This is a genomic window from Salinibacterium sp. ZJ450 (assembly GCF_011751885.2).
Classification (GTDB): domain Bacteria; phylum Actinomycetota; class Actinomycetes; order Actinomycetales; family Microbacteriaceae; genus Ruicaihuangia.
In genome coordinates this window covers 3,019,354-3,073,169 of record NZ_CP061771.1, presented here as the reverse complement: position 1 = coordinate 3,073,169, position 53,816 = coordinate 3,019,354, and the positions used below count along the sequence as shown (strand labels likewise).

General features: G+C 65.2%; 71 protein-coding genes and 1 pseudogene (2 of these 72 only partly in view). 63 read left to right on the top strand and 9 right to left on the bottom strand.

Features of this window, described 5'->3' with window-relative positions:
* The 4 genes from HCT51_RS14990 to HCT51_RS14975 form a co-directional block, all read right to left on the bottom strand.
* Positions 1–3,135 carry the 5' portion of an FtsK/SpoIIIE domain-containing protein gene (locus tag HCT51_RS14990; RefSeq protein WP_166875723.1) on the bottom strand. It extends 1,350 nt beyond the left edge of the window, so only the first 3,135 of its 4,485 coding nucleotides appear in the window; it begins with the start codon at positions 3,133–3,135; the stop codon falls past the left edge of the window.
* A gap of 80 nt (positions 3,136–3,215) precedes the next feature.
* The gene (locus tag HCT51_RS14985; protein WP_166875726.1) at positions 3,216–3,659 is read right to left on the bottom strand and encodes a hypothetical protein; all 444 of its coding nucleotides are present in this window, start codon (positions 3,657–3,659) and stop codon (positions 3,216–3,218) included.
* Positions 3,652–4,188, bottom strand: a complete 537-nt coding sequence (locus tag HCT51_RS14980; protein ID WP_166875729.1) for an LpqN/LpqT family lipoprotein — start codon at positions 4,186–4,188, stop codon at positions 3,652–3,654. Before HCT51_RS14980 ends, HCT51_RS14985 begins: the two co-directional genes overlap by 8 nt.
* A gap of 42 nt (positions 4,189–4,230) precedes the next feature.
* Complete coding sequence (locus HCT51_RS14975; RefSeq protein ID WP_166875732.1) at positions 4,231–5,316, bottom strand: hypothetical protein; 1,086 nt, start codon at positions 5,314–5,316, stop codon at positions 4,231–4,233.
* A gap of 209 nt (positions 5,317–5,525) precedes the next feature.
* Here HCT51_RS14975 and HCT51_RS14970 point away from each other — a divergent pair, with 209 nt between their 5' ends.
* Positions 5,526–5,843: a DUF4333 domain-containing protein gene (locus HCT51_RS14970; RefSeq protein WP_166875735.1), complete on the top strand. Its 318-nt coding sequence runs from the start codon at positions 5,526–5,528 to the stop codon at positions 5,841–5,843.
* A gap of 106 nt (positions 5,844–5,949) precedes the next feature.
* Here the strand turns inward: HCT51_RS14970 and HCT51_RS14965 are convergent, their stop codons facing one another.
* From HCT51_RS14965 to HCT51_RS14950, 4 genes are all read right to left on the bottom strand, one after another.
* Positions 5,950–6,657, bottom strand: coding sequence for a hypothetical protein (locus HCT51_RS14965; RefSeq protein ID WP_166874669.1), 708 nt, complete (start codon positions 6,655–6,657; stop codon positions 5,950–5,952).
* 31 nt (positions 6,658–6,688) lie between these two features.
* The gene (locus tag HCT51_RS14960; protein ID WP_166875737.1) at positions 6,689–7,369 is read right to left on the bottom strand and encodes a GPP34 family phosphoprotein; all 681 of its coding nucleotides are present in this window, start codon (positions 7,367–7,369) and stop codon (positions 6,689–6,691) included.
* Between the two features lie 4 nt (positions 7,370–7,373).
* On the bottom strand, positions 7,374–7,586 hold the full coding sequence (locus HCT51_RS14955; protein ID WP_166875740.1) for a hypothetical protein: 213 nt from the start codon (positions 7,584–7,586) through the stop codon (positions 7,374–7,376).
* Positions 7,587–7,662: 76 nt separating this feature from the next.
* On the bottom strand, positions 7,663–7,929 hold the full coding sequence (locus HCT51_RS14950) for a hypothetical protein (RefSeq protein WP_166875743.1): 267 nt from the start codon (positions 7,927–7,929) through the stop codon (positions 7,663–7,665).
* Positions 7,930–8,158: 229 nt separating this feature from the next.
* On the opposite strand from HCT51_RS14950, the gene HCT51_RS14945 reads away from it, so the two are divergent.
* The 62 genes and pseudogenes from HCT51_RS14945 (at position 8,159) to HCT51_RS14650 (ending at position 53,099) form a co-directional block, all read left to right on the top strand.
* On the top strand, positions 8,159–8,770 hold the full coding sequence (locus HCT51_RS14945) for a DUF5684 domain-containing protein (RefSeq protein ID WP_166875746.1): 612 nt from the start codon (positions 8,159–8,161) through the stop codon (positions 8,768–8,770).
* Between the two features lie 9 nt (positions 8,771–8,779).
* Positions 8,780–9,964, top strand: a complete 1,185-nt coding sequence (locus HCT51_RS14940; protein ID WP_224760494.1) for an IS30 family transposase — start codon at positions 8,780–8,782, stop codon at positions 9,962–9,964.
* Positions 9,965–10,005: 41 nt separating this feature from the next.
* Complete coding sequence (locus HCT51_RS14935; RefSeq protein WP_166876967.1) at positions 10,006–10,557, top strand: FHA domain-containing protein; 552 nt, start codon at positions 10,006–10,008, stop codon at positions 10,555–10,557.
* A gap of 7 nt (positions 10,558–10,564) precedes the next feature.
* Positions 10,565–10,981 carry a PP2C family protein-serine/threonine phosphatase gene (locus HCT51_RS18790; RefSeq protein WP_224760523.1) on the top strand — a complete coding sequence of 139 codons (417 nt, stop codon included), beginning with the start codon at positions 10,565–10,567 and terminating at the stop codon, positions 10,979–10,981.
* A gap of 63 nt (positions 10,982–11,044) precedes the next feature.
* Positions 11,045–11,290 carry a PP2C family protein-serine/threonine phosphatase gene (locus HCT51_RS18785; protein ID WP_224760522.1) on the top strand — a complete coding sequence of 82 codons (246 nt, stop codon included), beginning with the start codon at positions 11,045–11,047 and terminating at the stop codon, positions 11,288–11,290.
* Positions 11,287–11,439 (top strand): hypothetical protein, encoded by a 153-nt coding sequence (locus tag HCT51_RS18780; protein WP_224760521.1) that lies wholly within the window; start codon positions 11,287–11,289, stop codon positions 11,437–11,439. The genes HCT51_RS18785 and HCT51_RS18780 overlap by 4 nt, the downstream gene beginning before the upstream one ends.
* A gap of 46 nt (positions 11,440–11,485) precedes the next feature.
* Complete coding sequence (locus tag HCT51_RS14925; RefSeq protein WP_166876970.1) at positions 11,486–11,923, top strand: hypothetical protein; 438 nt, start codon at positions 11,486–11,488, stop codon at positions 11,921–11,923.
* Positions 11,924–12,093: 170 nt separating this feature from the next.
* Positions 12,094–13,758 carry a GspE/PulE family protein gene (locus HCT51_RS14920; RefSeq protein WP_166876973.1) on the top strand — a complete coding sequence of 555 codons (1,665 nt, stop codon included), beginning with the start codon at positions 12,094–12,096 and terminating at the stop codon, positions 13,756–13,758.
* Positions 13,759–13,784: 26 nt separating this feature from the next.
* The gene (locus HCT51_RS18915; protein WP_304610871.1) at positions 13,785–15,950 is read left to right on the top strand and encodes a type IV pilus twitching motility protein PilT; all 2,166 of its coding nucleotides are present in this window, start codon (positions 13,785–13,787) and stop codon (positions 15,948–15,950) included.
* A complete protein-coding gene (locus tag HCT51_RS14910; protein WP_166876976.1) occupies positions 15,951–17,180 on the top strand; it encodes a type II secretion system F family protein in 1,230 nt (409 codons plus the stop codon).
* Positions 17,181–17,337: 157 nt separating this feature from the next.
* On the top strand, positions 17,338–17,763 hold the full coding sequence (locus tag HCT51_RS14905) for a type II secretion system protein (RefSeq protein ID WP_166876979.1): 426 nt from the start codon (positions 17,338–17,340) through the stop codon (positions 17,761–17,763).
* 82 nt (positions 17,764–17,845) lie between these two features.
* Positions 17,846–18,280, top strand: a complete 435-nt coding sequence (locus HCT51_RS14900) for a type IV pilus modification PilV family protein (RefSeq protein ID WP_166876982.1) — start codon at positions 17,846–17,848, stop codon at positions 18,278–18,280.
* The gene (locus tag HCT51_RS14895; RefSeq protein WP_166876985.1) at positions 18,277–18,852 is read left to right on the top strand and encodes a type II secretion system protein; all 576 of its coding nucleotides are present in this window, start codon (positions 18,277–18,279) and stop codon (positions 18,850–18,852) included. The genes HCT51_RS14900 and HCT51_RS14895 overlap by 4 nt, the downstream gene beginning before the upstream one ends.
* Positions 18,853–18,857: 5 nt before the next feature.
* Positions 18,858–20,456, top strand: coding sequence for a polymer-forming cytoskeletal protein (locus tag HCT51_RS14890; protein ID WP_166876988.1), 1,599 nt, complete (start codon positions 18,858–18,860; stop codon positions 20,454–20,456).
* A 13-nt stretch (positions 20,457–20,469) separates the two neighbouring features.
* Entirely contained in the window at positions 20,470–21,282 is an 813-nt protein-coding gene (locus HCT51_RS14885; RefSeq protein ID WP_224760520.1) for a prepilin peptidase, read from the top strand.
* 9 nt (positions 21,283–21,291) lie between these two features.
* Entirely contained in the window at positions 21,292–22,332 is a 1,041-nt protein-coding gene (gene pilM, locus HCT51_RS14880; RefSeq protein ID WP_166876995.1) for a type IV pilus assembly protein PilM, read from the top strand.
* A complete protein-coding gene (locus HCT51_RS14875; protein ID WP_166876998.1) occupies positions 22,329–22,994 on the top strand; it encodes a hypothetical protein in 666 nt (221 codons plus the stop codon). The genes pilM and HCT51_RS14875 overlap by 4 nt, the downstream gene beginning before the upstream one ends.
* Positions 22,994–23,722 (top strand): type 4a pilus biogenesis protein PilO, encoded by a 729-nt coding sequence (gene pilO, locus HCT51_RS14870; protein WP_166877001.1) that lies wholly within the window; start codon positions 22,994–22,996, stop codon positions 23,720–23,722. The genes HCT51_RS14875 and pilO overlap by 1 nt, the downstream gene beginning before the upstream one ends.
* 69 nt (positions 23,723–23,791) lie before the next feature.
* Positions 23,792–24,817: a hypothetical protein gene (locus tag HCT51_RS14865; RefSeq protein ID WP_166877005.1), complete on the top strand. Its 1,026-nt coding sequence runs from the start codon at positions 23,792–23,794 to the stop codon at positions 24,815–24,817.
* A complete protein-coding gene (locus HCT51_RS14860; protein ID WP_166877008.1) occupies positions 24,789–25,232 on the top strand; it encodes a DUF6121 family protein in 444 nt (147 codons plus the stop codon). The genes HCT51_RS14865 and HCT51_RS14860 overlap by 29 nt, the downstream gene beginning before the upstream one ends.
* 228 nt (positions 25,233–25,460) lie before the next feature.
* A complete protein-coding gene (gene rpsL / locus HCT51_RS14855) occupies positions 25,461–25,835 on the top strand; it encodes a 30S ribosomal protein S12 (protein WP_055787040.1) in 375 nt (124 codons plus the stop codon).
* Entirely contained in the window at positions 25,835–26,305 is a 471-nt protein-coding gene (rpsG, locus tag HCT51_RS14850; protein WP_166877011.1) for a 30S ribosomal protein S7, read from the top strand. Before rpsL ends, rpsG begins: the two co-directional genes overlap by 1 nt.
* Before the next feature lie 104 nt (positions 26,306–26,409).
* A complete protein-coding gene (gene fusA, locus HCT51_RS14845; protein ID WP_166877016.1) occupies positions 26,410–28,524 on the top strand; it encodes an elongation factor G in 2,115 nt (704 codons plus the stop codon).
* A gap of 119 nt (positions 28,525–28,643) precedes the next feature.
* Complete coding sequence (gene tuf, locus HCT51_RS14840; protein ID WP_166877018.1) at positions 28,644–29,837, top strand: elongation factor Tu; 1,194 nt, start codon at positions 28,644–28,646, stop codon at positions 29,835–29,837.
* Between the two features lie 223 nt (positions 29,838–30,060).
* Complete coding sequence (locus HCT51_RS14835; RefSeq protein ID WP_166877021.1) at positions 30,061–30,270, top strand: Rv0909 family putative TA system antitoxin; 210 nt, start codon at positions 30,061–30,063, stop codon at positions 30,268–30,270.
* Positions 30,271–31,239 (top strand): annotated as a pseudogene (locus HCT51_RS14830) (DNA topoisomerase IB). It begins immediately after the preceding gene.
* Between the two features lie 69 nt (positions 31,240–31,308).
* Entirely contained in the window at positions 31,309–32,010 is a 702-nt protein-coding gene (locus HCT51_RS14825) for a YoaK family protein (RefSeq protein ID WP_166877024.1), read from the top strand.
* Between the two features lie 364 nt (positions 32,011–32,374).
* Positions 32,375–33,343, top strand: coding sequence for a type IV toxin-antitoxin system AbiEi family antitoxin domain-containing protein (locus HCT51_RS14820; protein WP_166877027.1), 969 nt, complete (start codon positions 32,375–32,377; stop codon positions 33,341–33,343).
* A 624-nt stretch (positions 33,344–33,967) separates the two neighbouring features.
* On the top strand, positions 33,968–34,276 hold the full coding sequence (gene rpsJ / locus HCT51_RS14815) for a 30S ribosomal protein S10 (RefSeq protein ID WP_021010896.1): 309 nt from the start codon (positions 33,968–33,970) through the stop codon (positions 34,274–34,276).
* A 10-nt stretch (positions 34,277–34,286) separates the two neighbouring features.
* Positions 34,287–34,937 carry a 50S ribosomal protein L3 gene (gene rplC / locus HCT51_RS14810; RefSeq protein ID WP_166877030.1) on the top strand — a complete coding sequence of 217 codons (651 nt, stop codon included), beginning with the start codon at positions 34,287–34,289 and terminating at the stop codon, positions 34,935–34,937.
* A 5-nt stretch (positions 34,938–34,942) separates the two neighbouring features.
* Positions 34,943–35,593, top strand: a complete 651-nt coding sequence (gene rplD, locus HCT51_RS14805) for a 50S ribosomal protein L4 (protein WP_166877035.1) — start codon at positions 34,943–34,945, stop codon at positions 35,591–35,593.
* The gene (gene rplW / locus HCT51_RS14800) at positions 35,590–35,892 is read left to right on the top strand and encodes a 50S ribosomal protein L23 (RefSeq protein WP_166877038.1); all 303 of its coding nucleotides are present in this window, start codon (positions 35,590–35,592) and stop codon (positions 35,890–35,892) included. The genes rplD and rplW overlap by 4 nt, the downstream gene beginning before the upstream one ends.
* Positions 35,893–35,910: 18 nt before the next feature.
* Complete coding sequence (rplB, locus tag HCT51_RS14795) at positions 35,911–36,750, top strand: 50S ribosomal protein L2 (RefSeq protein ID WP_166877041.1); 840 nt, start codon at positions 35,911–35,913, stop codon at positions 36,748–36,750.
* 12 nt (positions 36,751–36,762) lie between these two features.
* The gene (rpsS, locus tag HCT51_RS14790; protein WP_166877044.1) at positions 36,763–37,044 is read left to right on the top strand and encodes a 30S ribosomal protein S19; all 282 of its coding nucleotides are present in this window, start codon (positions 36,763–36,765) and stop codon (positions 37,042–37,044) included.
* 26 nt (positions 37,045–37,070) lie between these two features.
* The gene (gene rplV / locus HCT51_RS14785) at positions 37,071–37,436 is read left to right on the top strand and encodes a 50S ribosomal protein L22 (protein WP_166877048.1); all 366 of its coding nucleotides are present in this window, start codon (positions 37,071–37,073) and stop codon (positions 37,434–37,436) included.
* The gene (rpsC, locus tag HCT51_RS14780; protein WP_166877051.1) at positions 37,436–38,191 is read left to right on the top strand and encodes a 30S ribosomal protein S3; all 756 of its coding nucleotides are present in this window, start codon (positions 37,436–37,438) and stop codon (positions 38,189–38,191) included. Before rplV ends, rpsC begins: the two co-directional genes overlap by 1 nt.
* 2 nt (positions 38,192–38,193) lie before the next feature.
* Entirely contained in the window at positions 38,194–38,613 is a 420-nt protein-coding gene (rplP, locus tag HCT51_RS14775; RefSeq protein WP_166877055.1) for a 50S ribosomal protein L16, read from the top strand.
* Positions 38,613–38,939, top strand: a complete 327-nt coding sequence (gene rpmC / locus HCT51_RS14770) for a 50S ribosomal protein L29 (protein ID WP_166877059.1) — start codon at positions 38,613–38,615, stop codon at positions 38,937–38,939. Before rplP ends, rpmC begins: the two co-directional genes overlap by 1 nt.
* Entirely contained in the window at positions 38,939–39,229 is a 291-nt protein-coding gene (rpsQ, locus tag HCT51_RS14765; protein ID WP_166877063.1) for a 30S ribosomal protein S17, read from the top strand. The genes rpmC and rpsQ overlap by 1 nt, the downstream gene beginning before the upstream one ends.
* Before the next feature lie 34 nt (positions 39,230–39,263).
* The gene (gene rplN / locus HCT51_RS14760; protein ID WP_166877066.1) at positions 39,264–39,632 is read left to right on the top strand and encodes a 50S ribosomal protein L14; all 369 of its coding nucleotides are present in this window, start codon (positions 39,264–39,266) and stop codon (positions 39,630–39,632) included.
* 2 nt (positions 39,633–39,634) lie between these two features.
* Positions 39,635–39,994 (top strand): 50S ribosomal protein L24, encoded by a 360-nt coding sequence (rplX, locus tag HCT51_RS14755; RefSeq protein ID WP_166877069.1) that lies wholly within the window; start codon positions 39,635–39,637, stop codon positions 39,992–39,994.
* Positions 39,994–40,578 carry a 50S ribosomal protein L5 gene (rplE, locus tag HCT51_RS14750; protein ID WP_166877072.1) on the top strand — a complete coding sequence of 195 codons (585 nt, stop codon included), beginning with the start codon at positions 39,994–39,996 and terminating at the stop codon, positions 40,576–40,578. Before rplX ends, rplE begins: the two co-directional genes overlap by 1 nt.
* Before the next feature lie 182 nt (positions 40,579–40,760).
* A complete protein-coding gene (rpsH, locus tag HCT51_RS14745; RefSeq protein WP_166877075.1) occupies positions 40,761–41,159 on the top strand; it encodes a 30S ribosomal protein S8 in 399 nt (132 codons plus the stop codon).
* Positions 41,160–41,165: 6 nt separating this feature from the next.
* Complete coding sequence (gene rplF / locus HCT51_RS14740; protein WP_166877078.1) at positions 41,166–41,702, top strand: 50S ribosomal protein L6; 537 nt, start codon at positions 41,166–41,168, stop codon at positions 41,700–41,702.
* Positions 41,703–41,704: 2 nt separating this feature from the next.
* Positions 41,705–42,076: a 50S ribosomal protein L18 gene (gene rplR, locus HCT51_RS14735; RefSeq protein WP_166877081.1), complete on the top strand. Its 372-nt coding sequence runs from the start codon at positions 41,705–41,707 to the stop codon at positions 42,074–42,076.
* Positions 42,073–42,744: a 30S ribosomal protein S5 gene (gene rpsE, locus HCT51_RS14730; RefSeq protein WP_166877084.1), complete on the top strand. Its 672-nt coding sequence runs from the start codon at positions 42,073–42,075 to the stop codon at positions 42,742–42,744. Before rplR ends, rpsE begins: the two co-directional genes overlap by 4 nt.
* Positions 42,744–42,926 (top strand): 50S ribosomal protein L30, encoded by a 183-nt coding sequence (rpmD, locus tag HCT51_RS14725; RefSeq protein WP_191413652.1) that lies wholly within the window; start codon positions 42,744–42,746, stop codon positions 42,924–42,926. Before rpsE ends, rpmD begins: the two co-directional genes overlap by 1 nt.
* Complete coding sequence (gene rplO, locus HCT51_RS18770) at positions 42,926–43,615, top strand: 50S ribosomal protein L15 (RefSeq protein WP_166877087.1); 690 nt, start codon at positions 42,926–42,928, stop codon at positions 43,613–43,615. The genes rpmD and rplO overlap by 1 nt, the downstream gene beginning before the upstream one ends.
* A gap of 62 nt (positions 43,616–43,677) precedes the next feature.
* Positions 43,678–45,000 carry a preprotein translocase subunit SecY gene (secY, locus tag HCT51_RS14715; protein ID WP_166877090.1) on the top strand — a complete coding sequence of 441 codons (1,323 nt, stop codon included), beginning with the start codon at positions 43,678–43,680 and terminating at the stop codon, positions 44,998–45,000.
* Complete coding sequence (locus tag HCT51_RS14710; RefSeq protein ID WP_166877093.1) at positions 44,997–45,593, top strand: adenylate kinase; 597 nt, start codon at positions 44,997–44,999, stop codon at positions 45,591–45,593. The genes secY and HCT51_RS14710 overlap by 4 nt, the downstream gene beginning before the upstream one ends.
* 8 nt (positions 45,594–45,601) lie before the next feature.
* Entirely contained in the window at positions 45,602–46,435 is an 834-nt protein-coding gene (map, locus tag HCT51_RS14705; RefSeq protein WP_224760519.1) for a type I methionyl aminopeptidase, read from the top strand.
* Between the two features lie 350 nt (positions 46,436–46,785).
* On the top strand, positions 46,786–47,007 hold the full coding sequence (infA, locus tag HCT51_RS14700) for a translation initiation factor IF-1 (protein ID WP_166877096.1): 222 nt from the start codon (positions 46,786–46,788) through the stop codon (positions 47,005–47,007).
* A 68-nt stretch (positions 47,008–47,075) separates the two neighbouring features.
* Positions 47,076–47,189, top strand: coding sequence for a 50S ribosomal protein L36 (gene rpmJ / locus HCT51_RS14695; protein WP_166877099.1), 114 nt, complete (start codon positions 47,076–47,078; stop codon positions 47,187–47,189).
* A gap of 159 nt (positions 47,190–47,348) precedes the next feature.
* A complete protein-coding gene (rpsM, locus tag HCT51_RS14690; protein ID WP_166877102.1) occupies positions 47,349–47,723 on the top strand; it encodes a 30S ribosomal protein S13 in 375 nt (124 codons plus the stop codon).
* A 38-nt stretch (positions 47,724–47,761) separates the two neighbouring features.
* The gene (gene rpsK / locus HCT51_RS14685) at positions 47,762–48,160 is read left to right on the top strand and encodes a 30S ribosomal protein S11 (protein ID WP_166877105.1); all 399 of its coding nucleotides are present in this window, start codon (positions 47,762–47,764) and stop codon (positions 48,158–48,160) included.
* A gap of 185 nt (positions 48,161–48,345) precedes the next feature.
* Positions 48,346–49,335 carry a DNA-directed RNA polymerase subunit alpha gene (locus tag HCT51_RS14680; protein ID WP_166877108.1) on the top strand — a complete coding sequence of 330 codons (990 nt, stop codon included), beginning with the start codon at positions 48,346–48,348 and terminating at the stop codon, positions 49,333–49,335.
* Between the two features lie 47 nt (positions 49,336–49,382).
* Positions 49,383–49,919 (top strand): 50S ribosomal protein L17, encoded by a 537-nt coding sequence (gene rplQ, locus HCT51_RS14675; RefSeq protein ID WP_166877110.1) that lies wholly within the window; start codon positions 49,383–49,385, stop codon positions 49,917–49,919.
* Positions 49,920–50,121: 202 nt separating this feature from the next.
* The gene (locus HCT51_RS14670) at positions 50,122–50,535 is read left to right on the top strand and encodes a DUF4383 domain-containing protein (RefSeq protein WP_166877904.1); all 414 of its coding nucleotides are present in this window, start codon (positions 50,122–50,124) and stop codon (positions 50,533–50,535) included.
* A complete protein-coding gene (locus HCT51_RS14665; protein WP_166877113.1) occupies positions 50,522–51,109 on the top strand; it encodes a hypothetical protein in 588 nt (195 codons plus the stop codon). The genes HCT51_RS14670 and HCT51_RS14665 overlap by 14 nt, the downstream gene beginning before the upstream one ends.
* Before the next feature lie 219 nt (positions 51,110–51,328).
* Complete coding sequence (locus tag HCT51_RS14660) at positions 51,329–52,084, top strand: hypothetical protein (protein WP_191413649.1); 756 nt, start codon at positions 51,329–51,331, stop codon at positions 52,082–52,084.
* A complete protein-coding gene (locus HCT51_RS14655; protein WP_166877119.1) occupies positions 52,084–52,518 on the top strand; it encodes a phage holin family protein in 435 nt (144 codons plus the stop codon). Before HCT51_RS14660 ends, HCT51_RS14655 begins: the two co-directional genes overlap by 1 nt.
* Positions 52,515–53,099: a DUF3618 domain-containing protein gene (locus HCT51_RS14650; RefSeq protein WP_166877123.1), complete on the top strand. Its 585-nt coding sequence runs from the start codon at positions 52,515–52,517 to the stop codon at positions 53,097–53,099. The genes HCT51_RS14655 and HCT51_RS14650 overlap by 4 nt, the downstream gene beginning before the upstream one ends.
* A 68-nt stretch (positions 53,100–53,167) precedes the next feature.
* Here the strand turns inward: HCT51_RS14650 and HCT51_RS14645 are convergent, their stop codons facing one another.
* Positions 53,168–53,816, bottom strand: the 3' end of a protein-coding gene (locus HCT51_RS14645) for an acyltransferase family protein (protein WP_166877125.1). The gene runs 1,232 nt beyond the window's last position; the window shows 649 of its 1,881 coding nt (coding positions 1,233–1,881); its start codon lies beyond the right edge, outside the window; its stop codon occupies positions 53,168–53,170.

The window sequence follows — 53,816 nt, the reverse complement described above, 5'->3', positions numbered from 1 at the left end:
TGTGCTCTTGCCGCTTCCGCCGGTGCCGTAGACGGCCAGGTTGCCGTCGGCGTCCGGTCGGAAGTACACCGGCCGCTGGTCCTGATGCGACGGGTCGTCGCTGACCCCGAGCAGCAGATCGGTGTCGGTGCGCTGCCGCAGCTTGCCGAGGTCGTATGCGGTGGCCAGCTCGTCGAGCCACGGTTTGCGGGGGGCCGGCAGGGCCGCGAGACGCGCCGCGGCGGTCATGGATGCCACCAGCCTCGCGGTGTCGTTGGGACCGAGGTCGGCCTGCAGGTCTTCGACCTCCGAGGTGACGTCTTCCCACTTCTTGTCGTGGCCGTAAGCGAGTTCCATGATCTGCACGGCAGCGCGGGCCGGCGTGTCGGTGGTCCAGCCGCCGGCGTAGCCGGTCTGGAAGTGGGTGAGGCGCCCGGGGCCGGTCTTCGCGACGGCACGCCCTGGCGCGCCAGGGTCGAAGCCAGCCGCGATCGCTGCGCCCACGACATCCGTTGAATCCGCCTCGTCTGCCATCCGCAGCGCGACCCGCAGGTTGGTGTTGGCGCGCAGGTTGTCTTTGATCACTCCGGCGGGACGCTGGGTGGCCATGATCAGGTGGATGCCGAGCGACCGGCCGCGCTGGGCAATGTCGACGACGCCGTCGACGAACTCGGGCACCTCGTTGACCAGCGCAGCGAACTCGTCGATCACGAGCACGAGCGCCGGCGGGGCCTCCGGGTCGCCGCGCTTCTCCAGCTCGATCAGGTCTTTCGCCTTCTTGCGGTTGAACAGGTGCTCGCGGTGGTGCAGTTCCGCGCGCAGGCTGGTCAGCGCCCGGCGCACCAGGTGCGGGCTGAGGTCGGTGACCAGGCCCACGGTGTGCGGCAGGCTGACGCAGTCGGCGAACGCGGAGCCGCCCTTGTAGTCGACGAACAGGAAGGTGACCCGGTCGGGGCTGTATTCGGCCGCCATGCCGAGCACCCAGGCCTGCAGGAACTCGCTCTTACCCGAGCCGGTGGTGCCGCCGACGAGCGCGTGCGGCCCCTGCGTGCGCAGGTCCAGGTGCAGCGCGTCGACGTTCGACTGGCCGACCAGCGCGCGCAGCTTGCCGCCGCGGCGCTTGCGCAGGGGAGCCCCGGGCGTGCGGTCGTGGATCGAGTCGTTCTGCCGCCAGCGGTCGACCACGGCGTCACCCGAAGTGGCGAGGTCGGTGCCGAGCAGCTGCAGGAACGACACCGACTGCGGGATGTCGCTTTCGTCGGCGATCAGCGCGCCGGCGTCGACCACCGGTGCCACTCGCAGCGCGAATGCCATCGCGGTCTGCGCCGGAACCCGGCTGACCTGAACATTGGGAATCGAGAGACCGAGTCGCACGTAGTTCACGGTGGCAGTCTCTGCGGGCGCGGTGACGTCGATGTTGGTGCGGCAGGCGGCCGGCAGTGCCGCCACGCTGCGGGCGATCCAGATCGGCAGCACACCGGCGGATGCCGCCCGCTCAGCCAGCTGCACCAGTCGCGCCCGGTCGACCGGGGCGTCGTCGGAGATGAGCACCACCAGGCAGGGGGTGATCGGCAGGTTCTCGGTATCGAGCGCCTCGTCGCCGACCGTGGCGCCGCGGTTCATCGCGGAGGCGTCGTAGCTGACCGCCTCCCGCAGGTTCGGGACATCCGACGACCGACGGCTGGCCAGGCGCACCTCGATCAGTTCCTCGAGCGCGGCGAGCACGGCCAGCCCGGTGGCGGTGCTGTCGGCCAGCTGCACGCCGGGCAGCGGGCTCTGCGCCGACCCGGTGTGCGGCAGCCACTTCAGCCATTCGAACTCGGCCGACCAGTAAGGGCTGACGATGGCGGAGAAGGCGAGTTCGGCCGGCGAGTGCAGGCTGGCGAGCTGCGCCAGCAGCGCGTGCGTCACCGGGGCGGCCTGCCCCTCGAGGCCGGCGATGCCGATCGCGCCGGCGTCGGCCAGGTTGTCGACCAGGGGAACGCCCTCGATGAACCGGAACTTGTCGGTCAGCGCTTCGGACCGCTCGGAAAACTCGGGCAGTCCGTTGGAGTTGTTGACGACCTTGATCGTATTGCGGCTGGGGGCGGTACCGACACCGAGCCGCAGGTTCAGGAACGACCAGTGTTCGGGGCGACGGGTCCAGAGCAGGGTGCCGCGGCCGACGGCATCCGCCATCGCCTCTTCGGTCGACGGCGCCTCGGCCAGCCGCACCGCACGCTCGGTGACGGCCTCGGTGGCGAGCTTGGAATCGAGCCGTTCCAGCTGACCCTCGAACTTCTTGATCGCCCGCTTCAGCTTGGCGCGGTTGGCGAGGAACTGGGTGGTCCAGGTGCCGATCATCAGGATCGGGGACAGCGCGACAAACACCACCGACAGCGGGTTCCGGGTGACGGCGTACAGCACCGCACCGAGGATCAGCGGGGCCAGCATCGCCAGCCACGGGAAGATGACCGGTTCGATCTCCTGCGGGATGGTCGGGCCCTCGTACTCCTCGCCCGGGTAGCGCACCTCGACCCGCGGCGACCGGTTGAAGTGCACCGGTCCGACCAGCTCACCCTCGGAGGAGGGGGGCTGGTCGATGATGGTGTCGACCCGCAGGGTGGTGCTGCCGATCAGCACGGACTGGCCGGTCTGCAGGGTGAGCCGGTTGACCAGCCCGCCGTCGACGATGATGCCGTTGGCCGAGTTCAGGTCGATCAGCTCGAGCGAGGCGCCGGCTTCGATGCGCAGGTGGCGTTTGGAGACCTGCGGGTCATCGAGCACGACGTCGCAGTCTTTGTCGCGGCCGAGGATGCTGGTGCCGGCCGGCACGGAGAAGGTCTGGCCGGCGAGTGGGCCGTCCAGTGCGCGCAGCACGGCCAGCGGGGCCCCGCTGACATCGCGCGGCCGGCTGGAGACGACGCTGATCGAGGAACCGGATGACACACGGGCTTCGCCGATCGGGGTGGCTTGGTCGAGGGTGCGGCCGCCGGTGCTGCCGGGCTCGACGGCCCGCAGCGTGAACGGGCCGGTGCCGTGCGCCAGTTCGGCGGCGCGCGGGTCGCTGCGCAGCAGAGCCTCAGCGACTTCGCCGACCGTTGCCGTGGCATCAGTCGAGACGACAATGTCGTCGCTGACGCCAGACGCGCGGGTCAGTGTCAGTTTCAGTCGCATTGAGTCCCCTTTGCTGGGCGGAAACCGACCGCCCCCAACACCCTAATCTGAGGGATGCGTAGTCATGACCCTGAGGACGGTCAGCGGCCGAACAGGCGGTCCCAGAATCCGCGCTTCTTCGTCCACCCGTGCTCAGCGAGCACGCGTTCGACGGTGGTCTCCACCTGCTTCGAGTCGAAGCTGGTGTCGAAGGCGCCGTCGGTGAAGCTGACGCCCTTCTCCTTGCGGATGGTGCGCACGTATCCCGAGCTCATCTTCGTCTCGCTGGATCCGAATACTCCGCCGCTGTTCGCCCCGCTGGCCGTGCTGCTCTGGGTGAACGTCTTCGAGTACTCGCCGGTGGAGGCATCGAGGGTGACATCGACGGCGAACCAGGCCTTCTGCTCGCCGCGGCCCGCGTACAGGTCGCTGGTGTCGCGGTACTCCTGGGTGACGGTAACGCGGGCGCCGTCGACGGAGACCGTGATGTTCGGATCCGTCGCCAGCGTCTGCAGCGCGGCGATCGTGGTGGTGAGATTAGGCACTGACGGGCTCCTCTGCGCCGGGCTCGTCGAGACCGGGCTCGTCTACACCGCGCTCGTCTACACCGCGCAGGCTATCCAGGATCGCGCGCAGCACGGGTACCAGCTCGGGCGCCTGCGGAGCAGCGCAGGTCGCGACCGCGTTGATCACGTGCGTCACCGTTCCCTGCTGCACGACCGTCAGGTGGGCGGCCTGGTATACGGCGCCCACGCTGGGCATGCCGAATGAGCCCTCGATGCGAAAGCCCGGCCGACCGAACACCTCGCGCGACTCCCGGCCGATCTCCGCGAAGTCATCGAGCGCTTCGTAGGCGCTGACAACGGAGTGAACCGACTCATCGAGCTCGTGGATGCCGGGAACCCGCGACACCGACACGCAGACGTTCGGCGTGAAGACGCCCGGCTCGCTGGGGAGTCCGACCGCGAGCACGGTGTTCTCCACCACCAGGGCAGACCACCCGTCGGGAGCGTCGACGCCCAGGGCGGGCGGCGCCGGGAAGGCCGCGCTCGGGTATGAAACGAACTGTGACACGGATTTACCCCTGATTCTTCGGTAGCGCTGGCCGGTTCAATGCTAGAACGGCCACAAGCTGGCGATGTCTTCTGACAACTCTTTCGGGCTGAACGAGATGCCGACGTCGAACGAGACGCCGACTCCGACAGCGATCTTCACCTCGGCACTCACGCCGACCTTCTCTGCGGTGAAGTCGGCAGTTGCCTCGGCTTCCACGCCGGCGCCTGCGGTGACTCCGACGCCACCCTTGACCTCGGCACCCATCAGCTCGGTGGTTCCGCTCACTTCAGCGCTGGCCCCCGCGAACGCCGAGACGCCCGCCTTGGCCGACGCGCCGTACGGCCCGACCTGCGCTTCCGCGTCGGCTCCCGCCTTGGCACCGGCGAATGCCTCGCCGGCAATCTCCGACGACAGCACACTCATCTCGCTGGTGACCTTGGCGGCGGCTTCGGCTCCGGCCATCGCCTCGGCACCGGCCTTGGCGCTGGCGCCGCCCGGCCCGATGTGGGCGTCGGCCTCAGCGCTGGCTTTCGCGCCTCCGAACGCGTCGCCCTCGGCGCCGACCGAGAGGTTATCGCCGACGGATGCCGAGGTCTTGCCGCTGGCGCCGGCCCCGGCACTGGCCTCGGCCTTCGCCTCAGCGTTCATGCCCTCGTCTCCGATGGACGCGCTGGCTTCGGCGGTGGCCTTCGCCCCGGCGAACGCCTCTCCCTCGGCAGCGAGGTCGACGTCGCCGACCTTCGTGTCGACCTTCCCCTCCGCGCCGGCGCCGGCTTTCGCCGCGGCCTCGGCCTTGACCTCGGAGCCGCCTTTCGCATCGCCCGCCGGCGGAACCACGCACACGGCCGAGAAGTCGGTTTCGCTCGCGAGTTGCTGTGCCAGTACTTCGGCGCTGAGCCGGCTGAGCAGGTCGTCGACAGCGGACTGTGCCTGGCGCACCTGGCGCGCGGCTGACATCGTGCCGGCGATCGCCCACGGGGCGATGATGAGATCGCCCGGCTGCAGGCCGTTGCTCAGCGGGTTCAGCGAGGCCAGGGCGAGCCGGTCTACCGCGTCGGCGGCCGACGCCAACTGGGCGGCGTTCGCCCGCAGCGCCGACGCCCGACTGGTGACGGTAGTGGGATCCATCCCGAGTGCACTGCCCATGGTTCCTCTTCGTCTGCAAGCTGTGATGATGCGCGAAGAGATATTCAACTTTCGCGAACGCCCCAAGGCTAACGGGCGGGGTGACGCGGTCTCAACGGGGAGGACTACCCATGCCAGATTTCATGAGGAGTTCCCATGTGGCAGGTAGGGTGGTGGCGACCAAAACCACCTCCCTCGAAAGTCGGTCAATGATCTCTCGGCGTCTGAAAATGTCCATGCTCGTTGTCGGACTCGCGGCCACGTCCTCGCTGGCGCTGGCCGGTTGCAGCGTTTCGGCCAACCTCACGGTTCCGGCAGCGTCGGTCGCCGAGACGGCGGCAGATGCGCTCGAGCAGAGCGTGGGCGAGCGCCCCGAGATGGATTGCGGCGATGACGCCGTGGACCTCGTCGACGGCACCACCCTGGAGTGCGACCTGACCGATCCCGCCTCGGGCGCGGTCTACGGGTCGACGGTCGCCATCGAGTACGAGGGCGAAGGGACCGACTACGCCGTCTCGGTCGAGGTGGACGAGACACCTAAGTCGTAGCCTCGCATCGAGCGGAGGAGAACGCGCGGACGGGCGGCCAGAATCCCGCCGGTTCGGCCTCCCAAGCGTGCGAAAGCCTCCCGTCCGCGCGGTAGACGGGCCCGGGTCAGCGGATGACGGACTTGCTGAACCGCCAGACACCGTCAGCGCCGCGCTGCGCGGTGTTCGAGATCGCCAGCCAGCCCGGCGTCACGCCCGCCCCGTCACGGAACGCGGTCGTGTCGAGGCTCCGCACGATCGTGGACGGCAGATAGACATCGGTCGGCGAGTCCTGCTCGAACCGAGCTCGGTCAACGGAGATCGCCGACGGCACGAAGTAGTACGGCGTGAGCAGCACCTCGCCGATCGCCTCGACTTTGTCGACGGCGGCAATGCTGTCGGCGAAACGGGTCTTGAGGGTGTTCGCGCAGTCGGGTGCGGCCACCGCATAGAGCGAACAGGCTCCTTGGTAGTCGCCGCGGGCGATGAGATCGAAGTGAATCAGGAACAGGTCGTACGCGGCGTCGATGCCCGTGACTTGCGGCTTCGGTTGGTTCTGCGGCGCCGGAACCACGGTGTTCGCGGTGCGCGGGGCGGCGTTTGGGGGTGCCGGTGCTGGTGCTGGTGCTGGTGCGGGTGCGGGAGCGGGCGGCGCAGACTGCTCCGGCGCGGGAACTGCGGTGGCGGCATCCGATTCGGTCGCGTCCGCGGGAGAGCTCGGTGTGAGCGTCGGCGTGCTGGTGCCGCGAAGCGTGAACGAGCGGTCGCCGGGTTCGGTGCCGCTCGCGCATCCGGTTAGCAGCAGTGCTGCGGCAACAGTCAGAGCAGGAAGCATTCGGCGCCTCTCAGCCGTTGCCTTGTGCATCTCAGCCGTTGCCTTGTACTGAGTTGTCCGGTGAGGAGAAGACGAACAGGGCGTCGAGGATGGCGCTGATGGCCGGGCGCGTGGATTCGGGGGCCCATTCGAGGTTGGCGCGTTGGTGGGCGTCCAGCCACGCGACATCCGGGCCGCCCTCGTACGACGAGCCACTGATGAAGTCATAGAAGCCTCGTTTTCGCCCGACGAAGCCGGCGATCGTGAGGGTGGCCTGATAGCGTGCATCGGCTGGGTTCCGCACGGCGGCACGCACAGCGGGGTCGACCTCCGCGGCGAACTCCTTGGAAACCAGCAATCGTCGCTTGCGCCGGATGAGCCCGAGCGTCTCCAGGCGGTCGTTCACCGGTGGCCCGCCGTGCTTGTAGACCCGAGCGAGCCAGTGGTTGAGGCTCTTTCCGGAGGCTGCCCCAAGCCCGGCGAGCACCGCGTCGGCACCCACGGACCCGATCGGCGCAGCATCGAGCGTGCGTACCAGCGATTTCTCGGGATGTCGCGGATGGATGTCGCTGACCGTGATCCGCCCCGTGAGCACGAGCTCGATGAGCAGCGACCCTTCCACGGTGTTCCAGCTCTGGTGGCCGAACCGCATTTTCTCACCGGGCACTATCGTGCTTGCCGCTGTCGCCCATTCCGCAAGGCTGAGCGTGCCGATGCGCTCGCGGGTGATCATGCAGCTAGATGGTGATGAAGGAGACGGCGTCGAGTTTGGCCGCGGCGGAGAGCAGCCGGCCGCGCACGAGGTCGTTCCATTCCCGTTGGAAGCGGTCGGCGTCGGCGCCCGACCAGACGCCGGCGTCTTGCAATTCCTGCACGATCCGGGTCAGGCCGACCTCGGCGGTGCGGATGTCTTGGGCGGCTTGCGCCACTTGCCACTTCGAAACAGACATGCTGGCTCCGGTTTGTCACGAGTACGCCGGCCAGGAGCGACGTGCGCCCAGCCGGCGTGACTGGTTTGGTGTGGGCTTACGCGGATGCGTCGCGCTGCTGCTGGGCGTTGCCGCGGGCGAGCACCGCTGCGTCGCGCAGCGAGCCGGCGACGTTGCGCAGGCTGGTGGTGAGGGTCGAGTTCCAGTCGCCCTCGAACCGGGTGCGGTCGCTACCGACCCAGGTGGTCGAGCCGAGCTTGCTGCTGAGCGCCGAGATCAGCGTGTCAATGTCGCCAGCCTTGGCGTCGAAGTCCGTCGCAAGCGCGTCGACTTCTTCGGGGATCTGACCGATGAACGATGCCATTTACTTCTCCTTGATGTTCGTGATGAGGAGGTGACATGATCGGCCCCCTGCTTCCAACACACTAGGTGACGTCAACTCAACTGGGCGATGGGTAGGACTGCCCATCACTCCTGTCATTGCGCCTCTGGCAGTCCGGCGAGGAGCCGCCTCAGTGCCGCGTGAACAGTAGGGTGTCTTGTGAATTCCGGAATGGGGGAGTGCGCCGGCCTGTGCCCGGCGCCACACAGTCATGAGCAATGACGCCATAGTGGTCAACGCAGCGGCCCTGCTCGGCATCCTGCTGATTGCCGTCGCGGTCTGGATCGGCGTGTACGTCTGGCTCTCCCACGCCCTGAGCAAGGTGTTCGGCAAGCTGGGCGAGGAGCCGTGGAAGGCGTGGGTGCCGTTCCTCAACATCGCGATGCTGCTGCGGCTCGGCGGATATCCGTGGTGGTGGGTGTTCGGAAACGTGGTCCCCGTGCTGAACATTCCCACTTGGGTGGTGTTCTACCTGGCCGTGCATCGAGTGAACCGCCGGTTCGGCAAGGGCGGCGGCTTCACGGTGCTTGCGATCCTGCTCTACCCGATCTGGGTGAGTGTGCTCGGCTACGGCGCGACCCGTCCGGTCGAGGGTGCCCGCCCGGTGCAGGATGCGCCGCGGGTCGAGAGTGTGCGCCCGGTCGGCGGCGAGCGACTGGCCGGTGCGGCCTGGCCGCAGGCGGCCGCCACGGCCGCTCCGGTGGCGGCCCCGCTGGTCGCCCCGCTTGTGGCCGTGGCTCCGGCGCCGGCTCAAGTCCAACCGCTGGCTGAGGAGCGAGCGCCCTTGAGCTCAAGCGGTCAGTGCATCACCTCGAACTTGTGAGGTGTTGTGATGGCTCGTCCCGGCTACCCGTTTCAGGTGCGGAGCTTGTTCTGGAAAGGGGTGCGGTCCGGGCTGTCGGTGACCAATGCGGCGCTCGGCGTCGGCGTGTCCCGGCCGACCGGATACCGCTGGTTCCGGGAGGCTGGCGGGGTGATCCCCGAATCGGCGCGGACAGCGCCAGTGCCCCGTGCCCGGCTGACGTTCCAGGAGCGGGAGGAGATCGCGGTCCGGAACGCCGCTGGGCAGAGCGGCCGGGAGATCGCGGCCGTGTTGGGCCGTGACCCGTCGACGATCTCCCGGGAACTGGCCCGGAACCGGACCGGTCAGGGCTACCGGGCCACCGTTGCCCAGTCGCTGACCGACCGGCGTGGCCGGCGGCCGAAGCCGCGGAAGCTGACCCGGTTACCCTTGCGTCGGAAGGTTCGGGCGTTGCTGCGCAAGCGTTACAGCCCGGAACAGATCGCCGGCCGGTTGCGGCTGGAGTTCCCCGATGACCCGGAGATGCACGTGTCCCACGAGACGATCTACCAAACCATCTACGTCCAGGGCCGCGGCGCCCTGCGCGCCGAGCTGGCGTTGGCGTTGCGCACCGGTCGGGCGTTGCGCAAACCGCACGACTCCGGCAGCCGCGGCGGGCCGATCAAGGACATGGTGATGATCAGCGAACGCCCCGCCGAGGTGGAAGACCGCGCCGTCCCGGGGCACTGGGAGGGCGATTTGATCATCGGCTCGACCGCCTCGAACAGCGCGATCGGCACCCTGGTGGAACGCAGCACCGGGTTCGTGATGCTGCTGCACCTGCCCGGCGATCACACCGCCCGCACCGTCGCCGACGCGATGATCCCCGCCATGCAGTCCCTGCCCGAACAGCTGCGCCGGTCGCTGACCTGGGACCAGGGCTCGGAGATGGCCCGGCACCAGGAGATCAGCCTGGCCACCAGCATGGACATCTACTTCTGCGACCCGCACTCACCCTGGCAGCGCGGCTCGAACGAGAACACCAACGGGCTGCTGCGCCAATACTTCCCGAAGAGCACCGACCTCTCCGTCCACGGCCCCGGCATCCTCGAGAACGTCGCCGCCGAACTCAACGCCCGACCCCGCAAACGCCACGGCTGGCACACCCCCGCCGAAGTCCTCGACAGGCTACTCTCGAACCCATCGAAACCAACCGGTGATGCACTGACCGCGTGAATCCGCCGCCAGCGAGCGTCTCGAAACCAGCACCGCAACCCGTGTCCTCGCCAACTCCGCCCGCAGCAAACCCGTGGGCCCCGCCGATCACGACGGTTCCCGGCATCCCGCTCCGCCAGCCCGCGGCCACCACGCCGCCAACGCCCACGCCAACCCCGCCGCTCGATGATGCCCACCTCGACACCGAGGCCACCATCATCACCGGGGCTGCGACATCCGTTCTCGCTGAAGACGACGAAGCAACACGCATCGTGCCACGCCGCACCGTCTGGTCGCTGCAGACCGGTGCGGGTCAGAGCATCACGCTGACCCAGGATGTGGTGCTGCTCGGTCGCAACCCCAAGCCGTCGTTCGGTCCGGCCGATGCTCAACTGGTGAAGCTCGAGGACCCGGCGAAGACAGTGTCGCAGACCCACGCGCGACTCGACCGTGGCCCAGCCGGCTGGAGCGTGACCGACTTGCACTCCACCAACGGCGTCATCGTCGTCGGTGCCGAGGGCGATGAGCGCGAGATCCTGCCCGAGACGTCCACCGAGCTTGCGGAACGCTTCCAGCTGGGTGACCTCGACCTGCGACTGACGACGGCGCGGTAGGCGAAGAATGACGGATGTCGCGGCGCCGCCGACCCGCACGGGCTCGGTCGAACTGCGCTTCGGCGTGCGCTCCGACGTGGGGTTACGCCGCGCAGTGAACGAGGACGCTGTGCTGGCGGAGTCGCCCGTGTTCCTCGTCGCCGACGGCATGGGCGGCCACGAAGCGGGCGACCGGGCCAGCCTGGCGGTGGTTGAGGCGTTCAGGCCGCTCGGCGGACGCCTCGAAATCACCGCGGCTGAGGTGGTGCAGGCTGTGGAGAGTGCGCACGCGACGGTGCGTCGGCTCGCCGCGACGCTGGAGCGCGGCGCAGGTAGCACGCTCACCGCGGTGGTGCTGCTGCAAAGCAACGGAGTGCCGCACTGGCTGGTGGTGAACATCGGCGACTCGCGTGTCTACCGGATGACCGGCACTGACCTGCAATAGTTCACCGTCGACCACTCGCTCGCTCAAAAACTTGTCGACCGCGGTGAACTCCAGCCAGACGAGGTGGCCGGGTTCGCCCGGCGCAACGTGATCACCCGTGCGATCGGCGCGAGCACGTCGACTGCCGACTACTGGCTGCGCCCGGTGGTCACCGGTGAACGGCTGCTGCTCTGCTCGGACGGGCTCTCCGGCGAGGTCAGCGACGAGAGCATTCGAGCCGGCCTCACGCTCGGCGGCGCCACGCAGCAGACCGCCGACATGCTCGTCGCTCAAGCGCTCGCCGCCGCGGCCGCGACAACGTGTCGGTGATCGTCGTCGACGTGATCGCTGGCGGGGCGGCCGCCTCCAGCGAAGCAGCCACCTCGACGCTGGCCGATCCCGACAGTGCCACGATCGATCTGCGTCCGAACGACACGGTTGAATTGCCGGGAAGGGGCGGTCGACGTGCCACTGCATGACCTCAGCTCTAAAGATCTCAGTCCAAGCACCGACGACACACGCATCATGGTCCGGGTCGACGACGACGCCACCACCATCTCGGATCGTCGAAGGCCCACGGTGATCGGGCTACCGGTCGACGACGATGCCGAGCGCACCACCCTTGCCGACGACTCGTCGCCGGAACACACGCTGCTGCGCGACCGTCGGGTGAACGTGCCGACGCCCGCCCCGCTCGTCGAGGACACCGGACGGATGCACCGTGCCCCGGAAGTCGGGGTCGGGACATCCGTCGGCTACGCGCCGCGTCCCTTGGCGACCGAGGCGCCGATCGCGCGCCAAGATTTTTCGGTCGCGATCACCCCGATACCCGGCCCGGATGACCAGCGCGCTCGGCAGACCGACCGACGCACTGCCGCCACCGCGCTGGTCGCGATCGCCGCCACGGTGGTGCTGGTGACCGGCGCGGCCGGGCTCGGCATCGTGGTGCTGCTCGGCATCTGAGCCGAAAAGCGCCCTCTCGACAGGGCTTTACCAACGCGACACGCCGATGAGCCCCCGTTTGTGGGGTATCGGGCAGGGGGCCCGCTCAGTAGCGTTGCAGTCTGGAACTAGTGTCCTGCCATGTGGCTCGTTTGGGGGAATGAGTCGCACCCGAGGTGAGGAGACACCCAATGACATCCCTCACGGAAATCTTAATCCTTCGCGGATTAGTGCCCATCGAAAGCCTCGACAACCTCACCGGCAACCGTGTCGATGAGGAACACGCCGCTCGAACGCTGGTTGATGAAGGCACGATTACCGCGGTGCAACTCGCCTCTGCGCGTGCCGCCGCCGCGAACCTGCCGTTCGTGGAGCTCATCGACTACCCGGTCGAGAGCACTGCGGTCGCGCTGGTACCCGCCGCGCTCTGTCGACGGCACGAAGTGCTGCCGCTTGCCTTGGACGGCGACCAGATGCTGCTTGCAATGGTCGACCCCGGCGATGTCTTCGCTATCGACGATGTGCGTGCCGCCGCCCGGGTCAAGGTGAACCCGGTGGTCGTCGAACGCACCGACTTGCTCACCGCGCTCGACAAGTACCACCGCGCCGACGGCGAACTGAACGACCTGAGCACCGTGCTCGAAGAAGAGAGCGCCGCCAACGACTCCGACGAGACCACCGAGGCGCTCGACGACGACGCACCCATCGTGCGGTTCGTCAACCTGCTGATCAGCCAGGGCATTCAGGACCACGCGTCCGACATCCACATCGAGCCGGCCGAGAAGGACCTGCGCGTTCGCTACCGCATCGACGGCGTGCTGCACGAGATGCAGCGCGCACCGAAGGCGATCCAGAACGGTGTGATCTCGCGGCTGAAGATCATGTCGGACATCGACATCGCCGAACGACGCAAGCCACAAGACGGCCGGATGTCGATCAGCCACGGTGGCCGCAAGATCGACCTTCGCGTGGCCACGTTGCCCACGGTGTGGGGCGAAAAAGTGGTCATGCGTATTCTCGACAACACCAACACGAGCCTGTCGCTGAAAGACCTCAACCTGCTCGAGGGCAACTACGAGGCGTACAAGAAGTCGTACACCAAGCCGTACGGCATGATCCTGGTCACCGGACCGACCGGTTCCGGTAAGTCGACCACCCTCTACACGACGCTGAACACGGTCTCCAAGCCAGAGATCAACGTGATCACGGTTGAAGACCCGGTGGAGTACCGGATGGCCGGCATCAACCAGGTGCAGGTTAACCCGAAGGCCGGGCTCACGTTCGCTAGTGCGCTGCGTTCCATCCTGCGCTCCGACCCCGACGTCGTGCTGCTCGGTGAGATCCGTGACCACGAGACCGCGCAGATCGCGATCGAGGCATCCCTCACGGGCCACCTCGTGCTGTCCACTCTGCACACGAACGACGCGCCAAGTGCTGTTGTTCGGCTCACCGAGATGGACATCGAACCGTTCCTGGTGGGCTCCGCGCTGGACTGTGTGGTCGCTCAGCGGCTCGCGCGCCGACTGTGCGAACGGTGCAAGGGCGCGTACACGCCCGACTCCGGCGACCTGGTGAACATGCGATTCGGGTTCGAAGACGGCATGGAGGTGCCCGAGCTGTTCCAGCCGGTCGGCTGCTCGCAGTGCTCGAACACGGGATACCGCGGGCGCATGGCGCTGCACGAGGTCATGACCGTCACCGAAGAAATCGAACGCATGGCTGTCGCTCGCGCGTCCAGCGCTGAGATCGGACGGATGGCGGAATCACAGGGGATGTCGACGCTGCGGCAGGACGGCTGGGCGAAGGTCCAGCTGGGCCTGACGAGCATCGATGAAGTTTTGAGAGTCGTGGCGTGAGCCGCGCTCTAATGGGGGAGAACACAATGGACAAGCCGATTTACGAGATTCCGGTGACGACGGACTTTCCGCGCGCAACGCCGCCGCAGCCGGTCCAGTATCAGGACACGCCGACCGGACCGCCCACGACCGAGTTCCTGATGCCGCCGGCACCGCTGACGGTGCCGTCAGCGCCGGCCGCTCCGGAGCCCGCTTCGTACAATTCGGTGGCCGAGCCGCATCCGGTGGTCGAATCGCGTCCGGTCGTCGAGACCCCGGCGTACGCGTACCCGCCGGCGGCGATCTCCTACCAGGCACCGGCACCTGCGCCAGCAGCATCCCCGTCGACGTCGCTGGAGTCGCTGGAAGCCGCCTGGCAGACTCTCGCCACAGCCGCCGTGGAACCCGCCTACGTTGAGCCCACCGCGTACGTCGAGCCCACCGTCTACGTTGAGGCCGTCGCCTACGTCGAGCCAGCCGCCTATGTTGAGCCCAGCGCGTACGTCGAGCCCGTCGCAGACGTCGAGCCCGCTGCGTACCTCCAGCCCGTCAATCCGGTCGAGCCCACTGCTCCGCTGGTCGAGCCTGTCGAGACCCCCGCGCAGTGGACCGAACAACCGGCAGAGCCCGCGTGGACTTCCACTCCCGATCCCGTCGAGCCGCCGCGTGCTGCCTGGTCGCTCTCGCAGTCGAGCTCTCGCGCCGAGCAGGTTCCTGTGGCCGTGCCGGAGCCTGCATACTTCGACGCAACGCCAACGGCGGTCATCCCGACCCAGCCGGCATACTCCGTCGAACCCGTCGCACCGGCCATCTACCCTGAACCCACTCCGGTCGACACCCTTACGTCCGTCCTCCCCCTAGCCCGACCCGAAACGCAGTATCCGGTGCCGCCCGTTGCGGCAGAACCCGTACACACCGTTCCGTCGAGCCAGGAGGCCGCCGTGCCCACTCACAACATCGCCCCGGTCACCGAGCCGACCGTGCTAGCGCCAGCCGCGGTGCTCGCGCCGCCGCCCGAGTACGTGCCGACAGTCATCGACGACGGTGCCGACCAGTGGCGCGAGTCGCTCGAAAACGCCGACGCCGAGCTAATCGCCGCGCTGCAGGAGGTGCTGCTGTCCGGCGCATCTGACCTGCACGTCAGCGCGAACGCGGCCCCGATGATCCGCGTCGACGGCGGCCTGCGCCCGATCGACGGCGCAACCTCGTGGACTCGCGACAAGGTCGCCTCCGCACTGCACAGCATCATGTCGCCCGCCCAGCGCGAGCAGTTCGAGTCCGAGCTGGAACTCGACTTCGCCTACACCATTTCGGGCAACGCGCGCTTCCGTGTGAACATCTACCAGCAGCGCACCTCCCTGGGTGCCGCATTCCGTCTCATCCCGACCGAGATCAAGCAGCTGCACGACTTGGGCATCCCAGAGTCGGTCGCCCGCTTCGCCCAGCTCGCCCGCGGTCTGGTGCTTGTGACGGGCCCGACCGGTTCCGGCAAGTCGACCACGCTGGCGGCCATCATCGACATGGTCAACCGCACACGCGCCGACCACATCATGACCGTCGAAGACCCGATCGAGTTCCTGCACCAGAACCACAAGTCGCTGGTGAACCAGCGCGAGGTCGGGCACGACACCCACAGCTTCGGCGCTGCGCTCAAGCACGTGCTCCGTCAGGACCCAGACGTGATCCTGGTCGGCGAGCTCCGCGACCTGGAGACGATCTCGGTAGCCCTCACAGCGGCCGAGACTGGCCACCTCGTCTTTGCCACCCTGCACACGCAGTCCGCCGCGCAGTCGATCGACCGCATCATCGACGTCTTCCCGCCGCACCAGCAGGAGCAGGTGCGCTCGCAGCTCGCGTCCTCCCTTCAGGGCGTCGTCACCCAGACTCTTCTCAAAAAGGCGGGCGGCCGCGGCCGTGTTGTCGCGACAGAGGTTCTGGTTTCGACCCCGGCCATCAACAACTTGATTAGAGAAGGAAAGACTTACCAGATCACATCGATGATGCAGGCCGGCCGTGAGCTGGGCATGCACACGCTGGACCAGCACCTTGCCGATCTCGTGAACAGTGGCCAGATCACCTCGCAGGCTGCCTACGAGAAGTGCCAGGACCCCGAGACTTTGAAGCGACTCATCCACCGGCAGGAGTCCCCGTCCGGCGCCGGAATGTCCGGTGGCATCGACTTCGGAGACGCGTTTTCAGGCCAGGTGAAGTAAGTGGCAACAGCCACCTTCACCTATAAGGGGCGCGACGCCTCGGGCAAGACCGTGAAAGGCACGGTAGACGCCCCGACGCAGACGGCGGTCGCGGCGCGGCTGCACACGATGGGCATCTCGCCGATACAAATCGCCGAGGGTGGCGCAGGCACGGGCCTCAACAAGGAGATCACACTCGGCGGCCTGTTCGGGAAAAAGGTTGGTCTGAAAGACCTAGCGGTAATGAGCCGCCAGATGGCCACGATGATCTCATCCGGTCTGTCGCTCATGCGCACGCTTACCATCCTGACTGAGCAGAGCGAAAACCCGAAGCTCGCGCAGACGCTCGACCGGGTGCGGACGGACGTCGAAGCCGGCTCATCCTTATCTGACGCGATGGCCAAGCACGAGATCATATTCCCTCCGCTCATGATCAACATGGTGCGCGCGGGTGAGACGGGGGGCTTCCTCGAGGGGTCGCTGGAAGCAATCGCCGAAAACTACGAGGCCGAAGTTAAGCTGATCGGGACGATCAAGTCCGCGATGACGTATCCAATCGTCGTACTGATCATGGCACTGCTCGGCGTAGTGGGGATGCTGCTGTTCATCGTGCCAGTATTTGAGGACATGTTCGCGGGACTGGGCGGCGAGCTTCCCTTGCCAACACAGTTCCTCGTGTGGCTGTCAGAGATCATGGTCTGGTTCGGGCCTGCGCTCGTCGTCATCATTGTTGTGTTTGCCGTGTGGTGGGGTAAGAACAAGCACACGGAGAAAGTGCGCAAAGTCGTCGATCCCTGGAAGTTGAAGCTACCTGTGTTCGGGCCGCTGATGACGAAGATCGCCGTCGCGCGCTTCACCCGCAACTTCTCGACCATGATGAAGTCGGGTGTGCCCATCATGCGCTCGCTCGCGATCGTCGGTTCGACATCTGGCAACTGGGTAATTGAGAACTCTCTCCTCAAGGTGCAGGAATCGGTGCGCCAAGGAAAGTCGATCGCGGCGCCTCTCGCTGAAGAACCGGTCTTCCCGCCCATGGTTACTCAAATGATTTCGGTGGGTGAAGACTCGGGGTCGCTCGAGACGATGCTGGAGAAGATCTCTGACTTCTATGACCAGGAAGTGGAGGCGACCACCGAACAGCTCACGGCGCTCATCGAGCCGCTGATGATCGCCTTCATGGGCGTAGTGCTCGGTGGAATGATCGTCGCCCTGTACCTCCCGATCTTCAACATCTTCACGCTCGTGGATTAGCGCGTCGGCACCCCCTGCATTGGGGGTGCGTCAATGGCAAAAAGTACTGGTCAGGGCGTGTATTGCGCCAGTCCTTTCTGCCACAATCCACTTGGGGGGCTATTCACAATGGGGGCCACCTGTCCACGCAAGTCACATGAACAGGAACGGAAAAATCATGACTGCTTTCATCAAGGCGCTTGAAGCCAAGCGCGTCGCACTCGGCAAGGACGAAAAGGGCTTCACCCTGATCGAACTCCTCGTCGTTGTCATCATCATCGGCATCTTGGCCGCCATCGCCATCCCGATCTTCCTTGGCCAGCAGGAGCAGGCCAAGGGAAGCGCGGTGGAGTCGGCAATCACCAACGCGAAGACAGCGGTAGTCGCGAAGATGGTGGAGTCTGGGTCCTACCCAGTCGCCGCCGACATCACGGCCATTGTGGACCAGTTCAGTGATGGGCCTGTCGCTGTCGCTATCGGTGGCACTGGCACTGCATTCTGTGTCGCTGGCACGCACACGGATCTGACGGGTGCCTCGTGGGCCGCGGATGACAACAGCGGCGTTATCGAAGGCACTTGTGTCGCTAACGTAGCCACGCCGTAGTAGCAACAGCGGTGGGGAGCCCAGAAATGGTCTCCCCACCGCTCCCATCGCGTCGCAATCATTTCGGAAGGGGGCCCGAACAGTGAACGAAAACGCGAACCCGGACCCCAACCCGAATGAGTCTGGCTTTGGACTCATCGAGATCATGGTCTCGATGTTCCTGATCGCCATGCTCGCCGTGGCGTTCCTACCGTTGCTGATCAACGGCCTGCGCACCACAGTCACCAATGCCACGATTGCAACCGCCAGCCAGCTCGTCAACGAGCAGCTTGACTCCGCACGTGACGTCCCGGCGAATTGCGCCGACATCAGTGCGTTCGACGATCTTCCCGTGGCGACGACGACGGATGACCGCGGCACTGTATACCGCCCACACAGGACCGTCGCAACCTGCTCGACAGATCCGACGGTCTATCCCAGCGTCGTCAAGGTAACCGCCTGGGTCACCAAAGATGGTGAGACCAATCGGCTGGCCGAAGCCGTGACACTTATCTACCTCGAAACGCCGACGCCATGAGCACCCGTATGAAGTCCGAGCGCGGCATGACGCTGATCGAACTGGTCATCTACTCGATGCTGGCAGTTGTTGTCCTGACCATTGTCGGCGGCATACTCATCAACTCGATCAATGCGGACAAGACAGTACGCGAGGCATCCAACGCCAGCAGCAGCGCCCAACTCGTCTCCCAGTCCTTTACGCACGGTGTTCGCCACGCTCGAGAGCTGGAACGGGCGGTTCCCTTTGCAGGTGCAGAAGTGCTGCGGGCATTGATCGTCGACAACGCGGTCAGTAGCCCCGCTGCCGCGCACTGTGAGGCGTGGTATTTCGGCGCGGGCGAGATCCGCACAACCCGCTCCTCCAGCGCGATTCCGCTGCCGGTCGACGCGACTGACGTGGCCGACTGGACGCTGCTCGCAGAGGGCGCAGATCCCATCACGGGAGTTCAAGTGTTCGCTCAGTCGGACCTGACCGCGGCGCTCACGGTGCAAGTCGCCACGGGCGATGAACAACCAGTCTTGATCGAGACCACCGCCGTGAGTCGGCAGCCCGATGTCATTCCGATCGAAGTGGAATCGCTATGTTTCTAACCCGAATGACGCAACGACGCTCGTCCGAACAGGGAAGCGCACTCATTGCCGTATTGGGTGTAATGGCGGTGGCGGCGATCATCGCGGTGACCGTGACGACGTCTACCGTGCATGCGCTCGGCGTGACGAGCTCGAACCGGGCGTCGGTGCAGGCCCGCGCCGCCGCGGAAGCGGGCATCGACCAGGCTCTCGTTGACCTTCAGAACACGTGCACGGTGACCTCTCAGTCACTGACGGCTCCGCGCTATGAATACGTGTTCTCCTACGCCTTGAATTCCGTATCGCCCTCGTGGCAGCCGGGCTGTCCACCCGACGACGCAAAACTCGTGCGGATCGTGTCCACTGGCCACGCGGAAGATCCCGGCGTCGCGGGTGCGAGCTCGGGCAACAGTCGTGAAATCGAGGCGATTTACGCGTACATTCCCGTCTACGTCGAAGTGCCGGCGATTGAGCCCGCAGTGTATGCGCACACGATGGAGGGCACATTCAAGAACTTCGTGCTCAACTCTTCGGCCGAGAGCATCAAGGCTGATGTGCAGATTAAGAACGGCAACGTGATTTGCCTGAACGGTGCGACAATCGACGGCTCGGTAGTGCTGGCAAACGGTTACGTCGACCTCGATCGCTGCAATGTGAACGGCGATATCCACGTATCGCAGACAGTCAACATCGACGGCAGCGGCACCGTGGTAAAAGGCAACATCATCGCGCTCGGGCAGGGATCCGCAGTGGGCGCCGAGGTGGTGCGGTTGCGAAGCGGGATCGGCGAAGTGCAGGGCAGCGTGCACGCTGGCGGCAACATCCGCGTAGAAGACCTCGTGAAAGGCGGCGTGACGCTCGCTGGAACGGCCAGCCACGTAGTGCGCGTCGACAGCAGCGGTCGGGTGATGGGTGACGTCGTCTCAAGTGGAACCCTCAACATCAGCGGCACAGTGGACGGGTCGACAACAAGCGGCCTGACGGGGCTCGCCACCCTTCCGGCACCTCGCGTCCCTGATTGGACCGACATCCCGTACCCGTCCTCAAGCTGGGGCGGCTACACCGAAGTGATGTGGTCCGGCGATTGCAACGTCGGAAACTCGCACGCGTTCTGGGACGGCCTTGCCACGCAGACTGCGACAACGGGCAACATCGTCGTGAACGCGTTGAGTTGCGGGGCCGCCGGTATCAATTTCCAGAACAACATTCGCAACCTCGTGTTGAGCGCGAACGTGTCGTTCATCGCCTGGAAATTTCACGTAGACAAGCTCGTCGTCGATTCGAACGACGCGACAACCCGGTACCTGTGGTTCATGGTTCCGGACAATGTGAACGATGACCTGCCGACGTGCACCGGCGACGCGGGAACGATCACGCTCACCAACGAAGCAGACATTGACGCCACGATCTCGGCGATGGCATACACGCCATGCAAGGTGATCAGCGATCGCAACAACTGGCGCGGACAGCTGTATGGCGGCACCATGGAGTTCCTGCAGCAGGCGCAACTCGTTTACGTGCCGGTCGGGGTGCCGGGCGTTGACTTCGACGCCAGCCTGCCGCCCATCATGGCCTTGGACGATGCGCTACTCGGCGATCGCGTGAGCTATCGCGAGCTGGGGTAACTGAGTGGTCGCGGTGCTCACCACAGGAGCCGGTCTATTCGGTGCCCTCATCGGGTCGTTCCTCAACGTCGTCATCTTCAGGGTGCCCGCGGGACGCTCGATTGTCTCGCCGCCGAGCGCATGCGGGGCGTGTGGTGCCGGCATACGACCGTGGGACAACGTCCCCGTTGTGTCGTGGTTGTGGCTGCGCGGGCGCTGCCGGGACTGCGACGCCAAGATCTCGGCACGGTATCCGTTGGTGGAACTCGGCACCGCGTTGTTCTTTGCCGTAGTCGGGTGGTGGCTGCTGTCGGCAGACTCGACAAACGGATGGGGCTGGATGGCAACGGTCGCGGTGCTCGTGGCATTCCTGTACCTGGCCGCGATCAGCGTTGCTCTCGCGCTCATCGACATTGACACGTACACGCTCCCAAACAAGATCGTGCTACCCGCGTACCCGGTCGGCGCAGCGCTGCTGGGCGCAGCAGCCCTACTCGCCTCGGAACCGGGCCGGCTACTGCCCGCGCTCGTCGGGGCGGGCGCGCTGTTCGGGCTGTACCTGGTAATGGCACTTGTGTACCCAGGCGGCATGGGATTCGGCGACGTGAAGCTCGCCGGAGTGCTTGGGCTGTACCTCGGTTGGGTCGGCTGGGGCTCGCTCGCGGTCGGCGCGTTCGCGGCGTTCTTGCTCGGCGGCCTGTTTGCCGTGATACTCGTGATTATCCGCAGGGCTGGTCGTCGCACAGCGATTCCGTTCGGTCCGTGGATGATCGTGGGGGCATGGGTGGGGATGCTGGGTGGCGATGCCATCGCACGCGCATATTTAACGATGTTCGGTTTGGTCTAGGGGGAAGCAATGGCGACGCGAATTGTCGGAGTCGATATCGGCGAAACAGCGCTACGTGGGGTCGAGGTGGAGAACACACCGAAAGCGCGGCCCACTGTCTTGCGTTACCACGAGGTCCCCATCCCTGCGGGCGCTGTCCGGAGCGGCGAAGTGATGGAAGTGCACACCGTCGCGACAGCGCTGAAGCAGCTGTGGACAGACGGCAAGTTCAAGAGCAAGGATGTCGTGCTGGGCATCGGCAACCAGAAGGTGTTGGCGCGTGACCTGACTGTGGCGAGGCAGCCCATCGCTCGTATCCGTGAGGCCCTCCCATTTCAGGTGCAAGAACTGATCCCGGTGCCTGTCGAAGACGCGCTGCTCGATTTCTACCCCATCGCCGAGGTGGAAGGTGAGCACGGGCCAGCGGTCGCTGGCCTGCTGATTGCCGCCGTAAAGGCAGCGGTCGAGGTGAACGTGCGCGCGGTCCAGGAGGCGGGGCTCGCCCCTGTCGATGTGGACCTGATTCCGTTCGCCCTTCAGCGAGCCCTCGGATCATCGACCGGCACGACCGCGCTGATCGACGTCGGCGCGGCCACGACCAACGTGCTGCTGGTCACCGCCGGCGTTCCCCAGTTTGTTCGCATCATCCCGAACGGCGGTGATGACCTGACTCGCGCCCTGGTATCCAGGCTCGATATCGAGCGGCCTGAGGCCGAGCAGTTCAAGTTCGGTCTGGGGATGGTGCCAAGCGCTTCCGCACCGGAGCATCAGCCCGTCGCGGCACTGATCTACGAGATCACCTCGGAACTATTGAACAGTCTGCGCAACACACTCAATTACTTCGGCAATACCCGTCCCAACGGCACCATCGACCGGATCGTGCTCAGCGGCGGCGGATCACACTTGCCGGGCTTCGCGCAGGTGCTCGGTGAGGCAACGCAGATTCCGGTGGAGTACGGCGATCCCTTTGGCAAGGTATTGGTGGCATCCGGTGGGCACAGCGCCGCGATGAACGGACGTCAGCACTCCATGACGGTCGCGCTCGGCCTGGCAATGAGGGGTGCAGCATGAGTGCCAAAGATCAGCCGTTGATTCTCGGAGGCGTGCCACGGGCCGACCTCCTGCCTCCAGAGGTACGCAACCTGCAGCGAGGCAAGAAAGCCGTCCGACTGGCGCTCGCCGGGGTTGTTGTGGTGGCCATCGTCGTTGCCGGTGGCGTGGGCTTCGGTGTGGTCCGTTCGGTGTCCAGCCAGATCGAACTGCAGAGTGAACGTGATCGCACGGACGACCTGCTCGCCCAACAACTGAATTTTGCCGAGGCCAGATCGGTCGCCAACCAGGTCGATGAGGCCGTACTCGCGCGTCGACTGGCGACGACGACAGAAATCGACTGGCGTGCCTTCCTCGATGAAGTTGCGGCGACCCTTCCGCTCGGCGTTTCTCTGACCGAGATCGTGGTTGATTCGACCGCGCCGTCGGAGGTGGAACCTGCTGCAGAGGCGGTGCCTCTGCAAGAGGACTGGGTTGCCACGGTCACGATCAACGCGACAAGCCTTACCGTTCCGAACGTCGAACTGTGGCTGAACGATCTGGAGGGTCTGACCGGGTTCGCCGGTGTCGCGCCGCCGGTCACCGTCGAGGGAACTCCCGAGGATGGCTACCAGGTCAAGATCGAGGTTCACGTGAACGAGCAGGTCTACACCGGGCGGTTTGAGGAAGAGGCGGCTGGCTGATGAGCAAGACACGACTGTGGATGATTGGCGCGGCGCTCTTGGCCGTCGTTATCGTCGGGCTGGGCTGGTTCGTGGGCGTCGCGCCGGCAATGGATCAGGCTCGCAAAGCCGATGACGAGCGCAAATCGGTCGCGGCGATCAACGAGATTCACGAGGCCACACTGCGGGAGCTCGAGGAACTGGACGCTGACCTGCCGAACCTCAAGGCCGAGCTGGCGGGGCTCCGCGAGGCGCTTCCCACCGACACGGCGATCGCGACGCTGCTGGGGCAGCTGAACGCGATCGCGGAGCAGAACGGCATGCAGCTGACGGCGTTCAGTGCGCTCACGCCAGAAGAGTTCGCTGCATCGGAGGGTGCCGCTGCGCCCGTGGCTCCCGCAGAGGCTGGCACCGATACCGCCACGCCAGCACCATCAGCGCCGGAAACACCGGCGGCCCCTGCTGCACCGATTCCGGTCGGAACATCAACCTTCGTGGCCATTCCCGTTTTGGTCACCGTCACGGGCAGCGGGCCCGGACTGATGGGGTTTATCGAGAACGCGCAGTTCGGAAAGCGGCTGCTGCTCGCCACCAACGTGAAAATCACCAATGACGGCAGCGGCAGCACGTCGACCGTCGAAGGCTACATCTTCGTGATGGAACAGCCCGAGGGTGCCGCTACCAGCGACCCAGAGTCGACCGATTCCGATTCTGCTGAGTCCGAGCCAGCCAACGCGTCGGGCCGCTAGTTTGTACCCCGATCGAGGCACACCGGTAAGCTGAGGTGATCCCGACAACGGGCGAAGGAGTGGGTAGCTATGGCCGATGACAAGACCGTGCCGAACCAGGACGAGAACCGCACGCCGCGAACCGACCCGGAATTCGCAGGCGACGAGGTCGTCGAGCCGACGGCCGCCAGCACACCCGCCTACGAGGAGCATGACCCGGCGGTTGTCGCCGAGCCCGCACCCGACGAGCCCATGTTCGCCGAGACCCAGGCCGACGTTGTCGATGACCGAAGCGCCACGCCCGCGCTGGTTGAGCCTCCGACGGCGGAGCGCTCGACCTTCGCGCCGCCGGTGATTCCGGCCGCTGCTGAGGCTCGGGAAGCGCACGTTGACCGCGAGCCCATCGCGGATCGTGAGCCCGTCGCCTCCGCTCAAGACGACGAAATCTCCGCGCCCATCGTTGCCCCGGTGGCCGCAGCCGGCGCCGCTCCGGCAACTCAGGTGTACCCGGCATCCGCACCCCAGCCGGAACAGCCGCAGATCGTCTACATCAGCGAGCCAAACCCGCCGAAGAAGAAGAGCAACCGCGGTCTCGGCGCCCTGCTCGCCATCGGCGCCACGGTCGTCTTCGCGGTGCTCTTCGCCATCGTCTCGGCCCTGCTCATCATGCTGATCCCACCGCGGCAGGACTTCCTCGAGAACTACCTCAGTTTCGTCACGAACCCGTCGTTCTGGTTGCCCGTGATCGTGTTCGCGATCGCATACATCCTGCTGGTGCTGATCAGCAACAACGCCGGCTGGTGGGCGCACGTGCTCGGCGGCTTCATCGTGGCCATACTCGTCTATCTGGCCTTCATCGGCGGCGGACTGCTCGGCGCCCAGGCCTGGACCCTCACCCTCGAGAACGCCACCCGGTTCACCAACGCCCTGTGGCTCAACCCGCTCGCGATCGCGGCGTTCATCGTCGCGCGTGAGGTTCCGATCTGGATGGGCGCCGCGATCAGTGCGCGCGGTCGCAAGGTGAAGGCCCGCAACATCGAGCAGCGTGAGGAGTTCGACCGCGAGCAGGATGCGAAGCGGGCCGAATATGAGCGAGCAAACGCCCGAACGGCCTAAATCGATCTTTCTCGCCGTGCTCGCCACGGTTACCTACCTCGCGTTGGTGATCACGGCGTGGGGGCTGCTCAGCATCGCGCTGGACCGTGATGTGATCGAGAACCGGGATGCCGGAACCCTCGTCGGGCCGGCGATGGCATTCGCGGCATCCGTCGTCACGTTCTTCAGCCTCCGCGGCGCCAGGACGATGCGCAGTCCGGTCGGCCGCGCGGTCGTCGCGGTGGCCTGTTCCTACCTGGCCATGGTCGTCGTGGCCGCGGTCGGGGCGCCGGTGATAGTGGGGGATGTCGCATCCGGACCGTTCGCGATCACTGCGGCGCTGCTGTCCGGTGTCACCGTGGTCTGCGTCTGGCTCTACGAGCACCGGCAGCGACCGCCGTGGCGCGACCCGCGGCTCCGATCTGACGAGTACTGAGGCCACCCGGCGGCCATTGCACACGAGCCTCCCGTACGGTGCTATTATTCTTCGGGTGTGTGCTATGGCGCAGGCTGTAAGACACACCGAAGCTGGGTCGGCTCGTCAGTAGTGGCGAGAGGCCCCCACGGCATATCCATCATCACAGCGGTCAACACTCGTTGCCCGCGATGGGTCTGATTTCATCACCCGCTGTCACCGTGCAGCACTTATAAGGAGCAAACTTTAGTGCCAACTATTCAGCAGTTGGTCCGTAAGGGACGCAGCCCGAAGGTCACCAAGACCAAGGCGCCCGCCCTGAAGGCCAACCCCCAGCAGCGCGGCGTCTGCACGCGTGTTTACACCACCACACCGAAGAAGCCGAACTCGGCGCTTCGTAAGGTTGCCCGCGTCAAGCTGTCCAACGGCACCGAGGTCACCGCGTACATCCCCGGCGAGGGCCACAACCTGCAGGAGCACTCGATGGTGCTCGTTCGCGGTGGTCGTGTGAAGGACCTCCCCGGTGTTCGCTACAAGATCGTTCGTGGCGCCCTGGACACCCAGGCCGTCAAGAACCGCAAGCAGGCTCGCAGCCGCTACGGCGCGAAGATGGAGAAGAAGTAATGCCTCGCAAGGGACCAGCTCCTAAGCGCCCCGTCGTCGCCGACCCGGTTTACGGTGCGCCGATTGTCAGCCAGCTCGTCAACAAGATCCTGCTTGACGGAAAGAAGTCCGTCGCCGAGCGCATCGTCTACGGTGCCCTCGAAGGCGTGTCGACCAAGAACGGCCAGGACGCCGTCGTAACCCTGAAGAAGGCGCTCGACAACGTGCGCCCCACGCTTGAGGTTCGCAGCCGTCGTGTCGGTGGCTCGACGTACCAGGTTCCGGTTGAGGTCAAGCCTCACCGCGCCAACACCCTCGCCCTCCGCTGGCTCACGAGCTACGCCAAGGCGCGCCGCGAGAAGACGATGACCGAGCGTCTCACCAACGAGATCCTCGACGCATCGAACGGTCTCGGCGCCGCTGTCAAGCGTCGCGAAGACACCCACAAGATGGCCGAGTCGAACAAGGCGTTCGCGCACTACCGCTGGTAGTCGCATCCGTGGTCGGGCTTGTCGCACCAGTTGTTCACCAACTGGCGGTAGACAAGCCCGGCATCCGGATCTCGCGAATCGCAAACCAATAACGGAGGAAACCTGTGGCACAGGAAGTGCTCACCGACCTGAACAAGGTCCGCAACATCGGCATCATGGCTCACATCGATGCTGGCAAGACCACAACGACCGAGCGCATCCTGTTCTACACGGGCGTCAACCGCAAGCTGGGCGAAACCCACGACGGCGCGGCGACCACTGACTGGATGGAGCAGGAGCAGGAACGTGGCATCACGATTACCTCTGCTGCGGTGACCTGTTTCTGGGCCAACAACCAGATCAACATCATCGACACCCCCGGTCACGTTGACTTCACCGTCGAGGTGGAGCGTTCGCTTCGCGTGCTCGACGGTGCCGTCGCCGTGTTCGACGGCAAGGAGGGCGTCGAGCCCCAGTCTGAGACTGTCTGGCGTCAGGCCGACAAGTACGAAGTGCCCCGCATCTGCTTCGTCAACAAGATGGACAAGCTCGGAGCCGACTTCTACTACACCGTCGACACCATCGTGAAGCGCCTCGGCGCCAAGCCGCTGGTGTTGCAGCTGCCGATCGGTGAGGAGTCGAACTTCGAGGGAGTCGTCGACCTCGTCGAGATGCGTGCGCTTACCTGGCGCGGCGACTCCAAGGGTGACGTCACCCTCGGCGCCTCGTACGAGATCGAGCCCATCCCGGCCGACCTCGTCGACAAGGCCAACGAGTACCGCACCGCGCTGCTCGAGGTCGTCGCCGAGACCGACGACGCGCTGATGGAGCGGTACTTCGGTGGCGAAGAGCTCACCGTTGCCGAGATCAAGGGCGCGATCCGCAAGCTCACCGTGAACAGCGAGATCTACCCGGTGCTCTGTGGCTCGGCGTTCAAGAACCGCGGTGTGCAGCCCATGCTCGACGCGGTTGTGGACTACCTCCCCAGCCCGCTCGACGTGCCCGCCACCGAGGCTCATGACCCGCGCGACGAAGAGAAGGTCATCCTGCGCAAGCCGTCGGCTGACGAGCCCTTCGCGGCTCTCGCCTTCAAGGTCGCGGTGCACCCGTTCTTCGGTCGTCTGACCTACATTCGGGTGTACTCCGGAAAGCTTGAGAGTGGTGCGGCTGTTGCCAACTCCACCAAGGGCAAGAAGGAGCGCATCGGAAAGATCTTCCAGATGTATGCCAACAAGGAGAACCCGGTTGACGGCGTTACCGCTGGCCACATCTACGCGGTCATCGGCCTCAAGGACACCACCACCGGTGACACCCTGTGCGACCCGGCCAACCAGGTCGTGCTCGAGTCGATGACCTTCCCCGATCCCGTGATCGAGGTCGCCATCGAGCCGAAGACCAAGGCTGACCAGGAAAAGCTGGGCATGGCGATCCAGAAGCTGGCCGAGGAAGACCCGACGTTCCGCGTCGAGCAGAACCACGAGACCGGCCAGACGGTCATCAAGGGTATGGGTGAGCTTCACCTCGACATCCTCGTTGACCGCATGAAGCGCGAGTTCAGGGTCGAGGCCAACGTCGGCAAGCCGCAGGTCGCCTACCGCGAAACCCTGCGCCGCAAGGTCGAGAAGTACGACTACACCCACAAGAAGCAGACCGGTGGATCCGGTCAGTTCGCGAAGGTGCAGATCTCTCTCGAGCCGATGGACATCACCGCCGACAAGACGTACGAGTTCGAGAACAAGGTCACTGGTGGCCGCGTTCCCCGCGAGTACATCGGTTCGGTCGACGCGGGCATCCAGGATGCCATGCAGGTCGGCGTGCTCGCAGGCTTCCCGACCGTCGGTGTCCGGGCCGCGCTGATCGATGGTGCAGCCCACGACGTTGACTCCTCGGAGATGGCGTTCAAGATTGCCGGATCGATGGCCTACAAAGAGGCTGCTCGTAAGGCCAACCCTGTTCTGCTCGAGCCGCTGATGGCTGTCGAGGTGCGCACCCCTGAGGAATACATGGGCGACGTCATCGGCGACCTGAACTCGCGTCGCGGTCAGATCCAGTCCATGGAGGATGCGACCGGCGTCAAGGTCGTTCGCGCTTTCGTGCCGCTTTCGGAGATGTTCGGATACGTGGGTGACCTGAGGTCGAAGACCTCTGGCCGCGCCGTGTACTCGATGACCTTCGAGTCGTATGCGGAGGTCCCGAAGGCTGTCGCCGACGAGATCGTTCAGAAGAGCAAGGGCGAATAGCCCTTAAAAACGAGGGCGAGCCTCGCCCGAGTAACATAAGTACACACAAATCAGCGAGGCATCCGGTCGCAGCACTTGCGACCGGATGCTAAGCCCCCGAGTCCTGAGGAGGACCCACAGTGGCGAAGGCCAAGTTCGAGCGGACCAAGCCGCACGTAAACATCGGAACGATCGGTCACGTTGACCACGGTAAGACCACCCTTACCGCCGCCATCTCGAAGGTGCTTGCTGACAAGTACCCGTCGGCAACCAACGTGCAGCGCGACTTCGCGTCGATCGACTCCGCTCCCGAAGAGCGCCAGCGCGGCATCACGATCAACATCTCGCACGTCGAGTACGAGACGCCCAAGCGTCACTACGCTCACGTCGATGCTCCTGGTCACGCCGACTACATCAAGAACATGATCACCGGTGCTGCTCAGATGGACGGCGCGATCCTCGTGGTTGCCGCTACTGACGGCCCGATGGCTCAGACCCGTGAGCACGTTCTGCTCGCCAAGCAGGTTGGTGTTCCCTACCTCATGGTCGCGCTGAACAAGTCCGACATGGTCGACGACGAAGAGATCCTGGAGCTCGTTGAGCTCGAGGTTCGCGAGCTGCTGTCCAGCCAGGGCTTCCCCGGCGACGACGCTCCCGTCGTTCGCGTGTCTGGCCTCAAGGCGCTCGAGGGCGACGAGAAGTGGGTCCAGTCGGTTCTCGACCTCATGCAGGCCGCGGATGACAACATCCCCGACCCCGTGCGTGACCGCGACAAGCCGTTCCTGATGCCGATCGAGGACGTCTTCACGATCACCGGTCGTGGAACCGTCGTCACCGGCCGCGCCGAGCGTGGAACCCTCAAGATCAACTCCGAGGTCGAGATCGTCGGCATCCGCCCGACGCAGAAGACCACGGTCACCGGTATCGAGATGTTCCACAAGCAGCTCGACGAGGCATGGGCCGGCGAGAACTGTGGCCTGCTGCTCCGCGGTACCAAGCGTGAAGACGTTGAGCGCGGCCAGGTTGTCGTGAAGCCGGGTTCGGTTACGCCCCACACGGACTTCGAGGGCACCGCCTACATCCTGTCCAAGGAAGAGGGCGGCCGTCACAACCCGTTCTACGCGAACTACCGTCCGCAGTTCTACTTCCGCACCACCGACGTCACCGGCGTCATCACGCTGCCCGAGGGCACCGAGATGGTCATGCCCGGCGACACCGTCGAAATGACTGTCGCGCTGATCCAGCCGATCGCCATGGAAGACGGCCTCGGCTTCGCCATCCGTGAGGGTGGACGCACCGTGGGTGCCGGAACGGTCACGAAGATCATCAAGTAGTAACCCGCTCGCTGGTTGAGGCGCCGTTCACGGCCGTCTCGAAACCCGCAGCTAGACAAGGGGTCGAGCCGAAAGGCTCGGCCCCTTTGTCGTTCCCGGGCGCGGACGCCTTGTTCCGCGGCATCCGCTCGTCGATTCGCCCACTTCCTTGTGACTCGCAGAATCCCGGCATAGATTGGCGAACGTCCGGCAGCGTTGCCGACCAGGAGCGAAGGAGAAGACCGTGGGATTGGATGACATCACCAAGAAGGCGAAGGACTTCCTCGACGACGACAAGGTCAAGGATGCGCTGAAGAGCGAGAAGGCCGAGGACGTCAGCGACAAGATTCTCGACGGCGTCGCGGATGCCGCGCAGAAAGTGACCGGCGGCAAGTTCGACGAGCAGATCGAGAACGCCCGCGAGCAGGCAGACAAGCACGTGGGCGACCAGTAAGTGCCGCGGCTTCGGCGCAGTGACGCCGCAGGGGTGGGGCTGACCCGCGTCCGGTCCGGGCGCGGGTTCACTTATCGCGACGAGCACGGCGACACCGTCTCCGATCCCGACATCCGGGCCCGCATCGAGGCGTTTGCGATTCCACCGGCGTGGACCGACGTCTGGATCTGCCCCTGGCCGAACGGTCACATCCAGGCGACCGGGCTGGATGCCGCGGGGCGACGGCAGTACCTGTACCACCCGGGCTGGCGTGCGAAGCAGGACCGCACGAAGTTCGACCGCACCCTGGCGCTGGCCGAGTCGCTGCCGACCGCGCGGCGCCTGGTGACGATCGACCTGCGCCGCGACGAACCCGACCGGCAGCGGGCGCTGGCCACCGCGTTCCGGATGCTCGACACCGGTTCGCTGCGGATCGGCTCCGAGCAGTACGCGGCCGCGCACAGCAGCATCGGGCTGTGCACCCTGCTGTGTGCGCACGCCCACGTCAGCGGAACACGGTGGCGCTCGAGTTCCCCGGCAAGAGCGGGCAGGAGTGGGCGTCCGAGATCACCGACGAGGACCTCGCCTCGGTGGTGCTCGGGTTGAAGCGGAGAGGACCCCGCGCCCGGCTGCTCGCCTACCGCAACGACAGGGCGTGGCATCCGCTGCGGCCGGCGGAAATCAACTACTACGTGCGCGAGCGCACCGGGGGAGACTTCACAGCAAAGGACTTCCGCACCCTGCGCGGCACGATCGCCGCCGCGTCGAGCCTGGCGGAGCAGGGGCCGAAAAGCACGGAGCGCCGACGGTCTGCCGCGATTGTGCAGGCGATGCGGGATACCGCGGACGTGCTCGGCAACACGCCGGCGATTGCGCGCAAGAGCTACGTGAAACCCGAGGGTGGTCGACGCCTACCTCACCGGGCAGACCATCGACCCAAAGCGGCTGGGGTCTGCGGAGTCGGAGCTGCGCGCCATGCTGTTCGAGTAGTTGCTGGAGTGGTCGGCGCGAGTAGGGGTGTGCGTGACCGGGCGCCGCCGGGCGGTAACGTGAAATCCGATGTCTCCCCACCATGTCCGCAAGTACACCACCGGATTGCTGCTGCTCACCGCGTCCACCGGCGCATTCGACGCCGTCAGCTACCTCGCCCTGGACCGCGTCTTCACCGGCAACATGACCGGCAACGTGCTCTTCCTCGGCTTCGCCGCGATCGGCATCGAGGGCATACCGTTCCTGAACAATCTCGTAGCGCTCGCGGGCTTCATCGTCGGCTCGATGGTGAGCGGGCGGATCATCGGACACGGCGAGGACGACGGAACCCTGCCGCGGTCGGCGGCCTGGGTGCTCGGGTACGGCGCGGCGATCGCGATCATGCTCGCGGTCGTGTGGCTGCTCATCGGCGAACTGCCCGAACCAGCGTTGCTCGCGATCACCTTCCTGCTCGCCGCGGTCATGGGCGGGCAGGTGTCGGCGGTGAAACCGATCGGCAACAGCGAGATCACCACCATCGTGGTGACGAACACCGTGGCGAACCTCGCCCGCGACAGCCGGCTCGGCGGCGGCCGTAACCAACCCTGGGTGCAGAGGCTGCTCGCGGTGGTTGCCATGGGCCTCGGTGCCGTCGTCGGTGCTGGAGTGATCGGCTGGCTGGGCGGCCCCGCCGCGATGGTGGCAAGCGTGGCGGTCTACCTCGCCGGCGCGTTCACCATCGTGGTCACGTCGCGTTCGGCGCGCCAGCGCCGCGGTGCGGCCGCCGCGTAGCCTCGCCTCGTACGAATCGACCGTCCCAGCACGCCGCAGGACCCCGCCACGCCGCAGGACCCCGCCGCACACCCCAGCCGCCGTGTGCGGCCCGCCCGTAGGCCCGGCCACTCCGCGCGAGCCGGCGTTTGATCCACTTTGTCGGGGTTGAGCCACCGCGCCGTGGCTCAACCCCGACAGGGTGGCTCAAACCGTTCTGCGCCCCAACCCAGCAATGGCCAACCCGGCGGTGGCTTATCCCGGAGTGGCTCACCCGCTGGCCCAACCGATGCGTACCGCTCGATCCATCCCTCTACCGCCCCTACGCCTCCACCAGGCGCTGCAGAAGAGCGCCACAGGGTGCCCGCTGCGCAACACTCACGTCATGGCCGACACCACCCGCCGCCTGACCTACATGCACGACCTGGGCATCGACGCCGACCGGCGGCAGTTCGCTGTGGCTGCCGCGCGAGGAACCCAAGTGCGAGTCGCTCGCGGTGTCTACCTGAGCACGGTGGCCTGGGCCGCGCTCGACGCCGACGAACGGTACGTCGCGCGGGTGTACGCGGTAGCGGGCACGCGACGAAACCAGCCCGTGCTGTCGCACTGGTCGGCCGCCGCCGTGCATGGGCTGCCGATCGTCGGCGACTGGCCGGATGCCGTGCACATCACGGTTCGGCCGGCCGCCGGTGGCCGCAACCGGAACGGGATCGTTGCTCACGCCGCGAGACTGGCCGACGACGACGTGGTCGAGCTCAACGGGCTCCTCGTCACCAGCCTCGCGCGCACCGTGCTCGACATGGCAGCAACGGCCACCTTCATGGTGGCGGTCACGATGGCGGACCACGTGCTGCACATCGACCGCTTCGGACGCATCCCGCCGCTCCTGACCAGAACCGACCTGGCCGAGCAGTTCGAGCACTCTCGGCCGCTGCGCTCGCACCGCAAAATCGACCGCGTGTTCACCTTCGCCGAAACCCGGGCGGAGACGCCGATCGAATCGGTCAGTCGCGTCAACATGCTGGTGATCGGATGTCCCAGGCCCCTGCTGCAGAGCCCGTTCAGTGATCGGGACGGCTTCATCGGCGAGACCGACTTCGAGTGGCGGGACTACGCCACGCTCGGTGAGGCCGATGGTGACCGCAAATACCTGGACGCGGCGTATCGCAGCGGACGCACCGTTGAACAGGTGATGCTCGACGAGAAAGATCGCGAGGACCGGCTCCGTGCCCTGCCACGCAGGTTCGCCCGATGGCGATGGAAGATCGCCGTGCGACCGGGCAGGCTACGTGCGCATCTCGCCGCGGCGGGCTTGCCGTTCGGGGTGCCCTGGGCTAGCGGCATCCGCGATTGAACTGCATTTGACGGTGGGATGACGTCAACTCCCGGTTACGTCCCGCATACCGGGCCTCTCGGCTTGAGTTCTGATCCAGTTTGTCGTGGTTGAGCCACCGCGCCGTGGCTCAACCGCGACAAACTGGCTCAACCGCACCGCGAGCACCCCGACGTGCCGCAAATGCCCGCGTAAACTCGGCCCCAAGCCCCGCGATAGCCCGAATCGAGCCCGCAGCGCGCCGGATTGGCACCTGCCACACACCGAATCGAGCCCCGGAACTCGCGCATCGCGATCCCGCGACACGCCCGGGATCGACGGATGCGACACGCCCGGGTTGCAGCAATAGCCGGGATGTGGCAAACTCGTCTAGTTCAATATTTCGCCCCTCGAGCGGCGAATCACTGCCAGGCAGTGCATAGATTCCAGATCTAGGCCGCGGGTAGCAGAACAAGACTTAAATCGAACTCCACTCTTCAGGGGAGACGTGTGTGCCCCGGCCAGCCCGGACCGCACGCCGCCCTGAGGCGCGGAAGTCGGCGAGTTTTTGACAGAAGAACAGTGGTGCGACACACGTAGTGCTACTACGGCGTCCAATGCAGCCTCCCGGGATGTATGACGCCTTGATCAGAGAGAGAGTCAGAAATGGCGGGACAAAAAATCCGCATTCGACTGAAGTCGTATGACCATGAGGTCATCGACAGCTCGGCGCGCAAGATTGTGGACACGGTTACCCGTGCCGGCGCGACCGTGGTTGGCCCGGTGCCGCTGCCCACTGAGAAGAACGTGGTCGTTGTGATCCGTTCTCCTCACAAGTACAAGGACAGCCGCGAGCACTTCGAGAAGCGCACCCACAAGCGTCTGATCGACATCATTGACCCGACGCCGAAGGCCGTCGACTCGCTCATGCGTCTCGACCTGCCCGCCGACGTCAACATCGAGATCAAGCTCTAAGGGGGATCCAATGTCTGCTACCAAGACGACAAAGGGCCTGCTGGGCAAGAAGCTCGGTATGACCCAGGTGTGGGACGAGAACAACAAGCTCGTTCCGGTCACCGTTGTGGAGATCGCTCCCAACGTGGTGACTCAGGTTCGCACCCCCGAGCGCGACGGCTACGCCGCCGTGCAGATCGCTTCCGGCGCCATCGACCCGCGCAAGGTCAACAAGCCCGAGGCCGGTCACTTCGACGCAGCCGGCGTAACGCCGCGCCGCAGCCTCACCGAGGTTCGCACCCCTGACGCCTCCGAGTACACGCTCGGCCAGGAGATCACGGTTGACATCTTCGAGGCAGGCCAGCTGGTCGACGTTGTCGGCACCAGCAAGGGCAAGGGCTTCGCCGGTGTTATGAAGCGTCACAACTTCAAGGGTGTTTCCGCATCGCACGGTGCGCACCGCAACCACCGCAAGCCCGGCTCGATCGGTGCTTCCTCGACCCCGAGCCGTGTCTTCAAGGGCATGCGCATGGCCGGTCGTATGGGTGGCGACCGTGTCACCGTTCTGAACCTCAAGGTGCACTCGGTTGACACCGAGAAGGGCCTGATCCTCGTCAAGGGTGCCGTTCCCGGCGCTCGTGGCCGCCTCGTATTCGTCCGCAACGCCGTGAAGGGAGCGTAGTTCTCATGGCTACCTCGATCGACGTCATCGACGCCAAGGGCAAGAAGGCCGGCTCCGTTGAGCTGCCCGCCGAGCTCTTCGACGTTACGACTAACGTTCCGCTCATCCACCAGGTCGTTGTTGCACAGCTCGCTGCAGCTCGTCAGGGAACTCACAAGACCAAGCGTCGCGGTGAAGTTTCCGGCGCAGGCCGCAAGCCGTTCAAACAGAAGGGAACCGGTCGCGCTCGTCAGGGCTCGATCCGCGCCCCTCAGATGACCGGTGGTGGCATCGTCCACGGACCAGTGCCGCGCAACTACTCGCAGCGCACCCCCAAGAAGATGATCGCCGCAGCCCTGCTCGGTGCACTGTCTGACCGCGCTCGCGGCGACCGTCTGCACGTTGTGGAGTCGCTCGTCGAGGGCACCACGCCGTCGACCAAGGGCGTCATCGACCTGCTGTCGGGCATCGCCACGTCGAAGCACGTGCTGATCGTTCTGGAGCGCGACAACGACATCGCCGCCAAGAGCGTTCGCAACCTGCCGACCGTGCACGTCCTGGCCGCAGACCAGCTCAACGCCTACGACGTGCTCGTCAGCGACGACATCGTCTTCACCAAGTCAGCCTTCGACGCGTTCGTTGCTTCCAAGGCCAAGAAGGAAGAGGTCAGCGCATGACCGCCGCTCTCAACAAGGACCCGCGCGACATCATCATCGCGCCCGTCGTCAGCGAGAAGAGCTACAGCTTGATCGATGACGGCAAGTACACCTTCGTCGTCGACCCGCGCGCCAACAAGATCGAGATCAAGCTCGCTATTGAAAAGATCTTCAACGTTCGGGTTGCATCGGTGAACACGCTGAACCGTGCAGGCAAGACGCGTCGTACCAAGTTCGGTACCGGCAAGCGCAAGGACACCAAGCGCGCCATCGTGACGCTCAAGTCCGGTTCAATCGACATCTTCACGGCTGTCGGCTAGGGACCAGAGGAATAAGACATGGCTATTCGCAAGTACAAGCCCACGACCCCAGGTCGCCGCGGTTCATCGGTCGCCGACTTCGCTGAGATCACCCGATCGACGCCAGAGAAGTCGCTGGTCCGCCCGCTGCCGAAGACCGGTGGCCGCAACAGCTCCGGACGTATCACGACCCGTCACATCGGTGGTGGCCACAAGCGCCAGTACCGCGTTATCGACTTCCGTCGTAACGACAAGGACGGCGTGAACGCCAAGGTTGCTCACATCGAGTACGACCCCAACCGCACCGCGCGGATCGCGTTGCTGCACTTCGTTGACGGAACCAAGCGCTACATCCTGGCTCCCAACAAGCTGAAGCAGGGCGACATCATCGAGCAGGGTGCCTCGGCTGACATCAAGCCGGGCAACAACCTGCCGCTGAAGAACATCCCCGTCGGTACGGTTATCCACGCGATCGAGCTGAAGCCCGGTGGCGGCGCGAAGATCGCCCGCTCGGCCGGTGCATCCGTTCGTCTGGTTGCCAAGGACGGCCCGTACGCCCAGCTGCGTATGCCGTCCGGCGAAATCCGCAACGTCGACGCGCGCTGCCGCGCAACGATCGGCGAGGTCGGCAACGCCGAGCAGTCGAACATCAACTGGGGTAAGGCCGGCCGTATGCGGTGGAAGGGCGTTCGCCCGACCGTCCGTGGTGTCGCGATGAACCCGGTCGACCACCCGCACGGTGGTGGTGAGGGTAAGACCTCCGGTGGACGTCACCCGGTTAGCCCGTGGGGCCAGAAGGAAGGCCGCACCCGCAAGCGGAACCTCGAGAGCGACAAGCTGATCGTTCGTCGTCGCAATGTCGGCAAGAAGCGCAAGTAGGAGTTGTAGAAGATGCCACGCAGTCTGAAGAAGGGCCCCTTCGTCGATGACCACTTGCTCCGCAAGGTTGTCACCGCGAACGAGGCCAACAGCAAGAACGTAATCAAGACCTGGTCGCGCCGCTCGATGATCATCCCGGCAATGCTGGGTCACACCATCGCGGTGCACGACGGTCGCAAGCACATCCCGGTGTTCGTCACCGAAACGATGGTCGGGCACAAGCTCGGCGAGTTTGCCCCCACCCGCACCTTCCGTGGACACGTGAAGGACGACAAGAAGGGTCGTCGCCGCTAACGCGGGGACGCAAGGAGGAGAGAAATATGGTGGAGTCGATCGCACGTGTGCGTCACATCCGCGTTACGCCTCAGAAGGCTCGTCGCGTCGTCAACCTGATCCGCGGCAAGCAGGCTACTGAGGCCCTGGCAATCCTGAAGTTCGCGCCGCAGAGCGCGAGCGAGCCGGTGTACAAGCTCGTCGCTTCCGCTATCGCCAATGCGCGAGTCAAGGCGGATGCATCGAACACTTACCTGGATGAGCAGGACCTGTACATCGCCAAGGCATTCGTTGATGAGGGCGCAACCCTCAAGCGTTTCCAGCCGCGTGCACAGGGTCGCGCATTCCAGATCCTGAAGCGCACCAGCCACATCACTGTTGTGCTCGCCACTCCTGAGGAGGGTACGAAGTAATGGGACAGAAAGTAAACCCGTACGGCTTCCGTCTGGGCATTACCACCGACCACGTGTCGCGTTGGTTCTCTGACTCGACGAAGCCCGGTCAGCGCTACAGCGACTACGTGACCGAAGACATCAAGATCCGCAACCTGCTGAAGACGAGCCTCGACCGCGCAGGCGTGTCGAAGATCGAGATCGAGCGCACCCGTGACCGTGTCCGCGTGGACATTCACACCGCTCGTCCCGGTATCGTCATCGGCCGTCGTGGAGCAGAGGCCGAGCGCATCCGCACCGACCTCGAGAAGCTCACCGCCAAGCAGATCCAGCTGAACATCCTCGAGGTCAAGAACCCCGAGCAGGACGCTCAGCTGGTTGCCCAGGGCATCGCCGAGCAGCTCAGCGCACGTGTGGCATTCCGCCGCGCAATGCGCAAGGGCCTGCAGGGTGCCCAGCGCGCCGGCGCCAAGGGTGTTCGCATCCAGGTGTCGGGTCGTCTGGGTGGCGCTGAAATGAGCCGTTCCGAGTTCTACCGCGAGGGTCGCGTTCCGCTGCACACGTTGCGCGCGAACATCGACTACGGCTTCTACGAGGCCCGCACCACCTTCGGCCGCATCGGCGTGAAGGTGTGGATCTACAAGGGTGAAATCACCAACAAGGAACTCGCTCGCGAGCAGGCGAACCAGAAGTCGTCGCGCCCCGAGCGTCGTGACGGAGACCGTCGTCGCGCCCCGCGCGCCGAGGCGCCCGTCACCGCAGGAGTTGAGGCGTAACAATGCTTATTCCCCGTCGAGTCAAGCACCGCAAGCAGCACCACCCCGGCCGTAGCGGCCAGGCCACTGGTGGCACCAAGGTCAGCTTCGGTGAGTTCGGTATCCAGGCCCTGACGCCCGCTTACGTGACCAACCGTCAGATCGAGTCCGCTCGTATCGCCATGACGCGTCACATCAAGCGTGGCGGAAAGGTGTGGATCAACATCTACCCCGACCGTCCGCTCACCAAGAAGCCGGCCGAAACCCGCATGGGTTCCGGTAAGGGTTCGCCCGAGTGGTGGGTCGCGAACGTCAAGCCGGGACGCGTCCTCTTCGAGGTCGCCGGTGTGAGCGAAGAACTCGCTCGTGAAGCACTGACCCGAGCAATCCACAAGCTGCCCCTCAAGGCACGCATCATCAAGCGCGAGGAGGGCGACGCATAATGGCGATCGGTTCCAAGGAGCTCAGCCCCGTCGAGCTCGACACTTTTGAAGACGAACGACTCGTTGACGAGCTGAAGAAGGCAAAGGAAGAGCTGTTCAACCTGCGCTTCCAGTCGGCAACGGGTCAGCTCGAGTCACACGGCCGCCTGCGTGCGGTCAAGCGCGACATTGCCCGCATCTACACGGTCATCCGTGAACGTGAGCTGGGCATTCGCGCCACCCCCGCACCGGTCGAGGCTCCTGCCAAGGCCGAGAAGAAGACCAAGGCCAAGAAGGATGCCGCGGAAGCAGCGCCTGAGGCAACCGAGCCCGAGGAGGCCAAGTAATGGCTAAGGCCGAAGAGAAGGTCGCCGCCGAGGCTCCCGTGCGCGGTCACCGCAAGACGCTCCGTGGTTATGTCAGCAGCGACAAGATGGACAAGACCATCGTCGTCGAGGTTGAAGACCGCGTGAAGCACCCGCTGTACGGCAAGGTCATCCGCCGCACCTCCAAGGTGAAGGCACACGACGAGCAGAACACTGCTGGCGTCGGCGACCTGGTCATCATCAGCGAGACCCGTCCCCTGTCCGCTTCGAAGCGCTGGCGCCTCGTCGAAATCGTCGAGAAGGCCAAGTAAGCCCCGCGCTTACTTTGCGTAAAAGGAGACAGAAGTGATTCAGCAGGAATCCCGACTCAAGGTTGCCGACAACACCGGCGCCAAGGAGATTCTGACCATTCGCGTGCTCGGCGGCTCTGGCCGTCGCTACGCGGGCCTCGGCGACGTCATCGTCGCCACCGTCAAGGACGCAATCCCTGGCGGCAACGTGAAGAAGGGTGACGTCGTCAAGGCGGTCATCGTTCGCACGAAGAAAGAGACCCGTCGCCCGGATGGCTCGTACATCAAGTTTGACGAGAACGCCGCCGTGATCCTGAAGAACGATGGTGACCCCCGCGGCACCCGTATCTTCGGCCCGGTTGGCCGTGAGCTCCGTGACAAGAAGTTCATGAAGATCATCTCGCTGGCCCCGGAGGTCATTTAGTCATGGCAAAGATCAAGAAGGGTGACCTGGTTCAGGTCATCAGCGGCGCAACCCAGGAACGCGGCGGAGACCGCGGCAAGCAGGGACGCGTCATCGAGGTGCTCGTGGAGAAGAACCGCGTGATCGTGGAGGGTGTCAACTTCGTCACCAAGCACGTTCGCGTCGGCCAGACCCAGCGCGGCACCAAGACCGGTGGCATTGAGACGCACGAGGCGTCCATCCACATCTCGAACGTCGCCGTGGTCGACCCCAAGACCAAGAAGCCGACACGTGTTGGCTTCCGCACGGAGACGGCGGAGAAGAACGGCGTCAGCAAGACCGTTCGCGTCCGTTACGCCAAGAAGTCAGGTGAGAACCTTTAATGAGTGACAACACTGCAGTGGCTGGCAAAATCCAGCCGCGCCTCAAGCAGAAGTACCGCAGCGAGATCATTGCGGCGCTGACTGAGGAGTTCGGGTTCACCAACGTGCACCAGGTTCCCGGTCTCGTCAAGATCGTCGTGAACACCGGTGTCGGCGAGGCAGCCCGCGACGGCAAGGTCATCGATGGGGCCGTCAAGGACCTCACCGCGATCACCGGTCAGAAGCCGCAGGTCACCAAGGCCCGCAAGTCGATCGCGCAGTTCAAACTGCGTGAAGGAATGCCCATCGGCGCCCATGTCACCCTCCGCGGTGACCGTGCCTGGGAGTTCATGGACCGCCTGATCACGCTCGCGCTTCCCCGCATCCGCGACTTCCGTGGCCTGTCGCCGAAGCAGTTCGACGGCAACGGCAACTACACGTTCGGTCTGCAGGAGCAGTCGGTCTTCCACGAGATCGACCAGGACAAGATCGACCGCGTTCGCGGTTTCGACATCACCGTCGTGACCACCGCGAAGACTGACGACGAAGGACGCGCGCTGCTCAAGGCGCTCGGCTTCCCGTTCAAGTCGGACGAGAACAACTAAACAACGTACAAAAAGCGGTGGTCGGGTTCGACTTGAACCTGACCACCGGGTACCCGGTCTCGGCTCGTTCCGCAGACCGGGTATGATCACGTTCGGCCTTCAACTCTGTTGGCCGGCTAGTCGTCAAGGTCGTCATTCGCGTAACGGATGTCGAAACCAGACGAGAAAAGGAAATACATCGTATGACGATGACAGATCCGGTCGCAGACCTGCTGACCAGACTGCGCAACGCAAACTCGGCACACCACGACTCCGTGTCACTGCCGAACAGCAAGCTCAAGTCGCACATTGCCGAAATCCTCAAGCGTGAGGGTTACATCGCAGAGTGGAAGGTCGAAGACGCCCGCGTCGGTCAGACCCTCACGCTCAGCCTCAAGTACGGCCCGAACCGCGAGCGCTCCATTGTGGGCATCAAGCGCGTGTCGAAGCCCGGTCTCCGCGTGTACGCAAAGTCGACGGAGATCCCCACGGTTCTCGGCGGGCTCGGCGTTGCCATCCTGTCGACCTCGTCGGGTCTTCTGACCGACCGCCAGGCTACGAAGAAGGGCGTGGGTGGGGAAGTCCTCGCCTACGTGTGGTAACCCAACATGTCACGTATTGGACGACTTCCCATCCCGATCCCTTCTGGGGTCGACGTCAAGGTTGACGGCTCCGTCGTCACCGTCAAGGGGCCGAAGGGCGAGCTGACGCTCACTGCTGCGAACCCCATTGAGGTCAAGATCGAGGACGGCCAGGTTCTGGTCACTCGCCCGAACGACGAGCGCGAATCGCGTTCGCTGCACGGCCTCACCCGTACTCTCATCGCCAACCAGATCATCGGTGTCACCGAGGGTTACACCAAGGGCCTCGAGGTCGTCGGAACCGGTTACCGTGTCGCTGCCAAGGGCAGCTCACTGGAGCTGGCACTCGGCTTCTCGCACTCGGTCACGGTTGAGCCGCCCGCCGGCATCAGCTTCACGGTCGAGGGCAACAACAAGATCACCGTCAGCGGTATCGACAAGCAGGCCGTTGGCGAAGCTGCTGCCAACATCCGGAAGATCCGCAAGCCCGAACCCTACAAGGGCAAGGGTGTTCGGTACGCCGGCGAAGTTGTCCGCCGCAAGGCCGGAAAGGCTGGTAAGTAACCATGGGTCTCGGAACTAGAGGCAAGAGCAAGTCCGCAGCCAAGGGCCGTCGCCACGCCCGCCTTCGCAAGAAGATCGTCGGCAGCGCGGAGCGTCCCCGTTTGGTCGTCACCCGCTCGGCACGTCACGTGTTCGTGCAGGTCGTTGACGACGCGCAGGGCATCACCCTCGCGTCGGCGTCGACCATGGAAGCCGACATGCGCGGCTTCGACGGCGACAAGACGGCCAAGTCGCGCAAGGTAGGCGAACTCGTCGCCGAGCGTGCGAAGAAGGCCGGAATTGAGGCCGTCGTATTTGACCGTGGAGGTAGCAAGTACGCGGGTCGCGTTGCTGCTATCGCCGAGGGAGCTCGAGAGGGCGGATTGAACCTATGAGCGAAATCAAGAAGGAACAAGAAGTGGTCGCTGAGGCACCCGTGGAGACCGCAGCGTCTTCCGAGCCGTCGACCGAGCCTCGCGAGGCCCGTCGTGGCAGCCGTGAGCGCAACCCCAACCGTGACCGCGGTAGCCGTGACGCTGACAAGAGCCAGTTCCTCGAGCGCGTCGTCACCATCAACCGCGTGTCCAAGGTCGTCAAGGGTGGTCGTCGCTTCAGCTTCACCGCTCTCGTAGTCGTCGGTGACGGCAACGGCCTGGTCGGCGTTGGATACGGCAAGGCCCGCGAGGTGCCGACGGCGATCTCCAAGGGCGTCGAGGAAGCGAAGAAGAACTTCTTCCGCGTTCCCCGCGTGCTGAAGACGATCCCGCACCCCGTTCAGGGTGAGGCCGCAGCCGGCGTTGTGCTGCTGCGTCCGGCCGCTGCTGGTACCGGTGTTATCGCCGGTGGCCCGGTGCGCGCCGTACTCGAGTGCGCCGGCATCCACGATGTGCTCAGCAAATCGCTCGGTTCATCGAACACGATCAACATCGTGCACGCGACCGTTGCCGCTCTGAAGAGCCTCGAGGAGCCTCGCGCGGTTGCCGCACGTCGTGGCCTCGACTTCGAAGATGTCGCCCCGGCTCGCCTGGTGCGCGCCGAGGCCGACGCGAAGGCAGGTGTCTGATGGCGAACCTGAAGGTTACGCAGATCAAGGGCAAGATTAGTGAGAAGCAGAACCAGCGCGACACGCTGCGCAGCCTTGGGCTGAAGCGCATCGGCGACGTCACGGTTCGCGAAGACAACGCGCAGAACCGCGGTTACGTTCGCACTGTCGCTCACCTGGTGAAGGTGGAGGAGATTGACTAATGGCTGAGGAAGAAGCCACCAAGAAGGCACCGGCTAAGGCCGCTGCCGACAAGGCTCCGGCCAAGAAGCCTGCGGCCAAAACCGCTGCTGACAAGCCGGCCGCCGCTGAGAAGGCGCCCGCCAAGGCACCTGCGAAGGCGCCCGCGAAGGCTGCCGCCAAGACGGATGCCGCGGCATCTGACAAGGCTGCAACCAAGGCACCCGCAGCCAAGAAGGCTCCGGCCAAGAAGGCTGAAGAGACTGAGGCTCGCGCCCAGGTTCTGAAGGTGCACCACCTGCGCCCCGCCGCCGGTTCCAAGAAGGCCAAGACCCGTGTTGGACGCGGTGAAGGCTCGAAGGGTAAGACGGCCGGACGCGGTACCAAGGGAACCAAGGCGCGCTACTCTGTGCGCCCCGGCTTCCAGGGTGGCCAGCTGAACATGGTCATGCGTACGCCGAAGCTGCGCGGGTTCAAGAACCCGTTCCGCGTCGAGTACCAGGTTGTCAACCTGGAGAAGCTCGTCGAGCTGTACCCCAAGGGAGGGGAGGTCACCATCAGTGACCTCGTCGCCAAGGGCGCAGTGCGCAAGAATGAAAAGGTCAAGGTTCTTGGCCAGGGTGACATTGACGTTAAGCTGACTGTTGCTGTCGACAAAGTCTCAAGCTCTGCTGAGCAGAAGATCGTCGCAGCCGGCGGCTCCGTCAAGTAGTCGTTCGGGGGTGGCCCACACGGGCCACCCCCACAAAAACCCGTTCACTAACAGGAGGCCCCGTGTTCCGTGCGGTCGCGCGAATCTTTCGCACGCCTGACCTTCGCAGGAAGATCGGGTTCACTCTCGGCATTGTTGCGCTGTTCCGCCTAGGCTCGTTCGTTCCAGCACCATTCGTCGATTACGGCAACGTGCAGAGCTGCCTTTCCGGCAACGCGAACACGTCGGGCCTCTACGAGCTCGTCAACCTGTTCAGCGGTGGAGCACTGCTCCAGCTGTCAGTGTTTGCGCTCGGCATCATGCCGTACATCACGGCCTCGATCATCGTGCAGTTGCTGCGCGTGGTCATCCCTCACTTCGAGTCGCTGTACAAGGAAGGTCAGTCTGGCCAGGCCAAGCTGACCCAGTACACGCGCTACCTCACCATCGCGCTCGGTGTGCTGCAGTCCACCACGCTGATCACCGTCGCCCGCAGCGGTGCCCTGTTCGGCTCCACCGGCGTCGCTGAGTGCACGCAGCTGATCACCGACTCGTCCTGGTACGCCATCCTGCTGATGGTCATCACCATGACCGCCGGTACCGGCCTCATCATGTGGATGGGCGAGCTCATCACCGAGCGCGGCATCGGCAACGGCATGTCGCTGCTCATCTTCACGTCGATCGCCGCGACCTTCCCGTCGTCGCTCTGGGCCATCCAGGTCTCCGAAGGCTTCGACCTGTTCCTGATCGTCATCGCGATCGGCCTGCTGATCATGGCCGCCGTCGTCTTCGTCGAGCAGTCGCAGCGTCGCATCCCGGTCCAGTACGCGAAGCGAATGGTCGGCCGCCGCACCTATGGCGGCAACAACACCTACATCCCGATCAAGGTGAACATGGCCGGCGTCGTGCCCGTCATCTTCGCGTCATCGCTGCTCTACCTGCCGGCACTGATCGCGCAGTTCAACCAGCCGCCGGCCGGACAGGTTCCCGCCGACTGGGTGGTGTGGATCACCGACAACTTCACCTCCGGTGACAACCCGCTCTACATGGCGGTGTACTTCCTGCTCATCGTCGGCTTCACCTACTTCTACGTGGCGATCACGTTCAACCCCGAAGAGGTTGCCGACAACATGAAGAAGTACGGCGGCTTCATCCCGGGCATCCGTGCCGGACGGCCGACCGCCGAGTACCTCGACTACGTACTCACCCGCGTCACCCTGCCCGGATCGCTGTATCTCGGCATCGTCGCGCTTATCCCGCTCATCGCGCTGGCAACAGTGGGTGCTAACCAGAACTTCCCCTTCGGTGGCGCCAGCATTCTGATCATCGTTGGTGTCGGTCTCGAGACGGTCAAGCAGATCGACTCGCAGCTGCAGCAGCGTCACTATGAGGGACTTCTCCGATGACCCGTGGCCCACGACTTCTGCTGATCGGCCCGCCCGGCGCCGGTAAGGGCACCCAGGCTGTGCGCCTGGCCGAGCGCTACGGCATCCCGGCCATCTCCACCGGCGACATCTTCCGCTTCAACGTGAAGAACGAAACCGAGCTCGGCCTCGCGGCCAAGGCGTACATGGACGCCGGCGACAACGTGCCGGACAGCCTGACCAACGCCCTCATCCGCGATCGTCTGGGTGAATCGGATGCCGCGAACGGCTTCCTGCTCGACGGGTACCCGCGTACCACCGACCAGGTTCGGGAACTCGACGAGTACCTCGCCGGCAACGGCACGGCGCTGGACGCCGTGGTCGAGCTGCAGGCGGACCCGGAGATCGTGGTCGAACGTCTGCGCAAGCGCGCCGTGGAGCAGTCCCGCGCCGACGACACCGACGACGTCGTGCGTCACCGCCTCGAGGTGTACCGCGAGCAGACCGAGCCGCTGATCGGGGTCTACGGCTCTCGCGACGTGCTCGTGCCGATCGACGCGATCGGCAGTGTTGACGAGGTCACCGACCGCATCGTCTCCGCGCTCACCGGGCGCGGGCTCGGGACCGCCGCCTAGCGGATCCCGTGCGCTTCACATCCCGGGGGCTGTACAAGACCCCGGCGGAACTCCGCCTAATGCTGCGCCCCGGCGCGGTCACCGCCGCATCGCTCGCCGCCGTTCGGGCCGCGATCCGCGCCGGTGTCGCCACGATCGAGCTCGACCGGATCGCCGAAGAAACCATTCGGTCGCTCGGCGGCGAGCCGAACTTCGCGATGGTGCCCGGCTATCACCACACGCTGTGCGTCTCGGTGAACGAGGAAGTGGTGCACGGCATCCCCGGCGACCGTGTGCTGCAACCCGGTGACATCGTCTCGGTTGACAGCGGCGCCGACGTGGGCGGCTGGAACGGCGACTCCGCCATCACCGTGGTGATCCCCGACCCCACCCGTCCCGAGATCGTCGCTGACAGGCAGCGGCTTGCGGATGTCACGGAGCACTCGCTCTGGGCGGGCATCGCCGCGCTGTCCACCGCCCGGCACCTCAACGAGGTTGGCGCGGCGGTCGAAGACGCCATCGAGTCCCGCGGCGAGTTCGGGATCCTGGAGGAGTACATCGGGCACGGCATCGGCCGGTCGATGCACGAGGAGCCACCGGTGTTCAATTACCGAGTGCGGCACAACGGTCCTGCGGTGAAGCCTGGGCTGGTGGTCGCGATCGAGCCGATGGTGACGCTCGGCAGTAACGAGACCCGAGTACTCGACGACGACTGGACAGTCGTCACCACCGACGGCAGCGCCGGTGCCCACTTCGAGCACTCGGTCGCGGTGCACGCCGATGGCATCTGGGTACTCACCGCCGAGGACGGCGGAGCGGCGGGTCTGGCGCCCTTCGGCGTCACGCCGACGCCCATCGCGTAGCCGGCCCCCGCGCCGTGCCGTGCGGCGATCGCGGCCAAAACGGCTGAGAGCTGCCGCCGCGGCGCCCTCGCTCGGCCGAAACGGCCGCGCTCGTGTTCGGTGCAGCACCCCGCGGGCGAGCGCCGTAGAAACCCACGAGCGCCGCGGATATCGCAGCGGCGCTCGTCAGTTTCGGCGGCGCTCACTGCCCGAGACCCCGACGCGACGGGGGAGTATAGCCGTCGACTGGCGCGAGAGGCGATATTAACCTAAGCTTGTTCTTTGGTGTCTCGTGCCTGCCATCGGCTGTGCCTTTTTCACCACAATCCATCCGCACGACCAGCAGTACGACTATTAGTGACAGTGAGGCTATGGCCAAAAAAGACGGCGTCATCGAGATCGAAGGCTCTGTGATCGAAGCTCTGCCCAACGCAATGTTCCGCGTTGAGCTAGCCAACGGTCACCGAGTGCTTGCCCACATTTCGGGCAAAATGCGACAGCACTACATCCGCATCCTCCCCGAGGACCGCGTGATTGTGGAGCTGAGTCCTTACGACCTGACCCGCGGCCGGATCGTTTACCGCTACAAGTAGTGACTGCTGGATAAGGAACGACTCGAGCGAAAGCTTGAGCACGACGCCAGCGAACTAAGGAAACAACAATGAAGGTCAAGCCCAGCGTTAAGCCGATCTGCGACAAGTGCAAGGTCATTCGTCGTCACGGCAACGTCATGGTCATCTGCCAGAACCCGCGCCACAAGCAGCGCCAGGGTTAGCAGCATCCGGTGCTCGAGTAATCGGGTCGCCGGGACCGCAACTGAATACAACTACATAGCAACGTCAGAAGCATCCGGATACGGATGTGGACACCCTGGGTTGGAGGCTCAGGCACCGATGTTGCTACAGACCTCCACTCATTAACAGGAGAAGCCACCATGGCACGTCTTGCCGGCGTAGACATCCCGCGCGAAAAGCGCGTGGAAGTCGCACTGACATACATCTACGGTGTTGGCCGCACTCGGGCACTTCAGACCCTCAGCGACACCGCAATCGATGGAAACATCCGCGTCAAGGATCTGACCGACGACCAGCTGGTTGCACTGCGCGACCACATCGAAGGTAACTACAAGGTTGAGGGTGACCTCCGCCGTGAGGTTGCCGCCGACATCCGCCGCAAGGTCGAGATCGGCAGCTACGAAGGAATCCGCCACCGTCGCGGCCTCCCTGTGCGCGGACAGCGCACGAAGACCAATGCGCGCACCCGCAAGGGACCGAAGCGCACCGTCGCCGGCAAGAAGAAGGCGCGCTAGGCCTCGGCCCGCGCTCCCCAGGATTTCAGGAGTAGACCATGGCAGCACCTAAGACGGCCGCGCGTAAGCCCCGCCGTAAGGAAAAGAAGAACATCGCAGTGGGCCAGGCCCACATCAAGTCGACGTTCAACAACACGATCGTTTCGATCACCGACCCGACCGGAGCGGTCATCAGCTGGGCTTCGTCCGGTGGAGTCGGCTTCAAGGGTTCGCGTAAGTCGACCCCCTACGCCGCACAGCTGGCAGCCGAGTCGGCCGCCCGCCAGGCGCAGGAGCACGGCATGAAGAAGGTCGACGTCTTCGTCAAGGGCCCCGGCTCCGGACGCGAGACCGCGATCCGCTCGCTTCAGGCCGCAGGCCTCGAGGTTGGTTCGATCAACGACGTCACCCCGCAGGCGCACAACGGATGCCGCCCGCCGAAGCGTCGTCGCGTTTAAGCAGCACTTCTAGCCACGTGGCTGGCCCGCCCCGACCTTCGTCGCGCCGACGAGGACGGGGCGGGCTTGCCCCGTAGCGCACAACTCAACCCGTGGTGAACAACTCAATAAGAACCGACGGGCCAGACACCCGGTCGACCCTACTCAGTGTCATATAGCGGACACTTTGCCGAAAGGAATAACTAGTGCTCATTGCACAGCGTCCCACTCTCACCGAAGAGAACATCTCAGAATTCCGGTCACGGTTCATCATTGAGCCGCTCGAGCCTGGCTTCGGATACACCCTCGGTAACTCGCTGCGTCGTACCCTGCTGTCGTCGATTCCCGGCGCCGCGGTTACCAGCATCCGCATCGATGGCGTGCTGCACGAGTTCAGCACCGTCCCCGGTGTCAAGGAAGATGTCACCGAGATCATCCTGAACATCAAGCAGCTCGTGGTGTCGAGCGAGCACGATGAGCCGATCACCGCGTACCTGCGCAAGCAGGGTGCGGGCGAGGTCACCGCTGCCGACATCTCGGCGCCGGCCGGTGTGGAGATCCACAACGCCGACCTGGTCATCGCGACCCTCAACGACAAGGCCAAGTTCGAACTCGAACTGACCATCGAGCGTGGCCGCGGCTACGTGTCGGCGACCCAGAACCGCAGCGAGTTCAGCGAAGCCGGCCAGATCCCGGTCGACTCGATCTACTCGCCCGTGCTCAAGGTCACCTACAAGGTGGAGGCCACCCGTGCGGGTGAGCGCACCGACTTCGACCGCCTGGTGGTTGACGTCGAGACCAAGAACGCGATCAGCCCCCGCGACGCCATCGCATCCGCCGGCAAGACCCTGGTCGAGCTGTTCGGACTGGCCCGCGAGCTCAACTCCGCGGCCGAGGGCATCGAGATCGGCCCCGCGCCGGTCGACGCCGTTCTCTCCAGCGAGCTCAGCATGCCGATCGAAGACCTCGACCTGTCGGTGCGCAGCTACAACTGCCTGAAGCGCGAGGGCATCAACACCGTCAGCGAGCTCGTCGCCCTGTCGGAAACCCAGCTCATGAACATCCGCAACTTCGGCCAGAAGTCGGTGGATGAGGTCAAGGACAAGCTGGTTGAAATGGGTCTTTCCCTGAAGGATGCCGTTCCCGGCTTCGACGGCGCCCACTTCTACGGCGGCTACGACGACGAGACCAACTGATCACGTCGTTCGCCACGACGACCTTTTGACAACGGAGAACAGAAACAATGCCTACACCCACTAAGGGACCCCGCCTCGGAGGCGGACCGGCTCACGAGCGCCTGATGCTCGCCAACCTCGCCGCGGCGCTCTTCACGCACAAGAGCATCAAGACCACCGAGACCAAGGCCAAGCGCCTGCGTCCCGTGGCCGAGCGCCTCATCACGTTCGCGAAGCGCGGCGACCTGCACGCGCGCCGTCGCGTGCTCGGCATCATCGGCGACAAGAGCGTCGTGCACGAGCTCTTCACCGAGATCGCGCCGCTCGTCGCGGAGCGTGACGGCGGCTACACCCGCATCACCAAGCTCGGCTTCCGCAAGGGCGACAACGCCCCCATGGTGCAGATCGAGCTCGTTCTCGAGCCCGTGACCCCGAAGACGAAGAGCACCCAGAAGGCTGAGAAGCCTGCCGCTGCTCCCGTCGAGGAAGCTCCCGCTGCTGACGAGGCCGAGGTCGAAGAGACCGAGACCGAGACCGCCGCTGACGCGACCGAGGAAGCGCCTGCCGCTGACGAGGCCGCAGCCGAGGACGACAGCAAGAAGTAGTCAACTCGTACGACGAAAGCCCCACTCATTGAGTGGGGCTTTCGTCGTTAACGCCACCCCTTTACGAGCGATGAATGACGGGACTACAGTGGCAGCCACTTGATCGAGTGTGGCCCGCTTCCGGTGCTGACAACGGCGGGGCGGCCGTTCAAAGGAGACGACAATGTCGAGCAATCCCTCATCAAGCAAGGCAACCTCATCCATTCCCTCCTCACCCAACCGACTGGTGGCGACCATCTTCGGAGCCATCTACCTGGTCGTGGGACTCCTCGGGTTCCTCGCCACCGGACGCGTGGCCTTCGTGGGCCCAGAAGGCGGCCTGCTGCTGGGTATCTTCGAGGTGAACCCGCTGCACAACATCGCTCACCTGATCATCGGAGCCGCGCTGCTGACAGCCGGACTGACCAGCGTGCGCGCGTCGAAGTCGGCGAACATCACTGTGGGAGTCATCTACCTGCTGCTCGGAATCGTCGGGTTCTTCATCGTCGACACTCCGGCGAACATTCTCGCGCTGAACACGGCAGACCACTTCCTGCACTTGGTGAGCGCCATCGTTCTGCTCGCGGTCGGTTTCGCCGCAGAGCGCGTGCCGCAAGGCGGCGTTGCCCGAGCCTGACGCGCCGGGGGCGCGCCGCGCCGCTCGGCCGGTTCACGAGCCGGTTCACGCCGACGCGAGAACCGGCTCGTTGGCGTGCCTGCTGCCTGCCCTGGCGGCGATCGGCGCCGGCCTGGTGGAGATCGCGATCGGCTCCGGGGGCCCGCTCGTGGTCGGGGGAGTGTTCGTCGCGCTCGGAGCAGCTCACCTGGGCTGGGCGGTGTGGCTGTTGAGCGGTGACCGGGTGCGCATGCCAGCCCTGACCATCACGGTCGCGGTAGCGGTCATCCTGTGTTGGCCACTGTTGCTGATGCTGTCGTCGGTCACGCCGGGTCTCGAGCCGATGCTCCGGCCGCTGCCGATCGGGGTGGCGGCCGCGCTCAACGCGGGAATCGCCGTGCTCCTCATCATGGGGCGTCGGATGTCGGAGCACCTCGGCAGGCCGTCGACCGGGCGGTGGTTCGCCTGGCTGTTCGGCACCGCTGCGCTCGTCGCGATGCTGGTGACCCCCGCGCTGGCGGCTGCCCCGCCGGGTGATTATGCCCGGCCGCACGGGGAGCAGCGGCCGGCCGTCGAGCCGGACCATGGGCACTAGCCGCGACCGGGAGCAAGCCGGGAACTCGCCGGAAACGAGCCGGGAAACAGCCGGGAACTAGCTGGGTTTCTAGGGCTGATCGGCACGCGCAGCTTACACATACCGCGCGCTGTGGCAAGGGGCTTGACCCTCATTCGGGGGTCAACTTGGATGGCCTGTGCCCGGGAGCGACCGCACGGCTCGCGCCGCGGGTACGCACTCGACTGACGAGAGGGAAACATGATGACGGACACTTATGGCACCGGAGTGCCCACGGGGACCGGAGCACCGCCGAACGCGGTCGGAAGCACCGGAAACGTGTCGAGCGATGCTGGACGGAAGGAGCAGGCGGGCCAGTTGGGCCACGAAGCCGCAAACAAGGGCCAACACGTCGCCGGAGTCGCCAAAGACCAAGCCGGGCGCGTCGCCGAAGAAGCGGGCACCCAGGCGCGTCAGCTTTACCATCAGGCTCGGGGCGAACTGACCGATCAGGCCTCCACCCAGCAGCAGCGCGTCGCGAGCGGACTGCGCTCGATGAGCGACGAACTGCGACAGATGGGCGACAACTCCGAGCAGAGCGGGATGGCGCGCGACCTCGTTCGTCAGGCGGCCGACCGGACTGGCGCGGTAGCCGATTGGCTGGGCCAGCGCGACCCAGGCTCGCTGCTCGACGAAGTCAAGCAATTCGCCCGGCGTCGGCCCGGAGTGTTCATCGCCGTCGCGGTCGGCGCCGGTCTCGTGGCCGGACGCCTCACCCGCGCGATGGTGAGCGAGGCCAAGGACGAGTCGGAGCGGTCGGGTGACACCACCTCCACATACGGAACCACCACCCCGCCGTCGGCATACGTGCCACCCACCACGACCACCGGCGTGCCGCCCACCCAGGCCGCCGCGCCCGTTAGCGCCACAGGGATGCCACGGACTGGCACGGATCCGGACCTGCTTCCGCCAGAGACGCCGGGTACCTTGGGCGGACGAATGGGCGGTGCAGGCTGATGAGCTACGTTCCTCCCGCGGCGGCTCCGCCTCCGGACCCCGAGCAGAAAGCGGCGAGCACCTCGCTCGGTGATCTGCTGGGTGAGGTCACCCGAGACATCTCGACGCTGATGCGTCAGGAGGTCGAGCTCGCGAAGGCTGAGCTGCAGCAATCCGCAACCCGCGCGGGCAAAGGCGCAGGACTGTACGGCGGGGCCGGCGTGGCGGGCGTCATGACGCTGTTGTTCGTCTCCATCGCGCTCTGGTGGGGGCTCGGGTACCTCATCGGCAACGCCTGGTCGGCGCTGGTCGTGGCGGTGATCTGGGCGATTATCGGCCTGATCCTGTACACGCGGGCGAAGAAGGCGATGCAGTCCGTCAAGGGAATGCCCAAGACGGTCGACTCACTCAAGAAGATTCCGGAAACCCTCACGAGAAACGATGAAGTCCAATGACTAACGATCCCAATGAACTCCGCGCAGACATCGAACGGACGAGAGCTGACCTTGGCTACGACGTCGATGCTCTCGCTGATAAGGTCACGCCCTCGAAGATGGTGCAACGCCAGACCAGCCGGGCCAGGCAAAGCATCAGAAGCGTGAAGGACCGAGTGATGGGCGCCGCGTCTGACGCCCGTGACAGCGCCGGCGAGAGCATTGCGCACGCGCCGCAGGTTGTCGCGCAGAAGGCGCAGGGCAACCCCATGGCCGTCGGGCTGATCGCGTTCGGCGCCGGCTTGCTCGTGGCGTCGCTCATCCCGGCGAGCGAGAAGGAGAAGGAGCTCGCCGGAACAATCAAGGAGAAGGCAGAACCGCTCACCGACGAGGTGGCGGATGTCGCCAAGGAAATGGCCGGCAACCTGAAGGAACCTGCCCAGGAGGCCGCGACCGCGGTGAAGGATGCCGCCACAGACGCGGGCGACACCGTGAAGCAGGAAACCACATCGGCCGCGAGTGATGTGCAGGACAAGGCCAAAGGAACCATGGGTTCCGGCGGCCCAAGCTCCAGCGGCGGAACGACGACCCCGCCTCTGTGAGCCACTCCGCGAAGCGCCTCGACCGGTCGGTTGGGGCGCTTCGTCGTGCGTGGCGCGCTTTGTGACGTCTACTGCGGCAGATCGGCGAGGCCGTAGTCGGCGAGATCGAGCACCGGAGGCAGCTCGGCCAGACGCTGCAACGCACCGCGCAAGGCATCGGCGTAGACCACACCGCCGGCGCTGGTGGCGTGGATCTGGTCACCGGCGAGCAGGTGCAGTTGGGGCTGGATGGCACCCTGCCAGTTCGCCAGTTCGACATCCCGATACCGGTCTGCGAACTCGTGCAGGGTGGCGTTCACCTCATCGGTCCAGCCGCGGGGCGCCTGCACGTTCACAATCACCAACTGGCGGTCGGAACCGATGATCTGCCGCACCTCGTCCAGCGTCTGGGTCGAGATCGGCCCGTTGGTGCCGAGGCCGAGCACCACGGTGGATCGCAGCGTGCCGGCATCCCGCTGCGCGCGCAGCAGGTCGGGCGCCGTTCGCATCTGCCGGGACACCACCGCGTCGACGCTGATACCTGGGAAGTTCTGTTGCAGCTCTGGCACCACCGCGAGCATCACCGAGTCGCCGACCGCGGTGATCTGGTCGCCGCCGGGCAATACGGCGGGTGCCTCCGGCGTCGGCTCCGGACTGGGCAGTGCCAAAGCCGCCTGACCGCGTTCAATCTCGTGCTGTGCGCTGCCCTCGCCCGGGTCTTCGGCGATGGCGGCCAGC

What these genes read in the sequence shown, in the direction of transcription:
- HCT51_RS14975 (WP_166875732.1), bottom strand. Translation starts at nt 5,316, where the DNA reads ATGGGCAGTGCACTCGGGATGGATCCCACTACCGTCACCAGTCGGGCG.
- HCT51_RS14970 (WP_166875735.1), top strand. Translation starts at nt 5,526, where the DNA reads ATGTCCATGCTCGTTGTCGGACTCGCGGCCACGTCCTCGCTGGCGCTG.
- HCT51_RS14965 (WP_166874669.1), bottom strand. Translation starts at nt 6,657, where the DNA reads ATGCTTCCTGCTCTGACTGTTGCCGCAGCACTGCTGCTAACCGGATGC.
- HCT51_RS14960 (WP_166875737.1), bottom strand. Translation starts at nt 7,369, where the DNA reads ATGATCACCCGCGAGCGCATCGGCACGCTCAGCCTTGCGGAATGGGCG.
- HCT51_RS14955 (WP_166875740.1), bottom strand. Translation starts at nt 7,586, where the DNA reads ATGTCTGTTTCGAAGTGGCAAGTGGCGCAAGCCGCCCAAGACATCCGC.
- HCT51_RS14950 (WP_166875743.1), bottom strand. Translation starts at nt 7,929, where the DNA reads ATGGCATCGTTCATCGGTCAGATCCCCGAAGAAGTCGACGCGCTTGCG.
- HCT51_RS14945 (WP_166875746.1), top strand. Translation starts at nt 8,159, where the DNA reads ATGAGCAATGACGCCATAGTGGTCAACGCAGCGGCCCTGCTCGGCATC.
- HCT51_RS14940 (WP_224760494.1), top strand. Translation starts at nt 8,780, where the DNA reads ATGGCTCGTCCCGGCTACCCGTTTCAGGTGCGGAGCTTGTTCTGGAAA.
- HCT51_RS18790 (WP_224760523.1), top strand. Translation starts at nt 10,565, where the DNA reads ATGACGGATGTCGCGGCGCCGCCGACCCGCACGGGCTCGGTCGAACTG.
- HCT51_RS14925 (WP_166876970.1), top strand. Translation starts at nt 11,486, where the DNA reads ATGGTCCGGGTCGACGACGACGCCACCACCATCTCGGATCGTCGAAGG.
- HCT51_RS14920 (WP_166876973.1), top strand. Translation starts at nt 12,094, where the DNA reads ATGACATCCCTCACGGAAATCTTAATCCTTCGCGGATTAGTGCCCATC.
- HCT51_RS18915 (WP_304610871.1), top strand. Translation starts at nt 13,785, where the DNA reads ATGGACAAGCCGATTTACGAGATTCCGGTGACGACGGACTTTCCGCGC.
- HCT51_RS14905 (WP_166876979.1), top strand. Translation starts at nt 17,338, where the DNA reads ATGACTGCTTTCATCAAGGCGCTTGAAGCCAAGCGCGTCGCACTCGGC.
- HCT51_RS14895 (WP_166876985.1), top strand. Translation starts at nt 18,277, where the DNA reads ATGAGCACCCGTATGAAGTCCGAGCGCGGCATGACGCTGATCGAACTG.
- HCT51_RS14890 (WP_166876988.1), top strand. Translation starts at nt 18,858, where the DNA reads ATGACGCAACGACGCTCGTCCGAACAGGGAAGCGCACTCATTGCCGTA.
- pilM (WP_166876995.1), top strand. Translation starts at nt 21,292, where the DNA reads ATGGCGACGCGAATTGTCGGAGTCGATATCGGCGAAACAGCGCTACGT.
- HCT51_RS14875 (WP_166876998.1), top strand. Translation starts at nt 22,329, where the DNA reads ATGAGTGCCAAAGATCAGCCGTTGATTCTCGGAGGCGTGCCACGGGCC.
- pilO (WP_166877001.1), top strand. Translation starts at nt 22,994, where the DNA reads ATGAGCAAGACACGACTGTGGATGATTGGCGCGGCGCTCTTGGCCGTC.
- HCT51_RS14865 (WP_166877005.1), top strand. Translation starts at nt 23,792, where the DNA reads ATGGCCGATGACAAGACCGTGCCGAACCAGGACGAGAACCGCACGCCG.
- HCT51_RS14860 (WP_166877008.1), top strand. Translation starts at nt 24,789, where the DNA reads ATGAGCGAGCAAACGCCCGAACGGCCTAAATCGATCTTTCTCGCCGTG.
- rpsG (WP_166877011.1), top strand. Translation starts at nt 25,835, where the DNA reads ATGCCTCGCAAGGGACCAGCTCCTAAGCGCCCCGTCGTCGCCGACCCG.
- HCT51_RS14825 (WP_166877024.1), top strand. Translation starts at nt 31,309, where the DNA reads ATGTCTCCCCACCATGTCCGCAAGTACACCACCGGATTGCTGCTGCTC.
- HCT51_RS14820 (WP_166877027.1), top strand. Translation starts at nt 32,375, where the DNA reads ATGGCCGACACCACCCGCCGCCTGACCTACATGCACGACCTGGGCATC.
- rpsJ (WP_021010896.1), top strand. Translation starts at nt 33,968, where the DNA reads ATGGCGGGACAAAAAATCCGCATTCGACTGAAGTCGTATGACCATGAG.
- rplC (WP_166877030.1), top strand. Translation starts at nt 34,287, where the DNA reads ATGTCTGCTACCAAGACGACAAAGGGCCTGCTGGGCAAGAAGCTCGGT.
- rplD (WP_166877035.1), top strand. Translation starts at nt 34,943, where the DNA reads ATGGCTACCTCGATCGACGTCATCGACGCCAAGGGCAAGAAGGCCGGC.
- rplW (WP_166877038.1), top strand. Translation starts at nt 35,590, where the DNA reads ATGACCGCCGCTCTCAACAAGGACCCGCGCGACATCATCATCGCGCCC.
- rplB (WP_166877041.1), top strand. Translation starts at nt 35,911, where the DNA reads ATGGCTATTCGCAAGTACAAGCCCACGACCCCAGGTCGCCGCGGTTCA.
- rpsS (WP_166877044.1), top strand. Translation starts at nt 36,763, where the DNA reads ATGCCACGCAGTCTGAAGAAGGGCCCCTTCGTCGATGACCACTTGCTC.
- rplV (WP_166877048.1), top strand. Translation starts at nt 37,071, where the DNA reads ATGGTGGAGTCGATCGCACGTGTGCGTCACATCCGCGTTACGCCTCAG.
- rpsC (WP_166877051.1), top strand. Translation starts at nt 37,436, where the DNA reads ATGGGACAGAAAGTAAACCCGTACGGCTTCCGTCTGGGCATTACCACC.
- rplP (WP_166877055.1), top strand. Translation starts at nt 38,194, where the DNA reads ATGCTTATTCCCCGTCGAGTCAAGCACCGCAAGCAGCACCACCCCGGC.
- rpmC (WP_166877059.1), top strand. Translation starts at nt 38,613, where the DNA reads ATGGCGATCGGTTCCAAGGAGCTCAGCCCCGTCGAGCTCGACACTTTT.
- rpsQ (WP_166877063.1), top strand. Translation starts at nt 38,939, where the DNA reads ATGGCTAAGGCCGAAGAGAAGGTCGCCGCCGAGGCTCCCGTGCGCGGT.
- rplX (WP_166877069.1), top strand. Translation starts at nt 39,635, where the DNA reads ATGGCAAAGATCAAGAAGGGTGACCTGGTTCAGGTCATCAGCGGCGCA.
- rplE (WP_166877072.1), top strand. Translation starts at nt 39,994, where the DNA reads ATGAGTGACAACACTGCAGTGGCTGGCAAAATCCAGCCGCGCCTCAAG.
- rpsH (WP_166877075.1), top strand. Translation starts at nt 40,761, where the DNA reads ATGACGATGACAGATCCGGTCGCAGACCTGCTGACCAGACTGCGCAAC.
- rplF (WP_166877078.1), top strand. Translation starts at nt 41,166, where the DNA reads ATGTCACGTATTGGACGACTTCCCATCCCGATCCCTTCTGGGGTCGAC.
- rplR (WP_166877081.1), top strand. Translation starts at nt 41,705, where the DNA reads ATGGGTCTCGGAACTAGAGGCAAGAGCAAGTCCGCAGCCAAGGGCCGT.
- rpsE (WP_166877084.1), top strand. Translation starts at nt 42,073, where the DNA reads ATGAGCGAAATCAAGAAGGAACAAGAAGTGGTCGCTGAGGCACCCGTG.
- rpmD (WP_191413652.1), top strand. Translation starts at nt 42,744, where the DNA reads ATGGCGAACCTGAAGGTTACGCAGATCAAGGGCAAGATTAGTGAGAAG.
- rplO (WP_166877087.1), top strand. Translation starts at nt 42,926, where the DNA reads ATGGCTGAGGAAGAAGCCACCAAGAAGGCACCGGCTAAGGCCGCTGCC.
- HCT51_RS14710 (WP_166877093.1), top strand. Translation starts at nt 44,997, where the DNA reads ATGACCCGTGGCCCACGACTTCTGCTGATCGGCCCGCCCGGCGCCGGT.
- infA (WP_166877096.1), top strand. Translation starts at nt 46,786, where the DNA reads ATGGCCAAAAAAGACGGCGTCATCGAGATCGAAGGCTCTGTGATCGAA.
- rpmJ (WP_166877099.1), top strand. Translation starts at nt 47,076, where the DNA reads ATGAAGGTCAAGCCCAGCGTTAAGCCGATCTGCGACAAGTGCAAGGTC.
- rpsM (WP_166877102.1), top strand. Translation starts at nt 47,349, where the DNA reads ATGGCACGTCTTGCCGGCGTAGACATCCCGCGCGAAAAGCGCGTGGAA.
- rpsK (WP_166877105.1), top strand. Translation starts at nt 47,762, where the DNA reads ATGGCAGCACCTAAGACGGCCGCGCGTAAGCCCCGCCGTAAGGAAAAG.
- rplQ (WP_166877110.1), top strand. Translation starts at nt 49,383, where the DNA reads ATGCCTACACCCACTAAGGGACCCCGCCTCGGAGGCGGACCGGCTCAC.
- HCT51_RS14660 (WP_191413649.1), top strand. Translation starts at nt 51,329, where the DNA reads ATGATGACGGACACTTATGGCACCGGAGTGCCCACGGGGACCGGAGCA.
- HCT51_RS14655 (WP_166877119.1), top strand. Translation starts at nt 52,084, where the DNA reads ATGAGCTACGTTCCTCCCGCGGCGGCTCCGCCTCCGGACCCCGAGCAG.
- HCT51_RS14650 (WP_166877123.1), top strand. Translation starts at nt 52,515, where the DNA reads ATGACTAACGATCCCAATGAACTCCGCGCAGACATCGAACGGACGAGA.